Here is a 56,881-nt window from a genome sequence, read left to right on the forward strand (position 1 = left end):
CGCCAAACTCAACTTCGTTTTGTAAATATTTCACATTATCATAAGCATTAACAACATCAGGTACGTAGAAATGTGTTAAGAACATGCCTGAAATGATAGGTACAACAACGTAATAAAGAAGATTAATAATGATTGAAAAGATAAAGGCTCTTTTAAGATGATGTACCATTTATTCCTCAATCCTCCAGGAGGTTTATTCTGGTAGATTATACCATGTTTTTTACTGTAGAAAACCGAGCTATGTTGGCGGTTTTTTTATTTTGGTATTGAAAGGAGGCGAGATCGATGTGATCAAGATTCAAGCATTTCTGGACAACGGTGAAATGAAAATCCATGCCATTGGTCATGCGAATTATGCCGAGCATGGAAAGGACATTGTATGTGCAGGGGTTTCTACCATCATGCAAACCGCATTGCTGGGGATTCAGGCAATAGCACAGCAATATCCTGAACATGTTTCACTTGATATTCAAAACGAGGAAGGGGAAGGAACCAAATGAAAAAGCTCCAATCAAACTGGACCTTTAGGATGCAACGATTTAACGATGGTGGTGGTGCTGATGACGGAGGGAATGGCGGTGGCCAAGGTGGACAGGCAGGAAATAACGGTGGTGGTACCAGTGCAGTTGCTGGCGCCAATGGGGGAGGTGGTCAAGCAGCTGCAGGTGGCGATAACGGAGGGGAAGGTAAACCTGCGGTAGCTTTTTCTTCAAAAGAGGAATACGATTCCGCATTACAAGGAGCGGTCAGTGACTTCTTGAAAGAGCTGGGCATCGAAAAGGCAGATGACTTAAAGGGGATCGTTGATTCCCATAAGCAAAAGCAAGAGGCTGAAAAAACTGCTGAACAAAAGCTGTTAGAGCGGGAATCTGACTTGAAGAACGCCAATGGTACAATCCAATCCCTCCGGATTGAAAATGCTTTTACTTTGGAGGCAATAAAGCAGGGGATTGACCCAGATAAATTGTCGGATGCGATTCGTCTGGCTGACCTGTCTAAGGTGGAAGTGACGGATGCAGGCAAGGTTAAAAACATCGATAAGCATGTTACTGAGTTGATCACTTCTAAACCGTGGTTGAAGGCAGATGAAACACCGCGGGGAACTACTCCTGAAGCAAAGCCACCAGCCAATCAAAAGTCTACTATTCCAAATATCTCAGACCTGCGAAAATTGCAGCGCATCTAAAAGGGGGCAATGATTCATGAATAGCATGGCACTGGTAAAACAAGCACCACTTTATTTCGATTTGCAAAGATTCAATGAGGGAGTAACGTTCAGCAGCAGCCTTAGCGGATTGATTCCGGAAGAGACATCCCAAGAGATCATCAAGGATGTAGTCCGCGGTTCGGCTATTTTGAAACTTTCCGAACTGGAACCAATGACGACAGCAACAAAAAAGATTCCAGTATTTCTAGATAAGCCTGGAGCTTACTGGGTAGGGGAGGGAGAACGTATCAAAACCTCGACAGCTTCCTGGACACAGGTTACATTGACCGCTAAGAAGCTGGCTGTCATCATTCCAATGACAAAGGAAGCATTGGATCGCTCACGAATCGATGTGTTTGAAGAACTGAAGCCATACATTGTTGAAGCATTCCATACTAAATTGGATGCAGCTACGATCATGGGGACGGAGTCTCCGTTTACTTCTAACATCTTGGGGGCAGCTATCAATGTGGGGAACAGCTTTACTCGCGGTTCTGTCGCGGGTCAGAATCTGGCCGATGATGTAAACAATATCATGGCACTGATTGAAGCCGATGACCAAGAGCCACGAGCGTTTGTTGGGCATACCGGATTAAAGACATCCTTGCGCGGATTGAAAAATAGCCAAGGTGATCCTCTTTACCTTTCATCTGTACGTGAAGGAGTAGCTGAAGATTCACTGTATTCGCTGCCGATTGAGTACAGTAGAAATGGCGCTTGGGACAAAACAAAAGCTGACCTGATTGCTGGTGACTTCAAAAAGGCCAAGACAGGCATTCTTAAAAATATTGAGTATGAAATCTTACGTGAGGCGACTCTTCACTCCATTACTGGAGCAGATGGGAAGCCTCTTTCTCTTGCTGAGCAAGACATGGTTGCATTGAAAGCTACGTTCCAAGTTGCGTTCCTTGTAATCAAAGAAGGGGCATTTGCTGTCCTCCGACCTACCGGATTTGTACCAACACCTTAATTATTGAAAGGAGCAATCGTTCATGAAAAAACCAAATGATATGCTGACAATCACTGGTGGCAAGGAGAAGAAAAAAATTAAAGTGACGCGGAAAGCATTTGAAGTCGTGTACGAACCATTGGGATACAAGTTGGAAGATGACCCTGTTGCAGATGAAGAGACGCCGGTGAATACCGATGGCAATTCTGACAAGTAGTGAGCTGATCGGTTTTTATGCTGAATTCTCTTCATGGGAGCCAAGTCGACTTGATCCAGTCATTCTACGGGCGAATGTTTATGTGGAGGGACAGGTGACGGTACCTGATCCTGTCCCTCTTGAATTGAAACTGGCCGTTGCAATGGTGGTCAAAGACATGGCCCAAGATCGACGATTGAGCAGTACCAAGCAAGGGGATTATCAGGAGACGTTTTCCTACGTGAGCAATGACCCAAAAGTCGAAGGTATCCTCCACAAATATCGGAAGAACAGGGGGCAGAAGCTGTGGATGATCTAACCGAATATAAGCGGCTTCTGTGCCACTCATTTGCCCTATTAGACCTTCAAGGGGATGCTGACCCCTTCACGGGCGGAAAAGAACGCTCAGAGTGGCTCCCCATTGCTCAGGGAGTGCCTTGCAGGGTGTCAGGTTCCCCCGGTCGCATTCAGCAGCTTACAGGGCGACAGGCGACGCCTCAGGACTTCCTCATGCACACCCTGTACGCAGATTTGAGGGCAGGCATGCGGCTCAAGATTGAGCAACCTGAATTCGCAGGTAATCTGTATGAAGTCAGTCTCCCTTATCCTGTGTATGGAGCTGAAAGCTTGCATCATTACGAAGTAGTGATTACAATGATCGATCCTGTCACGGGAGAGGAACCGGAAATCTGATGGCAAAGGTAGATAAGAGAGACCTGGAGCGTATGTACAAACGTTTGAAAAAACATAACAAACGTGAGGTACAGATTTCTATGGATCGGGTTGCCCGTATGGCTGGTATGCAAGTGTTGCGGGGAGCTCAAGATAGGGTTCCAGTACGGGATGGGATTCTTCGTGCCTCTCTTGTTATTGGTCACAAGGAAAATGTATTTGATTTGGTCCAAAGTGGGCTTCGAGCTGAAATCACGGTAGGCACCAACCTGTCATATGCGCGTTACGTAGAAGAAGGGTTCACTCAGAGGAAAGGGCAATTTGTGCCGGGATACTGGGATCGAGAAAAATTCATTTATGTCCCTGATCATCCAGACGGCATGATTTTGAAAGGGAAGCGTGTTCCAGGTGTTCACTATCTTGCGAGATCGACAGCAGAGGTTGAGTCAATCATGGACGAGTTGGTAAAAGAAGAGCTAGATGATTTAGCAAGGAGGCTGTTTCCAGATGGGTGACGATGTGCTGTCTGTACGACACTGGCTATTTTCTCAGACGGGTATCCGAACAGAGAACCTGTCTGTACCCAAGGATTTTAAACGGCCTATGTGGTTCGTAGAAGAGCCATTTCGTATTCCGGAGCCACGGCGTGCTGATGCCTACCGAGAGAAAGGGACGATGAACTTTGTTCTGATGGCGAAGGATATAGAGCAACTTACGAGGTTATCTTTGGCTGTCAGGCAAGACCTTGCGGATCGGAGCTGGATTCTTCCACTCTACGGCCCGGACAAGAAGCAAGTGGGATATCTGCGAGAGTGTCGTTTGACCATGAGCAAGCCAGATAACTTAGACCGATCGTTTGAATTGAAGTACACCGTTTATATCCCTTATACTCCGGTGGTTTACGACCCGTTAGAAGTTATTCATAGACGCTATGATGAATCGCTGAGGAAAGGAGACAAACGTTATGGCTCGCAAACAGGAGCAAGATAAACCAGCTTATAAAAAAGAACAAATATTGCAGGTAGCAGAGCAGAAGTTCGGGTTAAACCGAACCGAAGCCATTGCTACTTTTTTTGATGCCCCAGACGAGATGACAGTTGATCAGGCAGAGGAATTCGTGAAGAAATTCAAGGAAAGGAAGGTGAAGTAAATGGCCGGACAATATCAGTTGGGAGAAAACAAGGTCTTATCCGGTGTTTACTCCTTTTTGAAGTCATTCATCAAAGAGCAAACAACAATCGGCAATCGTGGAAAGCTTGCATTACCAATCGTCGCGGATTGGGGCCCAATCGGGGAATTTGTAACAGTCCGAACCAAGGCTTCCGCTGAGAAAATCTTCGGAGTCACAGAAGCGTTTCATTTGATTTGGGCAGCTAACCCTCATCCAACGGAGGTATTGCTGTACCGCGTGGCAGGGGATAATGCGGCCGTCGCAAGTGTTACTTTGAAGAGTAATGCAACTGATGTACTACTTGTGGAAGCCAAGTACAAAGGCGAGGCAGGTAATAACTTGAAAGTCGTGGTGCAGCCCAGTTTGTTGGATGCTACCAAAACAGAGTTGCTGATCTATCGGGGAGCGGAGCTGGTGGACAGTCGGGCAGCGAAAACGGTGGATGATCTGGTTCAGGCTTTCAGTGATAGCGAGTTTGTTGTCTTGCGAAAGATAGCCGATACACTTCCTGATGCTACGGTGGGTGTAAGCCTGACTGGAGGTAACAGCGGAACAAGCGTCGAGGCAACAAAATACACCGCTTACCAAAGCGGGCTGGCTACTCAGAAAGGCAAGTACGGTGTATTTACTCTTGGCATTGCTGATCCTGCATTAAACGCTGCGGCAGAAGACTGGACAAAGCAGCAAAATGCGCTAGGTAATTACATCAAGTTTGTTTTCGGCGGCGATGAAACAAGGGATAAAAACAAGCAAACCATCATGAAAGCATCTACCGATGTGAACCACATGGCTATTGTCAATGTAGGAAGTGGAGCACGTTGGAAAGGCAACACCTATGCGAGTTCAAAAGTGGCAATTTACATTGCATCCCTGATGGCTTCCCTGCCGCTTAATTACACGATGGCACTATATATTACTCCATTCGAATCCCTAACAAATGAGTGGGACCCGGATACGGATTTAATTGAAATGGTGCAAGCTGGTGTACTCATGCTGAACATGGACAATCGGCAGGTTATCATCCAGGAGCCTGTAAATACCCTGACTATTCCGGGGCCTGATCAGTCAAAAGACTACGGCAAGATTCGGGTGGCTGACACCTTCCACACCATTCTCCATGCAGAAGAGGAAGCAGGAAAGGAGTGGATTCGTCAGCAGCCAAACAGCAACAGCCCGGCCCGCCGCGCTGCCTTTTGCCAGATGATGAAGCAAGAAGTTTTCAGACCCCTTGCCACGCTGGAAGTGATCGCTGATGATTATGAGTTTATCGAGGACCCGGAATATCATGGGGAGGACCCGATTTACACGCCAGCTCGTAATGCGGGCCATTTCATTGCTGGCTTCCGCCATCAAGATGCTCTCGAAAAAATTTATATCTATAACAAATCGAAGTGAGGTGATACAGCATGAAAGAAACGTATTCCGGTACCCATGGGCATTTTTACGACCAGAATGGAAGGGAACTTCCCGAGTGCATTGGCTTCGAGCTTTCCGAGGAATTTGAGAAGGGCGAAAGCAAGAGGGCTGGGAAGCTTCGAAAAAGACATCGTGTACTGGCATCATCTGTTAGCATGACAGCTACGTTTGAACGTACATCAGATATCCAGCAACTCATCATGGAAATCGCGGCAAACCCCGAAAAGAAAGTGAATTTTATTGGGGAGCTCGATGACAAAGTAGCAGGGAAGTACCGAGTCGCAGTAACTGGTTTTTGCCCTGACTCTCTATCATTAGCAAAATGGAGCCACGGTGAACTGGATGAAGATACAACGCTCGAAGGTACAGTTGATGACTACGAGTTTATTTAAAAATACCAGGGCTATCCCAAGGAGGAATTTTGAATGAGTCAGTTTTTGACGATGGAAGATTTTTTAGGCATGAATACGGAAGAAGTCGTAAGGGACGTATGGGATTGGAAAAAGAAAGGCGTCAAGCTGCCGATCCGATCGGTTTCCGGTGAGGTTTATTTCAAAGCAAAAAAGGCAGCATTGAAAGTTTCTATATCCGGTAAGAAGAGCAAAGCAGAGCGGAAAGTAGAGTTTGATGATTTGCGTTTGAAAGCAGAGATCATCATTGCAGGTATCGACACGGATCGTACAGATTTTCGCATCGATTCTCAACAAGTACTTGCGAAGTTCGGTAAGATTGCTGCTGTGGATGTAGTCCCTTGCATTTTCAGCCCGAATGAAATTGATGCACTACATGAGGCTATATCAAAGATCAGCGATTTCACTGATGATGAGGAGGCTGAGGAAGAGGTAAAAAACTCATAAAAGAGAGTCCTGAGTTGGCTCTCTTTTCTTATATCTGGCAAGAAAAAAACAAGCTGCCAACAGAAATTCTTTGCCTACCAGAACGCGAAAAACAGTTCGTCTTGGTTTCCACAGCGATGGAAATGGAGCGTAAAGCAGAGCAGGCAAAGAAACTTGAACGGCAAAAGGGTCGGCGAGTAAAGGGGAGGAGGAGATAACCAATGGCAGCGACAACAACTCTTGCCTTTGAAGACAAGATAAGTCGGCAACTCACTCCTCTCCTACGTATGCTCGGCAAAACCCTAGATGCTTTCGATGATGTGGAAGATGCTGCAAGCGATGTGGAAGATACGATTGAAAACATGGATGACGGCGCGATTAGGGAAATGGAAAGTGCCTTGGATGATGCTTACCAGCAAGCGACAAGACTATCTCGGGAACTTGCTGGTGTAGATCAAGAAGCCAATGCCGTTGATGGTAAAGGGACTTCGAGGCTGGAAAGGGCTCTTCGTGAAGCTGCAAAAGCTGGTGATGAAGCAGCAGCATCACTTGAATATGTAGATGCCGTAGCAGGACACCTTGAGGAAATTGGCGGGCTGGCAACAGCGGGGGGTGCGATCGTTACAGCAGGATTGTCTACGGCTGCTATTGCCGCACATGACATGGATCAAGCTCTTGGTATTCTTCAGGCGAATGTAGGTGCTACTGACGCTGAGATGTCAAGCCTGTCAGAAAGCGCCAAAGGGGTATTCGCATCAGGTTTGGTAGAAACACCAATGGAAGCAGCAGAGGCCTATGGACGGCTCCGGCAATTACTTGAGGGGACAGACGAACAGATTGGAGAAGTGGCCGAAGGAGCTCTGGCCCTTGAAAAGGCTTCTTTCGGTAATCTCGATCAAGCAAGCATTGCAAAAGCTTTGGATGTGATGCAAGGGCAATGGGCTACTGACCCAATTAAAGGGTTGGACATGATTACAGCAGCTTACCAACGAGTGGGTGACAAGGCAGATGACCTGCTCGATACCATTTGGGAATACTCACCTCAATTCGCAGAGGCAGGCATCAGTGCCGAAAAAATGATGGGGATGTTCGTTGCTGGAGCTGAAAAGGCATTTAATTTTGACAAGCTGGGAGATGCGTTCAAAGAGTCGTTCGGTATTCGATTGAACAAAGCGCTGGATGAGAAAGCCCTGGGCGCTCTTGAGGGTATTTTCGGTGAGGATAAACTGTTCAAAATGCTCGATCAGATCAAAGCCGGTGGAAAAGAAGCAGAAAATGCGATCATGACGATCACCGCAGGGATTGCTTCTATCAAGGATCAAAAGCTACAAGATGACGTCCTTGCAAACGTCTTTGGAACTCAGTATGAAGATGTTGGACGGGATGCTTTAATGTCCATGCTTAATGCTGGTCCACTTGAAGATTTTGCAGGAAAAACAACAGAAATAGTTGGTCAAGTTTCGAATGAATGGCAAGCGATGGCAAACGAAATGAAGTTGGCAATTGATCCGATAGGCGACTCCGTATTAGAAGTGGCAAAACCAATTGTTGGTCTTCTTGCGAAAATTGCTAAAGGGATTGGGACCTTTACAGAAGAGAATCCATTTATCACGAAGGTAGCTGTTTCGTTTTTGATGGTAATGGCTGCCCTAGCTTTATTGGTGGGACCATTAATCTTTTTGGCTGGAATATGGATGCCTGTCTCAGCAGGCTTTGCAGCCATGTCAGGTGCGATGGCCGGATTTGGTATAGCGTCGATAAGTGCTTTGTGGCCCATTCTTCTTGTAATAGCAGCGATAATAGCTTTAATAGCAATTGGCTGGTGGCTCTATGAAAACTGGGACATGGTCAGTGCTTATCTAGTAGCAGGCTGGGAATGGGTTAAAAATGCGGGGATAGCAGTGTGGGATGGAATTACAGCCTATTTCAAAATGCAATTCGAATTCTGGAAAGGGCTGTTCACAGCATTTATCCAGTTCCTCACAGGTGACTGGTCGGGGGCTTGGGAGACAATTAAGGAAACTTTTTTCAACGCCTTTACTACGATAGACGGCTGGTTTGATGGGTGGATAAGTGGCTTGTTTGATAGCGGCAAAAAAATCATACTGACAATCGTTGACGGGATCTTATCTGTTAAGGACGAGGTAGCAAATGCTATTGCCAGTGCATTAGAATGGGCTGATCAATACTTACCACATTCTGATGCTGAGCTCGGCCCTTTTTCTCGCCTTACAGATAGTGGAATGGCTATTCCTGAGACTATGGCAATGGGTGTTGAAGCGTCAAGTGACTCATTAGTTTCGGCTTTGGATGGCACTTTTAGTCAGGTTCCAAGTTATACACCTTCTATAACAAGTGGAACACAGGCACAGTATACAAGCCCAAATGAGCAGCCAACTTCTCTTTATATTGACTTCCGTCCCACTATTCAACTAACTGTGCAATCAACAAAAGAGAATACTGAGGATGAGTTAGAGAGCCTATGTGAGAGAATCGCAAATATACTTGCTGAGAAACTAGAACACGTTTTATCTGGAACAGGTTCCATAGTCCTTGAGTAAAAGGTAAAATATTCCCGTATAGCTTTTTGATGGGGAGGATTCTCACATGGGTTTTTTTGGTGGAAAAAAAGAAACGAATAACGAACCAAGTATTTTGGTAATCTCTTCCGACAAAATTAACAGGGATTACGAACCATTAGGGACAGTAACAGTTACATCACCTAAAGTAACACATGATGTTGATTTCATTGTAAAAATGCTTGGTGATAAAGCTCAGGAACAAGGAGCAGATGCAGTTATCTGCTTCAGATATAATTTAAACGGTGCCTTACATACTGCCTACGGTACCGCAATTAAATTCAAGTAAATAGGAAGGCGCTCTACAAAAATGTAGGGCGTCTTTTTTATTGGAGGTAAGGGAGATGAAATTCAAGCATTTGGAGTTCTGGTTAGCCTGGAACAATAACGTTGAAAAGCTTCGTCTTCCTGTCATTCCGCCAAAAATAGCTGTAAAGATCGGGCATAGCTACATCGATATTGAACTGGTTGCCATTGGGGAATCGACTATCATCGGGGAGTCAACCTTGGAAGAGTATTCTTTTTCTACGTTTTGGCCTGAGACATATGATCCGGGGGTTTGTGAATACGATGGTTTTCCGTCTCCCGAAGAATTTATGGAGACTTTGAAACGGTGGAAAAATTCGGGTTACCTGATTCGCTTTACAGTAACAGGAAGTGAACAAGATATTATCAATGTTCCAGTGACCATACGGGATTTTAGCTACGAATGGGACGGGTTTGACATTGAATTCAAGTTGGCATTGAAAGAGTATCGGTTCGTGACCATGGAGAGTACTGAGGTGAGTATTCCTTTCCAAACAACAGGTAAAGGGAAGCGACCAGATACACGAAAAGCGAAGGTGTCAGCCACTAAGAAAAAAGAAGAAAAAAAATCATTGGTTGACAAGTATCATTCACGATGAAATCTTGGGCGGAAAGGTGGGAGACTGATGCTGCCAAAATATCATTACGAGGTTCGATTCCAAAAGCCGGGTAAGCAAGCGCTTCGCCTTCCCTTCTCAGAAGCAACATGGTCCGGCAGTCGTCAGGAAGCAAAGCGTACTCTGGCTGTTAAAACCAACAATGGACGGGATCGCTTTTGGCCTGATGTGAATGTAGAGGAAGGCGACCTAATAGAGTTGATATCTTTTATGTCTGGCACTCCTCGCTCACTTTTCACAGGAATGATTGTTGACTTAGGAAGGACAGCAAAAGGAGATATCAACGGAGTAGCGTATGATTTCGGCTTTTATTTACTCAATAACGATGTAGCTGTGGTTTCAACAGGTGAAGCTGCCGATCAGCTTCTAAAGCGCATTTTCGCGCAGCATGGCATTCCCATTGGAGGCATAGGAGCAATGCCTGCCGTGGAAAAACAAGTCATTCGCGGAAAGAGTGTATGGGATGCAGTTGTAGACGTCCTCAATCAAGTGTTTCGCTCTACTGGTGTTCGGTATTGGTGCTGGATTGACCAAGGAAAGATTTATGTCGGAACACAGCGAGGGCAAACGATTCAGTGGAAAGTTCAGCAGGGAAGCAATCTATTAAACGCTGAACGTAAACGATCAATTGCAGAAATGAGAACAGTTGTAAGAGTGGTCGGGAGCGACAGTGAATACATTTCTGTTTTACATGATGAAGTTGATTCTACCAACTCTAAACGGTACGGACATCTTGTTAAGGTTATAGAAATACAAGATGAAGACCGGGGAAACAAAATTGAAGTGGCTAAGCAAGAATTGCAGAATCTAAGCCGGGTCAAGGAGCAGGCTTCTGTTACTTCCTTGGGAATCGATGACGTCATTTCTGGGACGAAAATTGAAGTCTACGAGGAGATCACGAAGCTGCAAGGGGTGTTTACTGTTTTCGGTGACAGCCATACGATAAGACCTGGCTACCATGAAATGAAACTCGATTTGCAGATGGAGGTGAACGGAAGGTGAATGGCTTTCAAAAGCTTGCTCAAGTTCTTTCAGGTGCCAATCAAGCACAAGGAGCTGGCGGGGCAAATCCACCCCCAAAGGATGTACGAATAGAGTTGGCAACTGTCATTAAGCCTCCACCAGATTTGAAAATCTTGATTGATGGGATGTCTGAACCGATTGGTAAGGAGTTTCTGACTGTAGCTGAGCATTTGACCAGACATAAACGGATTGTCACGATTACTCACCAAGAGCTGGCTGAACGGGATCTGGGTGACATGAAAAAGGAAGATTTTTTAGACACGGATGACTTGGCTGCGCCGTTTACCTCGTTCAAACATAACTATTTGTTACTGCAATTTGAGGACGTTTTGAAGTTAAACGATAAAGTACACGTGTTATCTGTGGATTCTGCCTATTACATCCTAGATAGGGTGAAACGCCCATGAGTATTTTTCCGGTTTTCCCAGTGACAGATGATAGCCCAGCACAGGAACTACGTCCCATTAAAAATGTTCTCAGGACGTATAAGTTTGATTTCGAAACAGGGCAGTTTGCCGTGCGACCTGACGGCAAGTCGGTAATGATTGATGGAGAGGAGGCATTACTCCAAAAAGCCACAAAAGCATTACGAACTGATCGATATATGTTTTCTATTTATTCCTCAGATTATGGGAATGAACTGAAAGAGCTGATTAGGAGTGATGGATCGAGAGCGTGGAAGCAGGCAGAGGCTAAGCGGTTGGTTAAGGAGGCTTTGGAATATTTGTATGGGATAGAACGTTGCGAGAATTTCTCTTTTGAGTGGGTAGGTAACACCATGAAAATATCCTTTTTGATGGTTACTGAGGAAGGGGTCTTGGAGATGAGTATCAATGTCTGAAACTGATCTTAGCTTTCTGGAAAGCTCAACCTTCCAGCAAATTTTATATGAAATGCTTCTCACTGTTCCCGAAGATTTAGACCGAAGTGAAGGCTCGATTATATATGATGCTCTTGCTCCGATTGCACAAGCGCTTTTTAAGCATCAAACGGAACGCGGTAAGATTATCGAACAAGCTTTTGCTGTAACTGCAACGAGAAAATATCTTGAACTGATGGCAATAGATTATGGGTTAGCTCTGGATAAAAACGAGCCTACGGAGGATTTACGCAACCGAATATTGCGCCATAAACGTAATCCCGAGCGTGGTGGAGCGTTATCTGACTATGAGCGCTGGGCGCTGTCAATACCTGGTGTAAACTACGCAAGGGGACTGAACTTGATAAGAGGGATCGGCACTGTTGACTTGGTTGTTGGTGGCACCATCCCTAACTTATTGGAGACAGTTAGAGAATTAATTGATCGTCGTAAAACACCAGGGCTTGATCTTGTCGTTAGGCACGTCAGTAGACAAACTGTACCTATTGAAGTTGTGGTAACAGGAATAGACAAAGAAAAAGCCAGACAAACAATATTGGCATATACCAATTCGATTGGAGTCGGAGGAACGCTATTTTTAGCGCAGATATTTGCTGTATTAGTTGGTGCTGGTGCAACGGATGCCAAGATTTTATTACCAACAACGAGCATTACACTAAAGCCAGATGCTCAAATTGACGCGGTGGTGACGGTCTTATGAGCGAAAATCAGGTTAATGCTCTGATGAGTGAATTACCTAGTTACTATAAAAAAAGTAGACATATGCGTGCGATTATGAGCGCTGTCTCCGACTATTTGCCAGTGGATAGTGATATATGGAGAGCCTTTTTTCTTCACCTCATGTATGAGGACTCCCTAGAGCTCTGGAGGCGTGAATTAGATGCCGACGATGATGAAGACCTGCTTGCAAAGCTGAGAGCAACCAATGGCAGGATGACAGTAGAATCCATTCTTTCACAAGGATATGGCTTACAAGAATCTTATCGCCTCATGCCTGAAGATGGTGTTGAACTCTCTGAGTTTGGAGTAATGGCAGATGGTTGGGAATTTGCCCCATTAACAGCAGTCATCTTTACAACGCCTGAGACACTTGGTGTAGCACAAGGAATTGTCAAATTAATGGGACCAGCAGGCTTTCGATATTTATTTTCTATTGCGTTATCTCACAAGATCGAGTATGAACGAGGATCAGCAAGTCAAAGCATGGATAGATATGGGGCAATCCTTACCACTGACCATGGGGATGATGAGCTGAGCGGTAAGGAAAAAATGACAAAACACTCGCGAACTCAGTATTCGTTTCAAAGCATAAAGCATGATCGCATGAGTTGGTGGTCACCGAATGTATTTTTTACGGATGACGTAACGTTTGTTGACGAAGTGTTCTATATTCAACAATCAAAGGTTACGAAAACAATATAGGGGGTGTAACAGTTGCCTTCAAAAACAAGTGATGTAAAAGGCATGAAAACGTATCAGACCTTTAATCTGTTCAAAGACAAGAATGTGTTTATCGCTGTGGGAAAAACGTCTCCGTGGAATACCGAAAACCCTGAGAAGGTTCCAGATGTCTATTATGGCCAAACGATTACAGAGATTGTTGCGTTGAAACGAGCTGACCAAGTGAGGTTTGTAACGCCAGATGATACAAATGGAACGATCATACAACGTGGTCAGAAGTGGCGTCTCATTGAGGAAGTTGAAGCGCGGGCAATTGATTGCCGTTGGCTATATGTACAGGCATGGTTGAGGTATGACGAGTTTCCAATATGTAATTATCGTCAAACAGGAGTATATGCGGGCACGATCTTGGTAGATGGGTCACCAGTAAATAAACAGGTAGTCAAACCGGATGAAGTGAAGGATATGGGTTTCCTGTTAGCAGTGACGAATCAGTCGCCACTGCAACGGGAAGTCACCCATCGCGAAAGCATTGAGTATATCTTGGAGCTGTAAGGAGGGTAACGATGGCAAAGGAAGTATACAACCGATTTGATCCTACGAATAGATGGAAGTCTGTTGATTTTGTCGGCGGTCGCCGGGTTCAAACTGCTGAGCTAAACGAAATACAGGCGATGTCACTCTATCGGGATAAGCAAATAGGAGACGTAATTTTCGGATCAGGTCACATCTTAGAGGGCGGGCAGTTATTGATTAATAAGGAGAAAACGCTCGTCATCGTATCAGCAGCACGGGTATATCTTGGGGGAATCATCCACGATGTACCGGAAACAACACTGACGATAAAGGGAACTGGAGAGGAAAGCATTGGGTTGCGGGTCAATCCACAAACAATCACATACGAAGACGACCCAACCCTGTATGATCCAGCGGTTGGGTTTTCTAATTTTGGTATGCCTGGTGCTCAGCGAACCATTTTGAATCCGACTTGGGTAGTAGATGATCCAGAAGCAACTCATATGTATCGTCTGGTGAACGGGGATCTCATCACATCCAAATTACCACCTGAGCTCGAAGGATTTACCCCGATTCTAGCTCGTAGAAGCTACGACACCAATGGTTCATTCTTGGTCTCAGGAATGGATGGATATATAGAGCCAAGGGATGCAGAGAACGTAACGCTCGTAATCGACGCGGGCAGAGCCTATGTTCTTGGATATCAAATTGATAAGCTGGTTCCCCTGCGACTTGCCATACCCAAAGCACTGGACACCCGTGTGGTTGTTAATGAAACGAAGACGTATCTGTCTAACACATCCTTTTACCCGCTAAATTCAAAGCCTGTGAAAGCTTTACAGACGGTTACAGCAACAGTAGAGAAAACACAGACAATTACTCGGGGAAATGTGGCAGGAACCTCAGACCTTTTACCAATGACACCTGTTGTAGATATTGTCTCGATACAGGCGGGCAGCACGAGTTATGTCAAAGGGACAGACTTTCAACTCTCAGGCGATGCCGTAGACTGGTCATTGGCAGGTGCTGAACCTTCAGGTGGGACGTCGTATACAGTCACGTATCGCTATACAAAACTTATGGTTATTGGGACAGATGTAACGTTGGATAACAACGGGGTAAAGTGGCTGGGTAGTGATCGGCCTGTACCGAACTCGACTTTCCAGACGACCTATGAGTTTTTTCTCGGGCGGAAAGATGTTTACTACCTTACTTACCAAGGCGAAGTTCATGTCATACATGGTCAGTCAGACATGAATCCTTATCCTCCTTCTTCACCACCCGATGTCTTAGAACTGGGAGAGCTTTATCTACCCCCAAATTCAAGCGCTGTTGTGGTTTCGAATCGGAAACCCAAACGATTGACTATGCTCGAGCTGCGTTCTCTCCTTGATCGTTTAGAACGTGCAGAGTACAACCAAGCTTTGGCAGACCTTGATCGGGCGGCGCAAAACTCTGATCCGTCACTAGCGAAAAAGGGCGTTTTTACAGACAACTTTACCAATTTTGAACGCTCCGATGTTACTCATCCTGACTTTGATGCAATGATTAATCCGCGTGAAAAAACGGTACAGTTAGCCGTTGAGAATAGTTTTATAGAAATGCAAGTAAATCAGGCTGCATCTACAGTGCGATTCCATGAGCGGTTAATTACCTTGCCATATACCGAAGAGGTGCTCATTGATCAACCATTTGCAACTGAAACCATGAATGTGAATCCATATCAAGTATTCGGGAATCTGGCCACAATTCGTTTGACCCCTTCTCATGATACCTGGGTGGAGACGTCAACAGTTACACAATCCGTTTGGGGGTGGTGGGCTGACTGGAGATCGACGGGAACGACTCGGACTGAAACAAAGGTCATTTTAGATGAACAAGTTCCATTCATACGACAACGTGAGGTAACAGTGGTCGGGGAAGGTTTTGAACCGAACAGTGACAATATCAAGGCTACATTTGATGGCATCCCGGTAAACCTTACTCCGATAAACGGATCGGCAGCCGGCACTCTGCCCAACACAGTGAAAGCGAATGCTCAAGGACGATTCAGTTGCACATTTATGATCCCAGCTAATGTACGTACAGGAACCCGCGAAGTCTATTTCTGGAACGAGGTGTAAGGATGGCTACCAAACAAAATGAAGCGAAAGCGTCTTATGTAGGGACTGGTAGGAAGCAGGTGGTCGAGCAGACATTTTGGCAGATTCCATCTTGGCGACTGACTGATCCACTTGCTCAAACTTTTATGCTTACAGAAGAGCGGTTTATTACCGCTGTTGATTTGTATTTGGGAACGAAGGACCCGGTTGCAGATTTAACCGTACAACTTCGCACAGTAGTGAATGGTTATCCTTCTATGACGATCTTATCTTCAGTCGCAATCAATTCTTCTCAGGTGAACGTATCCAATGATAGTAGTAGGGCAACAAAAGTAAGGTTTCCAGAGCCCATTTTACTACAGGCAAATACGGAGTATGCGATCGTGCTTCTGACGCCTTCTAGTCAATATAGAGCATTTGTAGCGCGAATGAGCGCACAAGACCTCCTGTCTAAGAAAACTGTTTCACGTCAGCCATATGACGTAGGTGTACTATTTTCAAGCTCCAACGGGTCGGCATGGACAGCACATCAAGACTCGGATTTGAAGTTTAAGCTTTATGGAGCCAAATTTATGAACGACGCAAAGCTTCAATTCAATCCTGTGACTGCCAACCAAGTGACTCAACTTGTCCTTTCCGCAAGTCAACTTGTACCTCGAAATTCGGCGCTGTTGTGGCAATACTCCATAGATGAGCGAAATTGGTATGCACTTGATGATCTGGATGTGACATGGTTAACACAGCCAACGAACAAGGTGCATGTGCGGGCTTTATTTAAGACATCTGGTTCGTCACCAGTCGTCCAGTCAAGTGTAAGTCTAATCCCGATGGCTTATAAAAAGAATGGCGTATATTTGAGTCGAGAAATTACAGCAACGGCCCCGTTTACGAAAGTTACTGTATACGTGGAGTTGAGTACACCAAGTGGTACGTCACAGAATGTTGAATATTCCATTGATGGTGGGAAGACGTGGACTGCTATGGGATCGGCAACCGAACAAACGCCTATTGATGACGAGTTTACGCGATTGAAGTTTGAACGCACTGTTTCATCCTCAACAAAGCTGAGGATTCGAATAAAGCAGAACACGACTGTGATGACAATAACTCCGAAAGCGCGGGCATTGATGGTGCATACCTCATAAGGATGTGACGTAGATGAAGAATCGTATATCTATCGATCCAAGCGCCCCTGACAGTCTTTTGACAGGGGCTAAAAAAATCAACGAAAACTTTGATCAGATAGATTCAAAAATAGAGCAATTTGAAACTGTAGCAAAGTCAGAGATAGCTCATTTGCATTGGAGGGCAGGTATTAATGAAAAAAACATTTTGGAAATGGCTCTTGAGTTGGAGACCGTAAAAGGTGCAGTTTTAAACGGGTTGACAAGCAATATTTATATTGAATCATTTATAGATGTAGAAGATGTCAACCTATTGAACGGGGGTACGAAGCATGACAGCACGAATAAGAAAGTGTACTTGGCATAGAAGGGGGGAATAACCTTGTCAATTATTACAAAAGCCTATGAAGCCTTGGGAGTTGGGATGGTAATATCAAACGCTGTTTTGAAAAAGGGTGACGTAGTAGTAACTTATGCTACTTCTGGGAGCACCGGGGTAGACGCAACTGCTACACTAAGCGCGGGAAATATGACTCAGAAGTATACCCACGCGTACAACACCGCTGGGGGTTCACCCGATTCAGTTTGTGCAAGAGTATATACCGTAGATAATGACGTAACAGCAAACGTTATGGTTGGCGGAAACAACCAGTCAGGTCAGGTTACAGTAATCTTCCGACACGCCCAAATTGTGGACTGGGATAGTACAGGCTATGCGACTGGTTCACCCGCCCAGTCTATTCCAACAGGGTATCCTACACCTGGTATGGGCGTTCTACTGGTAAATCGGTACAGTCCACCTTCAAACCCGCCCGACTATACTTGGCTAACGAATGGGTCAGCTTCCGTTGGTTACTTGGACAATATTTCGACCCAGTTGGCACAGCCTCCAGCATTATCACAAAACGGAGGGACTTATTCTTCGATTATGGCCCTTATGCTTGCACCAATGAATGCAGCCCCACACGTGCCCTCAATGAACCCCACAGGGACTCTTGCTGCTCCAGCAGTATTAGCCACGTTGACACCTACACTGAACTGGTCATTTTCTGACCCGGACGTTGGGAACAGCCAGAGGGCGCGACAACTGAAAATATACGACGGGGCAACACTTGTTTATGACAGTGGTAAAGTAGCCACCGGCAGCACGACTTTCACGTATCCATCCAGCGGGGTAACAGCTTTGCAGCCTGACAAAGTATACGGTTGGGAAGTCACAGTATGGGACAACCACGACGCCGCAAGCCCTTATGCTACTCGTCAATACTTTAAAACAACAAAAGCACCAACGGTAACGCCTAAGAGCCCGTTAGGGACAAGTGCCTTACCCTTAATGATAAGCCAAACGCCACGCGTACAATGGACATATGCCGACACTGAAAATCATGTGCAAAACTCCTTTCAGGTAAGGATAAAAAGAGCGTCTGACAACGGTATTGCCCACGAAAGCGGACCAATTATTTCTACGAATACGAATTACGACGTACCAGTTGGTGTACTTGCAGCAGGAGTAACGTACTACTGGGAGGTACAAGTAAGAGATTCGACCGGTATGGTTAGTGGTTTTTCGAAAGGTCAGTATTTCGTTATCAACGTACCCCCAGGTAAGCCGATACCCGATCATATTCCAGATATGCTGCGGGTAACGAAGAGGCCTGTTTTTGAGGCAACGATAAATGAGGACATAGAGTACGATACTCAGGCTTTCACTTTGCAGTTGGCGACTAACAGTGCGTTCACCCAGGACTTACAGGCACACACCAGCAATGTTGACGCTACGGGCTGGGAGGTATTCGACGGTAAAGCTTGGGAGTGGCAAGGTATTACGACAGGCAAGGTACGGCCAGCACAATTGGTTAAAGATGGGGGATTTGAAAGTCCTGCAGGTACCTATTGGAAGCCAATGCACAGTAGCCTCGCTGATGGGGAGTTCGCGGGAACAGACACAGCGATAAAACGCAGAGGGAACAGCGCACTAAAATTGGTAAGTAAAACGTCCAAATCAATAGGTTTTTACCAAGAGCTAAAAGGATGGAAACCCGGCGACGTTATTGTTGTAGAAGGCTATATGAAAATAACGCAACACAACAAGGGAAAATTGCAGATAGATATTATTACTGATACGGGATTAGATACGAGTACTATGTGGTACGACGCTACAATAAGTGGTTGGCTTAAATTTACTGAAACTATAACAATTCCAGCCAATACTACTTTAGTACAAATTCGGGCGTTTACTGACGAAACGGCAGACCTTACGGGGTATGTAGACGACATATCAGTAAAAATACAAGGCTTGAAAGATTATACGAAGGTACGCTACACGCCACAAGTTGACCTGGTAGAAGGAATGACGTACTACTGGCGTATGGCAGCCATTGACGGAACTACGGGTGCGTACTCCGAATGGACAGACGTACAGACCCTGCAAAATCTGCTGGGTACGGACGGGAACTGCCAAGATACCAGTAGATGGGTAGCGTACAATGCGACGCTGGAAGTAGATACGGCAAACAAACTGTACGGAACGGGTTGCATTAAACTTACTGCTACGGCAGCAGGCGCGCTAATGTACAAAGACATTACCAGTCTGGTAAAGAAGAACACCTACTACCTTATGATGCTGGAAGCGAAGAACTTCGATCTGGGAAGCATATTTATTAACCTTCAAACGATAGGCGGCGTATCAAGCGTAAGCGGAGGAACCATAACTGATAAAGTGTATAAACGCAGCTACGTACTGGTTAAGCCCGACGACCTAGCAGCCGCAACAACTGTAAAACTGTACGCGTATACTAGTGGTGGACTGAATGGCCGATACGCCTACATTGACGGGGTACGTATTTACGAAATCACGAAGGCCGAATACGACCTTATCCAGAGTGGAACTGACCCACGCTACAGCGGGGATATGCTGGCGGTCATGTACCCGTATGTCGATAATACGCAAACCATCCCACGAAAAACACGGATACGCTGCGGAACAACACTGGCATTACAAACAAAGCCGATCAAGACGACTGCCCCAGTAGGCCGTAGCATGTTTTCAAAGATTGTGACGCTGCCTTTTAACGTGCCAGCTGCGAAACGTGTAGAAGAAAACTACCCAAGCCTAGTATACAGTGGCACATGGCTGAACGTAGGACCACATAGCGGGTATAGCGGTTTGTACGGAAAGAGCAGCGGAGTAGCTGGCGAGTCCGTTGAGCTTTCGTTTTACGGAACAGGTATTCGTTGCTTTGGTTCACAGGCGCCGTATGCGGGGATTGCCCAGATATTTCTGGACGGCGTATTCGTTGGCGAAGTGGACTACTACAAGGCCGCGCCAGACGCTTTCCAGCAGCTTATGTACGAAAATGCGAACCTACCCTATGGCCCGCACAAAATCAAAGTAGTTGTAACAGGTAGACGTAACACGGAATCAGCTGGCTCGGCAGTTTACCTGGACTTCTTCGAAATCCTGGACACGAGGGCTCCTGCTGTCTTAACCGTCCAAGCCTCAAATAATGCGAATGATGTTACCCCGAATTGGGAAGATGTAACAGCAGCTTTCATTTCTGGTGAGCCATATTTTTTTACAAACAAGATTAAAACCGCACCTGACTGGGGCTTGGCGCTAAAGATTACGGTAGACGCAAAAGAGCGGCTAGGTCCGATAGAAATTGACGGTTTCGGGATCAGTTACGAATAGGAAGGTGCGAAGCCATGGGCAGACACTTAAAACAAACCGATTTGGCTCAACTGCGTGCAAGTGAGCAAGCAAAGGTAAATACAGAGCTCCAATCAGCTTATGAAGCGATAGCTGCATTACATGAGACTGTTGAGGTATTACAAAAAGAAGTTCAAACATTAAAAGGGGGTGAAAAATGATGGTGGTAAAATATATGATTCCGGTTTATGCCTACTTAGTAAAATGCGGCTGGTCACTAGAACCGACTGGGATGGAAGCAGAAAAAGTAATTCCGGAACCCTACCGCTTACCTGTTGCTGAACACTTAGTTACAACACAAACAACTTAACGCCTTCTCTCAAAGAGCGAAGGTGTTTTTTTATGGGGAGCTGCTCCTTCTCCTTTGAGACTTTCCCGGAACCCAGAGCGTCTTATCTTTTAAGAATGAATCAGGGGAGGACATTACATGAATGGTGATATTGGATTCACATGGGACTGGGGAAGTTTTCTTTGGTTAATCATTTTCGTATGGCTGCCAGTGAGTGTAGTCACTTATCTTCTCATACGAACATGGTTCAAGAAAAAAATGAGCGAACTAGAGAAACGAATCGAGAAACTTGAACAAGAAGGTTCAACAAAATAAGGATTTCATAGGGGAGCTGCTAACGCGGCTCCTTTAATTTTTGCCCCGTGGGGGTGAGGAGAAGATGAGCTGATGAAATTTCTTCAAAGCCTAGAAAACGTAGCAACCCCAGCAAACGCTTGGGCGACAACAGCGGGTGCAATCGTGTCGCCCGTTTTTCATTATCTATATGGAACGAACCGCCAAGACATCCTGATTGTGCTCTTTTTCATGATTGTTTTGGATTGGATCACAGGCATTTCCGCAGCAAAAAAAGATCAATCCTACTCATCTGATTATGGGTTGTCCAGAATCCCACGCACAATGTTCCTCTTTGCTCTACCAGCCTTAGCCAATCTCTTAGATCGCGTCATGGGCACGCCAGGCTTTTTGTTTTATGGAGTAACGTTCGGTCTCATTTACCATACGTGGACGAGCCTGACCGCAAATGCACATCGAGCTGGCTGGCCTATGCCAAGGTCAGTTGAAAAATTGGTAGGATCGGAAATCAAAGCGAAAGCAGAGCGAGCTGCTAGAAAGGAGAACAAGTAAACATGAATATTACTATCTCGGGTGCGCGCGTGATCGATGTTCGCACCTCTTTGCCACGCCACAAAACACTAAAGTATGGACGGCGTAAGCTGACTGACATCCGATCGGCAGCCATTCACCATTCTGCTACATTGAGCGGATCGCCAGAGGCGTTCGCACGATACCATGTGGTCACGAACGGCTGGCCGGGCATTGCCTATCATTTTGTGATCCAAAAAGACGGAACGATTTACTGGTGTAACGATCCAGAGGCAATCTCCTACCATGTCGGTAACAGCAACCGTCATGCGTTAGGCATATGCCTTGTCGGGGACTTCCGGACACAGAAACCGACGCCTGAGCAACTTGATGCCGCCAATCGCCTGATCCAGCACTTACAGGAACAAATCCCATCCATGAAGCAGGTGTTTGGTCACCAGGAGTACCCCGGCTACGCTTGGAAAAACTGTCCTGCATTCCCGATGGGCACATTCCGAACAAATTACTCACAATTTTTGCAAAAAGCTGTGGGTAAAGTGGATAAGCCAAAGCAAGTCCCGGTTGCAATTATGCTGAACGGGCAACTGCTTGCGGTAACGGGCTTTTTGCAGGAAGGCGTTTCTATGCTGCCAGTCCGTGCAGTTGCCAATGCTGCCGGTGGAAAAGTGGAGTGGATTGAACAGACGAAGGATGTTCGTGTTAACGGTAAAGACCTAAACGAAAAGCTCATTGCGGGATCGGCATATGCTCCAGCTCGTGAGTTAGCTGCCGCACTTTGTCTACAGGTTGAGTGGGATGGAAGTACAAATACAGTAATATTGAGAGGATGAGATTCATGGATAAAACAAACAAGAAGAAACAGGGAATTTTGATGATCATAGGGGGAACTCTTGCAATTGTAGGAGCAGGGTACGGGCTACTCTCAGAAGAGCAAGTCCAGAAACTCCAAAAGGCTTTTGAATTGGTTCTATCTGCATTTTAGAAGCGAAACCCCTCCTTCTGGTTAATGGGGGAGGGACTTTTATCCATAAAACAGGTTGGGGAAATTCCCTGATCTTTACACCTCAGATGGTGGCTTGCATAGTATAGTGTCGATGTGAAACCCAAAATGATTAGGAGGTTTGATACTCCGATGAACAATAACTGCTGGAGACCCCCACCACGCGGTTGTCAATCTATTTTTCCCCCAAGATGCACTTGTCCCCCTGGTCCTCCTGGTCCCACCGGACCACAAGGTGTTACTGGCCCCCCTGGTCCAGGGTGTATAGATCCTCCACCCGTAGCAACTCAAATTGTTTACGTAAATAAGGGCGGGAATGATGTAACTGGTGATGGCACGGAATGCAATCCCTTTTTAACTGTGACAAGGGCGATGGCTTTCATTGTAGACGCTTCACCGACAAAACGATATGCCATTTCTATAGGACCAGGAACCTTCACAGAACCACTTATTCACTTAAAGGCAAACGTCCAATTAATTGGAACAAGTACCTTATTAACCAGACTTGCTATCCCATTCGATATTAATGACCCATCCTGGAATGGAAACCTAAATGTTGATAATCGTTCTGGCTTTGTGGATTTATCGTTATTGACAGCGCCACTTGATTTTAACTTTACAACCAATGCAATTACCCCTTCTACGGGTCGATTGTTCTTTGTAAGTATCAATTTTACTCCAACACCAGTATTTACTGGGAATAGCACTTTTCTTAGTCAGATTAATATCCGTGACTCCCAGTTATTTGGTGGCTATACGCAGAATGGTGCAAATGTCACAATGTTCGCTTCATATGTTGGAGGTGTTCCTCTACCGTTACCCCAACCCGTCATCACCATAAATTCTATCGTTCCATACGATACTCAAGTACATCTAATTGGTGGAGGGACAGATGGCGATGTAGTAGTGAATGTAGCAAATGGAACCGTTCCAATCGATCCATTCGACCTCTTAAGTTTCGCTATTAAAGGCAGTTTGATTGTGAACGGTGTAGCAGGTGTTTCTACTAGAATTAGGGCTACAGTCGACTCGATTCCGATTAGAAGCAGAGTGACTTTAATAGGAAATTCAGCGATAGAAAAATTGGATGATGCTGCTGGCTTAGGTTACACCCCTGCCAATCCCGCTGATTGGTCATTGGGACCTGTTCCGACAACAGTTCAAGAAGCATTGGATAGGATTGCTGCCAACATAGCCCCAGTGTGAATTTAGCTGATGAAAGAGAAAATAAATACAAAAATTAAATCCTCCCGTAGAGAAATTTGCAGGAGGATTTTTTTATTTGCATGTTCGCCCATGTTCACAGGCTACGAATGTCCATTAATCCATAAGTAAGAAGGGAGCCCTTAGAGTCCGGGGAGGGTTAATTCTTTTTTTGTAACTATTTTCTGTAGTATCAGTACTTAAATTACTTTTCTAAACTTGATAATAAAATCAACAAAAAATGTTGACTAAATTAACAAGCTTATGTAAGATGATGGTAGACAAGAATTTTGAAATAGGAAGGAGGAACGATTCATGGTTACTCCATTTGGTAAGTTTTGTAGAAAACTCAGAATTGACAATGAGGAGCTATTAAAAGACATGGCTGATAAGTTAGGTGTAACATCTTCGTATTTATCGGCTGTGGAAAACGGCAAGAGAAGTGTTCCTCAAAATTGGCTACAAGACATCTCTAAAACATACCGACTTAATGACACACAAAGTTCTGATCTGCAAAGAGCAATTGATGAATCACAGACAGTTCTTAAATTTGAATTGAAGGAGCTTTCAATTGAAAAAAAGGACTTGTTAATGGCATTCGCAAGAGAACATAAGAGATTAGACACCTCAGACCTGAATAAAATTCTTAAAATTCTCCAAGGGAAGGATGAGGTGAGCGAATGAGTGGTACTTTCACTGCTACACCTCATTCAAGGAACAAAATAAGGGAAATAACGAATGTCATAAGGTCTGCTTTCGGACTAATGAACGTAAAGCATTTCCCAATTGTTCAATTAATTGAAATAGGGCTTCCCCAAGTTTTTGATAGATTCAACTTGGAGATAGTAGACAACAAAGAACTACCTACTCAGTATGCTGTTGCTTACCCGGGCGAGAACCTTATAGTAGTAAGGGAAGAGGTTTATGAAGGGGCTATTTCAGGAGTTGCTAGAGATCGTTTTACTTTGGCCCATGAGGTCGGACATTTTATGTTACATCAACCAGCAAATATATCACTCGCAAGAAATGAAAAAGCCATCCCTTCATACATAAATCCAGAGTGGCAGGCAAATACATTTGCTGGTGAATTACTTGCTCCACCACATATTATAAAAGGGCTTACTGTACCTGAAATAACACTTATGTGTGGTGTTTCTAAAACAGTAGCTGAAATACAACTGCAAAGTATTTGATGGAAGGAGTTCTTAACCGTGGATAAAAAAAATAGCCGTGGCACTTGTAGAGAGCCAACGGCAGTGTAGAATTACCTCACTGTGACCAGTGAAGCCGCTCTACAATTAACGTACAAAAATAATCGCAACGTAATTGTAGCATATGCTGGTGCTCTCTTCAAGGTTAAACTGAGAGGAGAGATTTCAATATGACATACAATGGACAAAAACTAAAGTGGTCTGAGTATCACCAATCATACGGAATTTTCCGAGCATGGCGCAAGCACCCAAAGTCCCAACAAATTTTATGGGCTAGAGCTTATGGGAAAAAAGCATGGTTTATTCCAATTGAAGAACTAGAAAAAGAAGAAGAGTCCGCATAATAAATATGGAGACCCGTGCGGCTCGGGTTTCCAATTAATAATCTTGGATGGTGATAACATGAGTTTTTTAGAAACATTCCAGCATCGTTTGGGATTAACTGTATTTACATTGGTTTCACTCTTTGTAGGTGCATTTACTCAGTATTACTATCAAGTCGTCACAGCACCTACATTGACATCGTTCATAAACGTGATCATTAAAAGCAAAAACAACGATGAATTGCTGCTTACATGGGGACTTAATTTGTTATCAGGTGTTCTTCTTGGCTCAGCGGGTTTTTTGTGGGCAAAAGAGACTGTAGTTGGTAATTTCTATTACGATACATCAGAAGTATCAGCACGTATAGTTTGTGCAGTTCTAGGAATCCTTTGCTTGGGATATGCGGCGTATTTCATTAGCTTCATATTTACTAGCTTACTAGGAATTGTAATAGCGACTGCTATAGTTGGTTTTTTTCTGTGGTCCAACAACAGGAAGTAATAGGTTAAACACGAAACCCTTCTCCCTTGAAATGCACCCCTTAAAGTAGACATTGGAAAAACCCCCGAGGTTTTACTGATTAACTTTAGGGGGTGCATTTCACTAATGAAAAGGGCTTTAAAATTAAGGGGAAGGTGAGAGTGCGTAACTTTACATTCACTTACATAAATTTACATTACCGGGATATCAAGCAAGTAAGCTGGATTATTTAGTAAAATGGATACAGTAGATCGGGACGTGCCAGTGTGAATCTGGCACGTTTATTTTTTGTTCGAAAAACGAACGTATGATCTTGTTTTTGGTTTTGTGGTTGCGAAACTCTTAGAAAGTAGGTGAGCGTTTGACGAAAGAGGAATGCAGAACAATTTTGCGACGCATTGCCTGGAACCTGAACTATCGAGAAAGAAAGAGGCTTCGTAATGAATGCCCGATTCTGGACGATTTTGGCAGGCAGCTGGGCACGGTTAATCACGGCGGAAGCCTTTATGTTGAAGAGTTGTTACGGCAACTATCCAATGAAAAAGAGAGGCACGTTATACGTAAGATCGTCTTAGAAGGCTTCACAGCAAAAGAGGTCGGAGAAAGCTTACAAATGGGGGAAAGGGGAGTGAATCAATGCAAAAACCGGAGCTTGAAGAAACTACAACAGTACTTGATCAAGCATTCAGTCTAATGGTCGAGCAAGCAAAAAATGGAAATAACGAGGCGTTACTCAAAGTTTTGGAGGAAATGCAACCTGAAATTGACTCCCTAGCTGGTTTTCTTAAGCTCCCGAAAGAAGAGGGAATTCATGAGATTACGACACGGTTTATTGAGCAAATCAGGGGATGAAAAATTATTCGCATTCTTTTCGTGAAAGTTGTTCCGTTTTGTGCCTGTTTTTTTCCTAGATAGGTGAAAGCGACAATGACCGGTCAAACACTGTTGCTTATCCATTACCCATAAAAGGAGAAATGAAGCATGGCGAAAGGCATTGATTACGCAGGTAAGAATAACTCAACAAAAAGCAATTTGAGAGCAATTAAGGATGAGGGGTACAAATTTATCGGACGTTATTATGGTGAGTCGGATTGGAAGCGCCTGACCAAAGAAGAGGCAAGGCTCATTTCTGATGCTGGATTAAATATTGTAGCTGTTTATCAGAATGGCGGACGAGATATCGATGAGTTTACGTATACTAACGGGAAAAAGGCTTGCAGGAGCGCCATTCGTCAAGCAGAGGAAGCTGGTCAGCCATATGATACTCCGATTTATTTTGCAGTAGACATGCAGATTGATAGTAACAGTGAATTCGAAGCGATTGATGATTACTTTAGAGGCATAGTAAAGGAAATGAAGAATTACAAGCAAGATAATAATGGTGATGGTTTTAAAATTGGGGTATATGGAAGTTACTATGTTGTGAAGTACATTGACGAAAAGGTAAGCGGAGTCACCTATTTATGGCAGTGTAAAGCATGGAGTGGTGGTGAAGATTACAAGAATCGTGACTTGTACCAATATAGTATTGATAAGCCTTTAAAACTAAATAACGGAAACACCATCTACGTAGATTTCTGCGAATCAACTGGAAGTGCGGGTGGATTCCAAGTAGATTAAAAATTATCCCAACGGATTTCTTCTCGAATCCGTTGGGATTTCCTTTATTTTATGAGAGGTTTTAGAAATGTAGCAACTTCCTCAGCAGATTTTGTAAATTCATTTTTCTTCCCATTCACTTTTTCACTAATCATAATAAAGGTAGTGTCCTGCTGGAAGTATAGTCCTGATGAAGCTCCTTCGATATTATCTTTATGGTTAGAGAAGGATATCCATTTGGCCGTAATGTCGTTGTTTATTTTTGTGTCTTTCTCTTCGATAATAGCACCATCCAATAAAACTTCTCCTGGTGACTCTTGAACCTTCAGGTAGGTTTCTTCGTTTTCATTGGAAAAAAGTAAACTGAAATACATTACCTGATCACCTGTTACGATTTTCTCTAGCTTTTGCCCTTTTCTTACGAAAGAGGGTACAAAGACTTTTTCCACCCCTACTTTTTCCGCAGCTTCAAAAATCTCTATTTTCTGCTGATCTGTTAATGTAAGTGCCTCAAATCCTTCAGGGATAGCCTGATTCGTTGCAGTTTGACTTTCTTGTGTACAACCTGAGATGAAGACGATGCAACTGAGCAGAAAAACAAGGAAATACCTTATCATGTTCATTCCTCCAATCTTGATTTTGATTAATGAAGTTATCTATGTGTCTTATGTGAACATAGTGTTTTTACGAAGCCCTCCTTCGGAATTCGGGGAGGGCATTTGGTGTTTATGAAAGCCAAATAGTTTTTTACGATGATTGAAGGAGGAAATTTTATGTCCTTCTTTTAAGCAGTATAACGTACATAGGTTTACTTTGTATCGACCGATTTCATGTCGATCATCTCCAAAATTTCATCGTAAGTCATTTTTTTGATTACATTATAGTCAAGTGCTCTAAGTATAAAGTCACGACGTAATCGTTCTTGTTCATTTTTGGGTTCAGGAAGATTTTCTCCTGTAGCTATAGTGTTAAAACGAGGATTAAAAGTTTCCATGTAGTCGTCTGCGTTAAGTTCAACCCATACTTCTTTGGTTGTACCGTCTTTTAGTGTTAGAAGGTAACTTGCTTTCACGAGATAACCGTCATTATTGGGGTTTCTCTCAGCCATAATATTTTTAATACTAACTTCTTTTGCGGGAAGTGTGCCTTGTTTCTGCATATCTAAGTATGTTGCAAGCTCTTTATGGGTTGTAGATAATTCGCTCCTTACTCGCTCTTTTTCGTCTGGACGTAAATTCCAAGTGAGATAAAAATATGTATTCCATAGATCCTCTTCATTCTTTTGTGTAAATAAATGATGCCATTCGATTGCTAGTATTTCTGTCATTCGACTTAAGGTAGAGTCGTGGTTTTCTAATCGATCAAGAATTTCCAGCTTTTTAGTATAGTCTGCTGGCGAAGTGTGAGGACTTTCCTGTTTTGATACTGCATTGCTAGTAGTCGAACAGCCAACTATCGAAACGGCAGAAAGCAAAAGGAATAAATTTAACTTTTTGTACACTCAAATTACCACCTTTTTACATATTTATTATCTAAATTAATTGAAAATTTGACAAATAAACATTATAATCATATTGGCAATAATATACCACAAAATGGAAGGAATGGAAATATGAGAAAAGTAAAGGTAGGTATTCTTGGTTTAGCTCTCGCAGTATCAGCTGTAGTTAGTGCTGGCAATGGAACAGCTTACGCAGAAGGGATAAATCCATACGACGATTTTAACTGGCGCTGGGTTACTACTGATAGTGAATTAAGTAGGGGATATTCTAAGAGTCATAAAGGAATGGATATTGCAGTAAATAAAGAGCCAGTATACAGTCCACAAAGAGGAACCGTATTAAGTGCAGGTTATTGGACAAGTGCAGGCAATTATGTGGCAATTGAAACAAGAGACAAGGACCCTGACACGAATACTAAGCTAGTAATTAGGTTCCTCCATTTAAAATCCAAATCTGTATCTACAGGTGATTCTGTAAGCAAAGGAGAAGAAATTGCGGTATCAGGAAATACTGGTACAGATAGTACTGGTCCTCATTTGCATATCGATATAAATAATGAAGGGGAGTATGATGGGAAGTACATTGATTATTCAAATTCAATTGATCCTAAATACTTCTGGCCTCACTATTTTGATGCCCCTACTTTTGCGCCACATGAAGAGCATCAAACCGAAGCGCATCAAACGGAAGATGAATTATTACGTAAATTTGATAGTGAAGAATACTTTTTTGAAGACACCCTTATAAATTATGTAGGGGAAGAAGAATTTATGAAGTGGATTAATTCACAACCGTTGGAAGATCAAACAGTACCAAATTTTAAAAAGGCATTTAATATCTCCGATGAAAAAGAAAAGAAATTAAAGCAACAAGCTAGGGAATAGCCGCAGAAATTAGATAACCCAATGTCAAATGACAACCCGTCCCTGTTTTGAGGGGACGGGTTTCTTTACTAATACCTATACTACTGCTTTTCCCACTTGCCATTTTCCAATACGAACTCTATCGCTTTGCTTGTCCCGTCCGCGTACTGTCTCAGTACATACAGACTCTTGCCCGACTCGTGTAGATGGATTTGGGGCATTGAGTCCCCTACTTGAAGGCTACTGGCTCGGGTCAGCTCGTGTACCTCGTCGAATAGACCGCTGTCCATTTCGAAAACCTTTTGTTTATCGATTAGGGAGTATTCAGACAGATCGATACCCGTATCTTGAGAGATTTCATTAGCTTGTTGGATTAAAATGTTTTCGAATGCTTTGGCGGCTTGTGCTTGTTCCGCGCTCTCTACCTTGACCACTTCGTCTTCTTCTTGCGACGCAAACGACCAGTCGCTCGGCTTATACGTGACAAAATCGTCTGTTTGCTTATAATCGGTTCTGTTACCTTTTACGGATTCCGTATGATCGGTTAAGAGTTTATACGTGATCTGCGGCCCGTGAATCTCAGTGTAAGTACCCGACGCTTTAGCGCCACCCTCTGCACCATCCACCACTTTACCGCCCGCATACAAGGAAGTCTCCGTGTAAAGAGAAGCGTTTGAGACGTTGTTCAACGTGGTAGCGTTAAATCGCAGCGTGTAATCGTCTTCTGTAGAACTTTTGATAGTGACGTAAGATTCAGCCTTAGTGATTTTTGCCGACGCGCTGTTTCCGACAAGCAGCAGCGCACCGATACTCATGAGGACAAACGTAGCCTTTTTGTACATTATTTTACACCCTCCCATTAAATTTTAGTAACCTACCAATCGGGGTCTGCGGTGGTAATGATGGCTCTTTTCCAATCTGGTTCAGCGTTTTGCGGGACGCTAACAAAGGTGAACAGAAGGACAAAAGCTGCAAGACCAGACAACCATTTTTTCACAGTCTGTACCTCCCCTATTAAATGGATTCAAGCAGTGTTTTGCGACAACTACCAGTCCGGTTCGGCCCCATACCATATGACTAGGTGTTCCGGTTGACTTAGTGACATTGACGGAATTGCTGTGACGAGGAAAGCAAACGCGAGTATGAGTAGCTTCTTTTTCACGAGCAGCACCTCCTATTCCTTTATGCCCTCATTATGGCAGAACCTCTCAATTATTTCCATGTTTTCGAAAGAAAAAGCCCTTTGTTGCAGCCGATGATGTTTTAGGAAGAGTCCCACGCCCTCTATAACTTTGTCGGACGCCCCTAGCTGTCGGTAGTAGCTGATACTTTGCAGAAGGCTCTCGAACCCGTCCTCAACGTGTCCAATTGCGAGCTGACATACCCCTTTGCGCTTGTAGTATCGCGCAGCCTGTTTGATCCGGTACGGGTGAGCGAGGATGTCCGAAGGTAAAAACTGATTTTCAGAGTCGATCAGCTCTTTTATTAGGGCATCATTTCCACTCTCTAAGTAGACTTCTAAAAGATCGCTGACAATGGTCACGCGGCTGTCCTTCCCTGCTTCTGCGAGACACTGTTCGTAGAGTCTCATTGCATCCTCGTGCTGTCCCTGTTTCGCGTGCAGAAGCGCTCGCAGATGATTCTTTCGATAGTCTGCGTATTCGCTCTTTTCATACTCTTTTAGATACAGCTCGGCTAGGATCAGATCGCCCAGACTCAAGTATGAATTGACAATTGAAATGAAGGCCGAGGCTTTGGGCTTATTGTCCGTACCGTCTTCGCGAATCCCTTTCCCGCAAAATTCGATACTCTCCCCGTAGTAGCCTAAGATATACGCGTGTGTCCCTATACGATAGTAAAAGGTAATGCGGTCAATCGGCAGTAGCAGATCGGTGTAGTGCAGCAATTCCTTTCCTCTGCGGTAGGTTTCCTCAAACCGCGAAAAGTCGTCCCTTTCGAGCATGTAGCGATCATAGAGGCTCTTTCCGAGATATAAAGGGACGCCGTGCTTCCTCGCGTAATCAATAATCACCTCGTGCAAGGCCAGTATAACGGCTCGATCATTCGCGTCGTTTGTCGCCTGTAAAAGGTGATCCAGCGCTAGAAAAGTGTCCATTTTCGGCGTTTCCAGTAGCTTTAAAGCCACCTGTTGAACCACTGGCGGGTAATTAAGCTCAATCGCCTCTTTCAGGAGTATTTGAAGTGTCGCAGGTCTTTCCGTGGTGCCTAGATACGAGGTGATTACATCGACATACGGAATTTCGAGAGTACTTGCAATCTTTTTCCATTGGGAAAACCCTGGTCGCTTTGTTTCCCCTGACTCGATCTTGGAAAGTGCTGCCTTGCTAATGTCTGTACGCTCTGCAAGCTCACTCCACGATATATTTTTCCGTTGTCGGTAGGCATGGAGTAATTCTCCGATTTCTGTAGACATTGGATGCCCCCTAAAAAAATTTATCGTTTTTTATTTTTTTAATGATATCACACACACACGCATTTGGTAATAGTTCCCTTGGAAAAAATTGAAAAATGAATAGATAAGTGGCGCAATGAAGTAGTGAACAAGTTTTTCACCAAGGAAGAACGCGCAAAATACATTGAAAAATTTGTGAAGGCGGAGTAAAAAAAGAAAGCCCTAGAACATAATTTCTAGGACTCTCTTCGTGACCATATTTTGACCATATTTCTATCAGAAAGTATCTTAAATAAACGGAGTCTAAGTTGTAAATCTTCCTATTAATATGCGGAAACCTTAACGGATCGATACCAACAATGAAAGAAACAAAGAAATCGTTTCATATATAGAAATTGAGGATATCAATGTTGCCAGGGTGGCAATGATTACCGGGAAAGTAACATTGGAGTCTTCAACTAATCGGAAACGATCGTACCGTGATGAAGATGTTTTTCACTACACCTTTACAGCTCCCGAAATAAAAGAAAGAGCGATGAAAGTAAGCGATCCAGTCAGCATTGTAGATACAAATTTTTGGCGGACTGTAAGCACGTTATTAGCAACATGGCCCAATGGGAAAACCGATGCAGACCATAAGGTAGGAAAAGAATTTTTGCTTAACAAAAAGGGGATCGAATATCCTAAGTATAGAGACGCTCATAGTAGAATAAAAATGTTTGAGCCTGATGAAGCAGACCTCGCTTGGCTTCCTAAATCCCAGCGAGAACAAAGAGATCCAGGAGTTAGGAAGGAATATATTAAATGGTATGAGAATAAGTATGGTGTACCAAATTTTAATTGGAGCGATGTAGATATTCACCATATTATTCCATTGGCCTATGGTGGGTACAATGACTTCGACAACTTGATTCCATTACCAGAGGATTTTCATAGGCAGGAAGTTACCCCTTGGTGGGCATCTTATGGTAAGTACGTACCAGATGGAGATGACTACTAAAGCAGGAAAGGAGATCTGCTTTTGGAAGGAAATATTTGCTTAATGGCACTAGAGGGATTGAAAAGTCGGCTTGATAAAGACAACACACTGTTGGTGCAAAATCCAGGAGGGGATGTGTTTCAAGCTGTTTTTTCATTTAATACTCCCGCAACTGATTCTGAGATAGAAAAATTCTCAAGAGTTACAGGATGGAGCATACCAGTAGATTTCCAAAAATTCATACAAATACACAATGGAGCTAGGCTCTTCCGGGACATAAAATATGGAGGTGGATATGAGCTATTAAGCCTAGAGAAAATTATACACAATCATCTTGATTATATGCCTAAACATTGGTATCCAATCTCTGTGAGCAATGGTGACTATATCTTTATTGATTCAAATCGTGTAAAAGAAGGAAACGCGCATTATTTAGTTCGCTTTGATCACGATGATGATGTTGTTCCAGAAAATGGTTCAACTATGAAGATGAATTTTGAAACTTGGTTGGAAAGATTAATCATTGCTCAAGGAACAGAGTTTTGGACTTGGTAAGTGGAAATAAAGAAGGGGCTGTCTCACGATTGAGAGACACCCCCCTTTTTAATATCGAAACCCGTAATACATCAACGTTTCTGAGGTACTTATCTAGTTTTTTAGTTGTTTCGTCAGCTGTGACAGCTCCGCTGGTTTTGTTAACGTGGGAATTTCGCGTTTTGCTGACGGCACCATAGTTAATTACATGATCGCTAAGGTCTTACCGAACAAATTTCGCATTTGGTTGGCGGTCCTCTTACCAAAAAGTTCCTTAGCGTATATTTTCGTTAAAATGTTGGCGCTCCCCCTTATATAAATAGTTCTTCTTGTGGAGGTTGTATAGGGCGTTGTCTTTGTTGCCATAATGATAAAAATCATCTTCGAGAGGAACAAGAACCTATGTACTTTTTTTCTCGTTTTTACAAAAAATACCTCCCGCAAAAAAGAATAAAAATGGGAAAAATGAGTCAAATTCACGAGGAAACGGCTGAAGATCGTCTCATTAGCATCGAATTATTTCAGAATATCAAAGAAATAAAGCAAAAATTCCCAGCATCTCCCGATTTAGTCATTCACCAATTTACAACTGGTTTAAAGCAGACACAGGTTGCCCTGGTCTATCTTGACGGGTTAACAGATAAAAATTCACTGAATAATAACATTTTGCGTCCGATGATGTACGACTCCAGAGAAGTAAATGAAACTCCGTTACCAACGATCAGCAGTTGTCGTACGGTTTCAACTTGGCGTGATGTGGAAAACGCTATCTTGCAGGGAGAAAGTGTGCTTTTTTTTGAAGGGCAGGTTGAAGCTCGGGTTTTCGATACAACAGGTTGGCCGCAACGTTCCATTGAAGACCCACAGTTGGAAAGCTCGTTAAAAGGGGCGCATCAAGGATTTGTTGAGACAGGCGTGCAAAATATAGCCCTGCTTCGAAGATATATTCCAAATCTCGAACTACGTATCAAGGAACATATAGTAGGTCGTCGGGGAAAAACGAAAGTCTGGATCATGTATTTAGAAGACATTGCGCATCCAGAAGTTCTTAAAGAACTAGAAAAACGAATAGAACAAATTGATATTGATGCTGTGATCAATACGGGGGAACTCGCCGAATACATCGAGGATAATCGGTATTCACCTTTCCCGCAATTCATCTTGACAGAGCGTCCGGATTCAGCAGTTTCCCAGTTATTACAAGGCCGCTTTGTCGTTGTCGTTGATCGTTCCCCCAGCGTAATCATTGCACCAGCCACGTTTACCTCTTTCTTCCAAAGTGTGGACGATTACAGCATGCGTTGGCTAATCGCCTCGTTTATTCGTCTACTTCGTTTTGTGGCTTTCATGATCGCCTTGCTTTTGCCGGCCGTCTACATCGCCTTCCTCTCCTTTAATTACGAGGTTGTACCGCTTCAATTGTTCCTATCGATAGCCGAGTCAAGGGCACGAGTACCGTTTCCTCCGCTGTTGGAAGCCATGATGATGGAAATCATGCTGGAAATGATGCGAGAAGCTGGAATCCGGCTTCCTGCTCCCGTTGGACAAACAATCGGTATCGTGGGTGGCATCGTTGTCGGCCAAGCAGCCGTACAAGCAGGTATAGTCAGCAACATCATGGTTATTGTAGTGGCCTCTACTGCTATCGCTTCGTTCATTCTACCCAGCTACGATATGGGAACAGCTGTCAGACTGCTGCGCTTTCCAATGATGCTGATGGCTTCACTGTTTGGAATTATTGGGATCGTCATCGGCTTTATGACTTTACTTGCCCATTTAGTCGCCTTGGAATCTCTTGGGACTTCATACGGTAGTCCTCTAGCTCCATTCCGTTGGCAAGACATGAGAGATACGTTCGTTCGGTTCCCATTATGGTCAATGTTTCGACGCCCGGAAAGTACCAGAGCGATCCAAGAGATCAGGATGGGCCGAAAACGGTCAAAGGAGAAGCATTCGTGAGTAAATATGCTATAAACGGAATCACCTTGATGCAATACATTCTTCTAATCCATGCTTCTCAAGTGGGGACCGGAATATTCTCGCTTCCGAGGCAGTTAGCTGAAACAAGTGGAACGGATGGATGGATGACAGTTTTGTTAGCTTGGATTATCAATTGTTTGGCGGGATGGATCATGCTGCTGACACTTAGAAAGTATCCGGACTTCACGCTTTTAGACTTGTTGTCCCACTTATTCGGGAAATGGTTGGGGAAACTGTTATCCCTCGCTTTGATTATCTACTTCGCTTGTGTTGGCTTGGTCATCATGGTCAATTCGATGCTCTACATCAAGTCATGGTTTATGCCGAACACGCCAGCTTATTTGGTGGTGCTTCTGTTCGCTATTCCTAGTTATCTTGTTGTTCGCAATGGTTTACGTGTACAAGCTCGATATATTGAGTTGGTCTTTTACATGACGATGTGGATGCCGCTTTTTATGTTGATTCCAATAGGGGGAGGGAATACGCTTTTTCTGCTTCCCTTTCTCAAGGAAGGATGGTTACCAGTGTTGCAAGGATTGCCGAAAACGATTTTCGCTTACGCCGGTTTCGAGATCCTCTATATTATTTATCCATTTCTGCAAAAAAAGAAATACGCCATACACGGATTTTTAATCGGGAATACACTAACGATGCTTTATTATTTGTTTGTTACCATCGTTTGTTTTATTTTTTATACACCTGACGGAATCACAACCTTAAATCAACCGGTGCTGAGCTTGCTAAAGAATATCGAGTTTCGCTTTCTAGAGCGATTCGATATGATTTTTCTGGCGATTTATTTACTGGTGGTGTCAAAATCCTGGATCACCTTCATTTCCTGTGCGGTTTTCTCTACCGCTCAAATATTTAAGAAACAAGATCACAGCATTTTCAGTGGCATCTATTTTTTGTTTGCTGTCGCGTCTGTTTATATCATGAACCCTACATGGAATCAAAGTGAGGAATGGACAAAGCTGCTAAGCAAGGCGGCATTTGGTGTCATGTACATGCTTCCTGTTGTTCTTTATCTCTATGTCCGAGGTCTTCAAATGGTGCGGAGGGGAAAAACTGGATGAAAAAGCTGTTGTTTGCACTCTTATCTCTGACTCTTTTTACGACAGGATGCATGGACAAGATGAATATCGAAGATGTATCCCTGTCGCTCTTGATTGGTATTGACCTCGATGAAAATAACAACCTCATCTTTTCGACATCAAGCCCTGTATTTAGCCCGGAAGCAAAAATCAAGGAGGAAGTTTACATATCGCCAGCGATAACGATGCGGGAATCGCGGGAAGAAGACGACAAAACCTTTATGGCGCTGACAGTCGGCGGTAAAGTTCAGGCAATTTTGGTCGGGAAACGTGTGATGCTACACAAGGGCTGGTTAAAGTTGTTGGAGCCTTTACTCCGCGACCCAAAAAACTCGATCACAGGAAGAATCGTGATGGTGGACGGGAACGCATACGATGTGATTCGTTATTTGCCAAAAGATAAACCACGCCTCCCCCTTTACTTGACAAAACTGATTGATACCGCTCACCTTCGCAATATATGTGCGAAAACAACCCTGCAAGATTTGCGTCGGGCTACATACGAGAGCGGAATCACCGCAAATGTAACCGAGATAAAAAAGGAGAAGAGGCTATTTGTAACCGGAACCGCGCTGCTTGGTGAGGAAGGCGAGTACAAGTTCTCCCTCGCTCCCACGGAGAACAAGCTACTCCGCATTTTGCAGCATGACACCAAAGGGGAGTTTTCTTTTACATTTAAAAACCCTAACCAACCCGTCGGGGAGATTTTTCCGGCGACTGCCTACAGTTTTTCGACCAGTGGCATTTCCGTCAAAACAAAAACCGATTATGTGTCGGACAAGTTCAAGTTTGACATTAACGTACAAATGAGAGTGGCTCTAACCGAACGGCTTTTCAAATTGGATATCAGAAAAGAAGCGAAAAAATTGGAGCAAGAGATCGAACAGGAAATGACGAAACGAATGAAGAAGCTTATTCACAAGATTCAAACAGCTAAAATTGACCCTATCGGGCTCGGAATATACGCTCGTGCTTATGAGTATGAACATTGGAAACCAGTGAAGGAACGGTGGGGAGAAACATTAGCGAAAGCAGATGTGAAAGTAAGCGTAAAAGTAATTATTGCAGGTATGGGAATCAGTAAATAATCGGTTTTTATCATTGGGCAATTAGAAAAAAAGCTCATCACTCAAAATATAAAAACAGGTACCGCGGAGAACAGTGGTCAGCGGTATCTGAACATACTCTTGTCAAGTAGACAGATTTAAAAAGAGCTCCATAAAGTTATTAAGTGCTTTGTTTCCCCCTAATACATTAACAAGGATAGAGTCGGTGATTCCTATAAATGGGGAAAACCGGCTTTTTTCGTATAAAAAGTTCCAACCGTACAAGTTTCGCATTTGGCTGGCGGTACCACATTATAGGATGGCGAAATTTTCCAATAGCAGAAATATGCTGATTTGCACCGCCTAGTAGCCAACCCGTTCCTAACTTAAGAAACGGTTATTTACTTTCATTGTTTTCAAGTTAGTGGCTGATTGGACGTATTGAAAGAATGTGATAGACTATTTCAAGTTAGATAACAAAAATGAACGAGGTGTATATAAATGGGCTTTGCTACAGGGATTGTAGGTCTTCCTAATGTAGGAAAATCGACATTGTTTAATGCTATTACACAAGCGGGCGCTGAATCGGCTAACTACCCGTTCTGTACGATTGACCCGAACGTAGGGATCGTAGAGGTACCAGATCCGCGTCTGGAAAAGCTGACGCAGATCGTTGTACCAAACAAGGTAGTTCCAACTGCGTTTGAATTCGTAGACATTGCAGGCTTGGTAAAAGGCGCGAGCAGAGGCGAAGGACTTGGCAACCAATTCCTTGGACACATCCGTGAAGTGGACGCGATTGCCCATGTTGTCCGTTGCTTTGAAGATGAGAACATTACTCACGTAGCAGGTCGTGTCGATCCTTTGAGCGATATCGAGACAATCAACCTGGAGCTGATTTTTGCTGACCTGGACTCTGTTGATCGTCGTATTGACCGCATTGCACGCAAAGTGAAGTCCGGCGACAAGGAATCCAAACAAGAGCTGGACGTGCTGGAGAAATTGAAAGCAGCATTTGAAGAGGGGCAATCTGCTCGCAGTGTAGAACTTGATGACGAAGAGCGCAAATGGATTCGCGATTTGCATCTGCTGACAATCAAGCCAATGCTGTACGTGTGCAACGTAGCGGAAGATGGCATTAACGATGCAGACAGCAACCCGCATGTGCAAACAGTTCGCCAGCATGCAGCGAGTGAAGGCGCAGAAGTGGTTGTTATCAGTGCGAAAGTAGAAGCAGAAATTGCTGAGCTCGAGGGCGAAGACAAAGAAATGTTTTTGGAAGAATTGGGACTTTCTGAGTCTGGTCTCGACCGTTTGATTCGTGCTGCTTACAAGCTGCTGGGATTGGTAACATACTTCACAGCCGGTGTACAAGAAGTACGCGCTTGGACCATCCGTCAGGGTACAAAGGCTCCAGGAGCGGCAGGCGTGATTCATACGGATTTTGAGCGCGGCTTCATTCGTGCGGAAGTGATTGCGTATGATGACCTGGTAGATGCTGGTTCTGTGGCAGCAGCCAGAGATCGCGGGAAGTACCGTCTTGAAGGGAAAGAGTACGTAGTGGCAGATGGAGATGTTATGCATTTCCGCTTCAACGTTTAGTACGAAATTCTTGATTCGGCATAGGCGTTTTGCTATAATACGATAATGCGAGTATTTATGGAGTGCATGTATTGTGCGTTTCGTTTTTAGCACTCGCTCCTTGCCCGTTTAGGGCCGCAAAGTCCATAAGGAGGTGAAAAGGTATGCGTCAATACGAAGTAATGTATGTATTGCGTCCAGACCTTGAAGAAGAGAAAGTAAAATCCAATGTAGCTCGTTACAGCGAAGTTGTAACTAACTATGGTGGAGAAATCTCCAAGCTTCAAGAAATGGGTAAACGTCGTCTTGCGTACGAAATCAACAAGTTCCGTGAAGGTTACTACGTTTTGATGAACTTCAAAGCGAACTCCGATGCTGTTGCGGAAGCTGAGCGTCTGATGAAAATCAATGACGACGTAATCCGCTTTATGTTTGTTCGTGATGAGAAGTAATCATTGTCGCGTTCAGAGGGGGAACCAAGATGAATAAAGTCATTCTCATCGGCAACCTGACGAAAGATCCAGAACTTCGCTACACGCCAAATGGCGTTGCCGTTGCTACTTTTACTGTGGCCGTGAATCGTCCCCGCACCAATCAAGCGGGTGAGAGAGAAACGGATTTCATTAATATTGTCGCTTGGCAAAAACTTGCCGATCTGTGCGCAAGCTACTTGCGTAAAGGTAGACAAGCAGCTATTGAAGGACGTATGCAAACACGCTCCTACGATAATAAAGAAGGTAAAAGAGTATATGTGACGGAAGTTGTTGCAGAGAACGTTCAATTTTTGGGCGGTCGAGGCAATGAAGCTGGCGGAGATAATTCAGGATACGATCCAGGCCCTGGCATGGGTGGCGGTAACAAACCATCCGGTCAAAGAAACAATGACTACGATCCGTTTGGTGATCCCTTCGCGAGTGCAGGCAAGCCGATCAACATTTCAGATGATGACTTGCCGTTCTAAGATCGTATAACTTTCACATTCCTACGAAGGAGGGACTATCATGGCACGCAAAGGACGTCCTAATAAGCGTCGTAAAGTATGCTTCTTTAAAGTGAACAAAATCAAGCACATCGATTATAAAGATGTTGATTTGCTGAAAAAGTTCATCAGCGAACGCGGCAAAATCTTGCCACGTCGTGTAACTGGTACTTCTGCGAAGTATCAACGTGCACTGACTATCGCGATCAAACGCGCTCGTCAAGTAGCACTGTTGCCTTACACTGCTGAATAAGTTGCAAAAGCTATAAAAAGGGGGGCACAATTGCGTGGCCCTCTTTTTTCCATAGTTTTCTATGGATAGTGTACATGAGACATGAATAATGAGGTGCTGACATGCCGTCCAAAACGAAACACTTGGCTGAAAATGCCCTTATGCTGGGTATCGCACTGGGGCTGCTGTTTCTCAGTACATATACCTTACTGGGAATGTTCGTCAGCTTCTTATTACCTCTGCCGTTTATTCTTTTGGCTGTAAATCGAACTGTACCTAATATGGTGTGGGTCACGCTGGTCTTTACGTTTCTAGGCTGGATCATTACCGGTCCACTTGAAGCTACACTTGCTTTTTACAGTGCCGCTTGGGGTTCAGTAATGGGGATTGTTTACGCGAAAAAGAAGTCTGCTTTACCAGCCATTTTGGCGGGTGCCGGTGTCTCTTTTCTGGGTGTGGTTACCTATCTTGGATTCTTGACATTCGGAATGAACGTGGATTTGAATGCGGTCTTGCAAGAGACTTCTAAAATGCGTCCTGCGATGATGTCAAAAGAACAGTTTGATCAGATCATAGCACTGGGCAAAATGATAATGCCTACAAGTCTCTTGCTGTTCAGCTTTTTATCTAGCGCTATTAATCATGGATTGGCGCGTTTTTTTGGAAGACGTCTGCACAGACCGATTCCAGGATTGAAGCCAATTCGGGAATGGAGTTTCCCACGATCATTGCTTTATTACTACTTCATTGCGATGATCAGTCTTTTGTTGTTTGCTGAAAGCATGCAGGGCACATTCTGGGAAATTGCCTTGATGAACCTGAAAGTCATGCTGGATATTATCTTTGTTTTGCAAGGCTTGAGTTTTTGTCTATTTGCAGCCTATTTGTACGGCTGGAAGAGACTGACTCCTGTGCTTATTGTCTGTCTATTTATTTTTCCACCCCTAAGTACTATACTTAGTCTAGTAGGGATATTTGACCTAGGAATTCGTTTGCGTGAAAAACTGGAAACAAGAGTGAAGAGGGGCTGAGGAAATGCCCAAGTTCCTGTTAAAGCGTTGGTACGGGATGCACATGGTCCTGGCACTCAGCTTTAGCTTGCTGTTGTTGGGGATTTTGACCTTGTTTCATTGGATGTACGGGGCGATCGGCATAATTTGCTTGATTGGCTTGGTTCTTTACGCTCTTCAAGCAGAAAAGGGGTTCCAACGAGACTTGCGCCTGTATTTGGCGACGGTAACCCATCGCGTGAAGAAGGCGGGAGAAGGCGTTATCCAGGAACTGCCGATCGGAATTCTTTTATACAACGAGGAAAAGGCAATTGAGTGGGTAAACCCGTATATGACGCATATGTCCGGGGATGAATCCATGATCGGGAAAAGCCTCCAAGAGGTATTCCCCCAACTGGTTTGGAAGCCGGAGCAAAAACGGCTGGAGTTTACTTATAACGAGCGGGTATACGAGGTCATTGTGCGATCCGATGAGCGCCTTTTGTATTTCAAGGACATTACGGACTTCAAAGAATTGACGACTCGTTACCATCGAGAAAAGGCTGCACTTGCCATCATTCACCTCGACAATTTGGACGAGGTCGGACAAGTCATGGATGATCAGAGCCGTACGCTGCTCTCTACAAGCGTGGCTGGTGTGATTACAGAGTGGGCCAACAAACATGGCATATATCTTCGCCGAATCACGGCCGACAAGTTTTTGGCTCTGATGGAACGGGAAGCACTTGATAAATTGGAAGAGACGCGATTTGACATTCTCGATGTGGTACGGGAGATGACAGCGGACAATAAAATTCCGATTACGCTCAGTATCGGAGTTGGAGCGGCCGCTACCACTTACATTGAGCTGGGACAAATGGCGCAATCAAGCTTGGATATCGCATTGGGACGCGGTGGCGACCAGTGCGCTGTCAAGATTGGCAACAAGCTTACTTTCTACGGTGGGAAATCGAATGCGGTAGAAAAGCGGACACGTGTCCGGGCTCGTGTTATTGCACATGCTTTGCGTGATCTCATTCATGAGGCGGAGCACGTCATCGTCATGGGGCATAAACAGCCTGACATGGATTCGATCGGGGCATCACTTGGTGTATTGAAGGCTGTGCAGCTGCACAACAAAACGGCTTATATTGTCATGGACGAAGGCAATCATTCTGTCGAGCGTCTGATGAAGGAGATTTATGCCAATGAAGAGTTGGCTGAGACCTTTATCACGCCAGAACAGGCGATCCGACTCATTTCCGGTCGCACATTGCTGGTAGTCGTCGATACGCATCGACCATCGCTGGTGATTGAGCCGAAGCTGTTGACGGAAACGAGCCGAATTGTGGTGATCGACCACCATCGACGTTCGGAGGAGTTTATTGAGCCAGTACTCTTGTATCTGGAACCGTATGCTTCTTCGACTGCCGAGCTTGTTACGGAGCTCTTGCAATATCAGAGTGAGCGATTGAATATCGACAATCTGATTGCAACGGCACTGTTAGCCGGAATTGTGGTGGATACCAAAAGCTTTGCCTTCCGCACAGGTTCACGGACCTTTGAAGCGGCGTCTTTCCTTCGTCGTAACGGGGCCGATACCGCGGCCGTCCAGCGTCTGTTGAAGGAAGATCTGGGACAGTATGTGAAGCGAGCAAAAATTATCATGAACACGGAAACGTACCGCGACAACATGGCGATTGCCATAGGCGACCAGTCCGAGGATTACACGCAGGTACAGGTGGCGCAAGCTGCTGAGCAGCTACTCACTTTGTCAGGTATCCAGGCTTCGTTTGTTGTTGCAGAGCGATCCGACGATACGATCTTGATCAGCGGACGTTCACTGGGCGACATCAATGTTCAGTCGATCATGGAACTGCTGGGTGGAGGCGGTCACCTCACTGGTGCTGCAACACAAATTCAAGGCATATCAATTAAAGAAGCTACACGTCGTTTGAAAGAAGCGATTGACTCGGTCGTATAGGCCAAAATATAAAGGGGGAAACGATGATGAAAGTCATTTTTCTTCAAGATGTAAAAGGCCAAGGGAAAAAAGGCGAAGTTAAGGATTTGTCAGAGGGCTATGTACGCAACTTCTTGTTGCCAAAGAAGCTGGTAAAAGAAGCGACAGATAGCAACGTGAAAACGCTCGACGCTCAAAAGCGCAGCGAAGATAAGCGCAAAGAGCAAGAAAAGCTGGATGCTCAGGAACTCGGCAAAAAGCTGGAAGAGCTGACAGTGAAAGTAACAGGAAAAGCAGGCGAAGGCGGACGCTTGTTCGGTGCAATTTCCAGCAAACAAGTAGCGCAAGCGCTGGAAGATCAGTTTAAAATCAAAGTAGACAAGCGTAAGCTCGAAATGGATGCAATCCGTGCTTTGGGCGTGACGCAAATCAAAGTAAAACTGCACAACGAAGTAACGGTTACTCTGAAAGTACACGTTGTGGAAGAATAATGTCTCAATTGTGGGGGGTGTGACGTGAGCGACCTGTTTTTGGATCGTGTGCCGCCACAGAACAAGGAAGCGGAACAATCGGTACTGGGTGCCGTGTTCTTGTCTAAGGAAGCTTTAATCACGGCCATTGAAATTCTCCGTCCGGAGGATTTTTACAAGACAGCGCATCAGCGCATCTTTCAAACGATGGTGGACCTGTATGAAAAAGGCGAACCTGTCGATTTGGTTACTGTTACAGCGGATTTACAGGATCACAAGCTGCTGGATGAAGTCGGTGGGGTTACGTATCTCACGGAAATCGCCAGCTCTGTTCCAACGGCAGCCAACATCGAATACTACGCAAAAATCGTAGAAGAAAAATCGCTGCTTCGGCGATTGATTCATACAGCTACGAAGATTGCCAATGACGGATACTCCCGTGAGGATGATGTCACGCAGATCATCGCGGATGCGGAGAAGTACATCATGGAGATCGGTCAAAATCGCAACAGTGGCGGTTTTACACCGATTCGTGATGCCCTTCTGGAAACGTATGAGCGGATTGAGTTTTTGAGTCAGCGACGCGGTGATATTACGGGGATTTCTACGGGATATACAGATTTGGACAAGATGACAGCAGGATTGCAGCGCAGTGACCTGATTATCTTGGCAGCCCGTCCTTCTGTAGGGAAGACGGCTTTTGCCTTGAATCTCGCGCAAAACGTAGCAGCCCGTGCAGGAGAGACCGTAGCCATCTTCTCCTTGGAGATGGGTGCTTCTCAGCTGGTTCAGCGTATGATTTGTGCGGAGGGCAATCTGGATGCGTCCCGGATGCGTTCCGGTACATTGGAGGAAGACGATTGGCAAAAGTTGACGATGGCAATTGGTACGCTGGCGAAAGCGCCGATTTACATCGATGATTCACCGGGGGTTACTGTACAGGACATCCGGGCGAAATGCCGTCGCCTTCAGACAGAGAAGGGCTTGGGCTTGATCCTGATCGATTACCTTCAGCTGATTCATGGACGAGGCAAAGGAGATAACCGTCAGCAGGAAGTATCTGAGATCTCTCGTACGCTAAAAGGGATCGCGCGTGAGCTGAACGTGCCGGTTATCGCCCTGTCGCAGTTGAGCCGTGGTGTAGAGCAACGGCAGGACAAGCGACCGATGATGTCTGATATCCGTGAATCGGGTTCGATTGAGCAGGACGCCGATATCGTTGCCTTCTTGTACCGTGATGACTACTATGACAAGGAAACAGAGAACAAGAATGTCATCGAAGTCATTATCGCCAAACAGCGTAACGGCCCAACCGGAACGGTGGAGTTGGCGTTCCTGAAAGAATTCAACAAATTCGTTAACTTGGATCATCGCTTTCGAAATCAAGCAGGTTAATAGTTGGAATGGAAGAAAAGCCGGAGATATTCCGGCTTTTTTTTCTATATTGAATTGCCGAACATATTAAGAACTAACAATATGAATGTTCGTATTTAGCGTTGACATGGGGAGTCTCGTTTAGTAAACTTAGATTGTTTCAGGCCCGAAAAGACATGATAATATCAGGAGGTGTTTTTCGATGTCAACAGTCGTTGTCGTCGGAACCCAGTGGGGCGATGAAGGTAAAGGTAAAATTACAGACTATCTAGCTGAAAGTGCAGAGGTAGTGGCTCGTTATCAAGGCGGTAACAACGCAGGCCATACCATTATTTTTGATGGTAACAAGTATAAGCTGCATTTGATTCCATCCGGAATTTTTTATAGTGACAAGACCTGCGTAATCGGAAACGGTATGGTAATCGATCCGAAAGCATTGGTAAAAGAACTGGAGTACATTCACAGCTTCGGTTTTTCTACAAGCAATTTGAAAATCAGTGATCGCGCACATGTGATTCTGCCGTACCACATCAAGCTGGATGGCGTAGAGGAAGATAGCCGCGGTGCTAACAAAATCGGTACGACCCGTAAAGGTATCGGACCTGCATACATGGATAAAGCAGCACGTATCGGTATTCGTATCGCTGATTTGTTGGATCGCGATGAGTTTGCTCGCAAGCTCGAGCGCAACCTGGCAGAGAAGAACTTGCTGCTGGAGAAGCTGTACAACACAACTGGCTTTGAGCTTCAAGAAATTCTGGATGAATACTTGGCTCTGGCAGAAATCATTCGTCCTTACGTAGCTGATACATCTGTTGTCCTCAATGACTCCATTGATAACGGCAACCGCGTATTGTTTGAAGGCGCACAAGGCGTATTGCTCGATATTGACCAAGGTACGTATCCTTACGTAACGTCCTCCAACCCAATCGCGGGTGGTGTGACTATTGGTTCTGGTGTAGGACCAACCAAGATTCACCAAGTAATCGGGGTGGCAAAAGCTTACACGACGCGTGTAGGTGACGGTCCTTTCCTGACTGAGCTGAATGATGCTACTGGCGATCATATTCGTGAGGTTGGCTTCGAATATGGTACAACAACAGGTCGTCCACGCCGTGTAGGCTGGTTTGATAGTGTAGTTGTTCGTCATGCTCGTCGCGTCAGCGGTATCACTGGTTTGGCGATCACCAAGCTGGATACCTTGTCTGGCATTGAGACACTGCGTATTTGCACAGCGTACAAATACAATGGTGAAATCATCGAGTCGTTCCCGGCGAACCTCAACCTGCTGGCGAAATGCGAGCCAGTTTATGAGGAACTGCCAGGTTGGACAGAGGATATTACAGGCGTTCGCAATCTGAACGACTTGCCAGAAAACGCTCGTCACTACATTGAGCGCATCACGCAACTGACTGGTATTCCAATGTCGATCTTCTCCGTAGGACCAGATCGTGAACAAACTGTCGTTGTCCGTGGCATTTACGGATAAGCTATCGACTATATAATAGAAGAAAGCTGTCGAGTATTCGGCAGCTTTTCTTTTTTTGCAAGGGACAGACACGAAACGACACCCTCTGGGCATATGGTTAGACATAGGGAGAAATGGAGAGGTGATCGTGATGATGGGTTTTGGATTTGACCAAAAGGCCATGAAGCTGCTGGGCAAAAATGTACAGGTAAAAATGATCAATGGCGTCGTCATCAAGGGAACCATGACACATTTCAACAATGGATACTTATGCTTTATCACCACATACAAACAACCAAATGACGCCGAGAAAACGAAAATACGCAGACTTGCGTTAAAAGACGTTACCTCGATGCAAGAGGTGTGAGTCACAGATGCTCATAACGAAATAAGCCATCTTTCCTAGATATTTAGGAAGATGGCTATATTTATTTTAGATCATGCCCCCATACGATCGGATGATCTCCGTCGCAAGATCACCTTGTTCCTCTGGTACGACTGCCGTTAACAAGACACTGCGATTCATATTGTCATCACCCCGGTCGGCCATGCCACTGGCGTCTGGATCTACTGCGGCCATGACGCTTGCATCCCTGCCGCTTGGGAAGTCACCTGCCAGTGTAAGGTTGCCCAAGCTGGGAAAATCTCCGGTTATGGGATTCAGGATTTGTTCATTCCCGTCACCAGGGAATTGTCCGATTCTGTCGATCTGAATGATGGAAAAACCAGCTTGTCGAAGCGCTTTTTCTGCCTTTTGGGCATCATCTTCGGTGTGAAATCCAGCAAGAATGTTACGTTCCTTCACGTCTATCAGCCTCCAGATATGATAAATGCTACCAATTGTTTGTACATATAGTGACTCTGTGTCTATTTTTTTATTCGACAGCAATTTACACTTGATGTTGTCGTTAATCTTATGGTAAAGTCGACATAGTTGGTTTCTTTAGGCAATTTGGCAGATAAATGGAAACTAAATTATGGGATTTACGACCTAGTCAATAAATTAAAAATTTTCAGGAAATGGAACGAGCAAGTTGTATCTGTTTTCAGGAGGGACAAGTTATGCATTGGTCGGAATGGAAGGCCAAGCTGCAGGAACGGTCATCACGAATCGTTCGGGATTGCAGTGATCTGGCGAAACGTACAATGAAACGTACAAGCTCTTACATCCAGTCGCATAAAAAACAATCGCTTTCAATTGCGGCAGGTCTAGTTTTGACGATTGCTGCTGGAGCATCTGCACAATACTATTACATAAGCAATGTCAATTCTGTCTACCATGTCAGTGTAAACGGCAAAGAGATTGGCGTGGTAAATGATCCAAATGTGATACATAACTGGACAGCAGCAAAGCTGGAAGAGGAAAAGGCAAAAACAGGCCTCAACTTGCAGTTGGCTGACTATATCACATTCGAAGAAGAGCGTGAATTCAAGGCACCGTTCAATAACGATGCCGCTGTACAAGCTTTGGCATCCGTAGCGGATATCAAGGTTCAGGGCGTAAAGCTCACAATTGACGGCAAAGTAGTAGGTTACCTGCCAGACCAGCAATCGGTTGATCAAGCACTGGCTGAAGTGAAGCAAAAATATTCCGGAGTTCCTGCAACGACAGGGAAAAAGGCTGTTGTGGCAGCAGCATCCACAGTCCCAGTCAAACCAAATCCGGTAAAAGAAGTCGCATTTAAAGAAAACGTAGAGATGCAAACCGAAACAGTCGATGCATCTCAAATTTTGTCTGCCGATAAACTCGAGGAGTTGCTGGTAAAAGGCACCTTCAAAGATATGAAGCATACGGTCGTAGAAGGCGATTGCATCGGTTGCATCGCGAAGAAATACGGCATTACATCAAAAGATATTTACGCCAACAACCCAGGTGTTACGGAAAATACCGTCCTTCAATTGGGGCAAGAAATCAATGTAACCGCAGTGCGTCCACTGGTTACTGTTCAAGTCAAAGAAGAAGTAGATCAGCAAGAGGTTATTGCTTTTAATACCCAAATTAAAAACAATGACAAGGTTCCTAAAGGTGAAACGAAGGTCGTACAAGAAGGTAAAAACGGCAGTAAAACAGTGAAGTACGAAGTTGTGAAAGAAAATGGACAAGTCGTTAATCGCAAAGTCATCAAGCAAGATGTAACTGTGCAGCCTGTAACACAAATTATGGAGCGCGGTACAAAAGTTATCCCATCGCGCGGTACAGGTCGTTTGAGCTGGCCTGCTAGCGGGTATATTAGCAGCGGCTTCGGCAAACGCTGGGGCAGCATGCACAAAGGAATTGATATTGCCGGTGCTGGTTCTGTCATGGCGGCAGACAATGGACGTGTCACATTCGCTGGTTGGAATGGTGACTACGGAAAATCGGTTATCATCGACCACGGCAATGGAATGAAGACATTGTACGGTCACATGAGTATCATTAATGTGAAAGCCGGCGATGTTGTTAGCCAAGGAAAGAAAATCGGCGTAAAGGGTTCTACTGGGCAGTCAACCGGCGTCCACCTGCATTTTGAGGTTCTACAAAATGGACGAAATCAAAACCCGATTCGTTACTTAAAATAGACTAGTAATTTCTGGATAAGAAAGGGCAACTCTTAGGAGGGGCCCTTTTTTTGCTGGCAGGGATTGAATGCCAAGTCCTTCTTTACATGGCGTACATGGTGTATTGTAGAGGAATAGTGGCGGTCGAAGTGGAATCCTTGAAGAAGTAGTTTAAGAGGAAACAGAAGACTGTTGAACACGCACTTACAGAAAAAGGAGGGCGCAGGATGGCAAAACTCCTCGTAGTTGATGATGAAAAACCGATTGCAGATATTTTGAAATTCACGTTTGAAAAAGAAGGATATCAGGTCGTATGCGCCTACGATGGTGATGAGGCACTTGTCGTGGTCAAGGATGAACGACCGGATTTGATTTTACTGGATGTTATGCTTCCAGGCAGAGACGGAATGGACGTATGCCGAACCGTTCGCCAAACGTATGATGTGCCGATCATCATGCTGACTGCCAAAGACTCTGAATTGGATAAGGTACTCGGGCTGGAATTGGGCGCGGACGATTACGTGACGAAGCCATTTAGTACGCGTGAGCTGGTAGCTCGTGTAAAGGCCCATTTGCGCCGTAACCGCTCGAAAGTGGAAGAGAAGGATAGCCAGCATGTACTGCGCGTACATGAGCTGGAAATTGATTTGAACTCGTATACCGTCGAAAAGGTGGGAGAAGCATTAGAACTGACGCACCGTGAGTTTGAGCTGCTGGTGTACCTCGCTCGCCATCAGGGACAAGTACTGACGCGAGAGCATCTCTTGCAATCGGTCTGGGGATTTGACTATTTTGGAGATGTGCGGACGGTAGATGTGACCATTCGTCGTTTGCGGGAAAAAATCGAGGATGATCCAAGCCAGCCGAGGTACATTATTACGCGGCGTGGTTTGGGCTATACATTACGCAATCCCGGCATGGGAGGCCAGCCTGGATGAGGCGGCTGTTCAAAACCGTTCAGTGGAAAATGGTCATCATTTACATGCTGTTGATTTTGCTTGCGATGCAATTTATTAGCGCCTACTTTGCCCGGGAAGTCGAGAGCTACTACATCAACAACTTTTCCGAGGCGTTGAATGGACAAGCTAGTTTGTTAGCGAGTTTGCTGGAAAGCGATTTGCGTCCGCATGACGGGAAGGAATCCAACGCCGAACAAAACCGCCAGGACATCGACAACCTGATCAACAATCTGGTTAAAATCAATGGAGCGAATGTGCAGGTCATCGATCAGACAAGAACGGTGGTTGCGACGACAGAGGACAAAAGTACAATTGGACAGCGGACCTCGCAGCCTGAAGTGACGGTTGCCTTGCTCGGGACGCGTAGTGAATCAATGCGGATCGACCCGAAGACGGGGGCGCGGGTGAAAGTATTGGCGTTACCTGTTAAGGGCGATCAGATTGTATACGGGGCGGTCTACATGATTGCTTCGATGGAAGGCACTTATGCGACGATTGGGAAAATGAACGGCATCCTGGGAACGGGTACGATGATCGCGATGGCCATTACGGCGGTGCTCGGGGTCGTGTTGGCCCGCACCATCACCAAGCCAGTGAAGGAGATGACCCGTCAGGCACGATTGGTGGCAGATGGGGATTTTAATAGTAGTGTAAGAGTCTATAGCGATGATGAAATTGGCCAACTCGGTATGGCCTTTAATCATATGACCTTGCGTTTGCAGGAAGCGATCTTGCAGCAAGAGGAAGAGCGTGAGAAGCTCGCGGGAATTTTGAGCAACATGACGGACGGTGTTATTGCCGCTAACCGGAATGGACAGATCATCCTGTTTAATCGGGCCGCGGAAGATATGTTGCAGGTGACGATGGCTGACGTCCTTCTCAAGAGACGCACCTTGTATGATTTGTTGGGCCTGCCGCCAGAAGATGAGATGTCGCTTTATGCGCAGGAAGAACCGCTTATTATTGAGATGACGTTGCCGAATAAGGAAGAGGTAATCCTGCGTGTGACGTTTACGCCCTTGCAGCACGATAGCAAAAAAATGGGTGGGATCATTGCTGTCGTAGCCGATGTGACGGAGCAGCAGCGACTGGAGCAGCAGCGCCGCGAATTCGTAGCGAATGTGTCGCATGAGCTGCGGACACCACTGACGACTATTAAAAGCTACGTGGAAGCGTTGCTGGATGGCGCAGTGGAGGACCCAGAGCTGTCCCAACGTTTCTTGAAGGTTACGTCGTCCGAGACAGAGCGCATGATTCGCTTGGTAAACGATTTATTGCAGCTATCGCGTTTTGATTCGCAAGGGGTTCGTCTGCATTGCAAGGAAGCGGACCTCAATCGATTGCTTCACTATGCTGCTGATCGTTTTTCCATGTTCAGTGAGCAACAGGAGGTCCAGCTCAGTCTGGATATGCCGAGCAAGCTTCCGCCGGTTTACATTGATTTAGATGCGATCAATCAAGTATTGGATAATCTTTTGTCCAATGCGATCAAGTATACGCCTCAAGGGGGCACTGTGGTTCTCATGGCAAGAGAGAACCACAAGCAAAAGCGGGTCCAAATCTCCATCACCGACACAGGAATCGGTATTCCCAGCCGCGATTTGAAGCGAATCTTTGAACGTTTCTACCGCGTAGACAAGGCGCGTTCGCGCGGTCAGGGTGGAACAGGTCTGGGATTGGCGATTGCCCGCGAATTAGTACAGGCACACGGTGCAGATATCGAGATTACGAGCGAATGGAACGCTGGAACGACAGTCACGTTCTGGGTGCCATTTGCCCAAGGAGGAAAAACGGGATGAAGCGGATGCTAGAGCCTGCCAAGACCGTCTTACTCAATCTGCTAGTGTTAGCCAGCTTTGTTTTGACAGCGATGTTGTGGTCGAATCAACCCAACCTTCAATTTATTGAACCGGCAGAATACACGCAGTCAAAGCCAGTTCAGGAAAAACAACTCGAACAGCTCGTTACGCCGGAATCCGTTGTTTTTCACTATGGGGAAGATCGCCATACGAAAGCATCCGCAACCGATGCTCCTTACAGTTTGATCGTGCGAGAAATGTCGAAATGGATCTTCCTCGATTTTTCTCCGCTCACCATCTCCAATGAGAAATGGGAAGATATTGCCCGGGAAAAGATGGGGTTGGAAGTGCGCTTTCGGAGCACGGTTCCCTTGTCAATTGTAGGTCGGCTGGTAACCTTTCGGGATGAGTTTGACAACCGATTGAAAGGGATTGACCGATTGTGGGTGTACTACGAGAAGGACGAGGATGTCGTCTACGCGTTGTTTCTGTCGACTGAGGAAGGTCGAATGATGCGTTCTCGAACGTCTATCAGCCCAAAGGATTTGCGAGAATCGTATTTGGCTTCTGGTGATTTAATGCCTGAGCAAATCATGAAAATCGTCAAACCAGAGCGAAGCTTCGTAGATTTGGAAGGACCTGCGCTGATGTGGAGCACTTACTATTTGCCCAAGAATCAGTTGCGCATGCAGCAATTCCGCTACAGCTACGTACCTGTTACGAATGAAAGACTAATCGAGTCCTACTTTATCGATCAATCGCTCGTCAGACAGATCATGGAACGGGACAAAACGGTTATTTTTACAGATGGCAGCAGATCGATTCAATTGAGATCAGAGCAGCAGGCGTTCACGTTTACCGACCCGGCGTACCAACAGCGGGATCAGGTGCTGTCAGATGAAGAAAAAGTGCAGAGTGCCGTTACCTTCATGAATAAGCACTTGGGCTGGCTCGATGAGTACCATTTTGAACGAATCAAGAAGAGCTACAATGAAAAAGACTTGATCACATTCCGCCAGTACTTGGGGGCGTATCCTTTGATCAGTGATGGGGAAGCCAAGCAAATCGATACGATCCAAATTACCTCAGAAGCAGGCCAGGTTGTGACGATGAGTCGTTCGCTGCTGGATTTGGACAAGTATATCGACAATAAAGAGTGGACGATCATGTCTGGTCCTGAGCTGTATCAATATATCCGCGACAAAAAGCTGGCGGACACAGAAAAAATCACGAACGCTTATTTGGCTTACCATACCAAAGTAGGCGAAGGATACGTGGACCTGATGCCAATCTGGGTAGTGGAATTGACGAATCAGGCGAACCTGTATATTTCTGCGCACACCAAACAGGGAGGAGGGAAGGCGCATGGATTGGAGTAGGACCAAGACGATTCTGATCTGGGCCTTTCTTCTCCTCGATTTGTTTCTCCTGTATCAGGTGTATGTGACGCGCATTAGCCTGTGGAATGACAAGGAAGTCGCGCAGAGCGAGAAATGGAATACAGAGCTGTACTTGAATCAGCAAAATATCACATTGGATACAGAAGTGCCGCAGGATACACCGGAAATGTCCAATTTGGATGCGGAGTATATCGGAATTAATCCGATTTCCTTGCATGAGATATCGGGGCTTCAGGCGACGGTAGAAAAGATGGCGCTGGCTGCCAAGCTGGACCCACCGATGCAGATTCGAGGTCAACTGAATCCTCAGGAGCTCTTGCGTCAAATTGGTCCAAGGCTGATTTATTCCGATCAATACGTAGCCGATCCGTATCAATCGAATCAAGCGCGGCTTTTGTATTGGCAGGTCTATGATAAAATGCCAGTATTCGTCGCGCCGTTGGAAATGTATTTGGACAACGGAGCGATACTTGGCTACAGGCAGACCTTTTTCCACCTTCGCAAGCAGCAGGGGGAACGACAGGTGATCTCTGGTTATGCGGCACTACGCTCTCTGGTGGACAAGCAAATCATTTCACCAGGGGAACGGATTGAGAATGTGAGCTTGGGTTATTACGGTTCTTACGATGCGGATATTCAGACGCTGGTGCCTGTATGGCGTGTGGTTCACGATGGCAAATGGCATTTTGTCAATGCGATTACAGGAGCTCTGGAGCGTCCGATGGTTACGCAGCTCTGAATAGATAGACAGCCTGGGAAAGATACGGGAAGAGGGATGTTCGGTGAGATTTAGTGTGTTGGCAAGCGGGAGTACGGGCAACGCCATTTATGTGGCAACAGACCGTATTTCCGTATTAATCGATGTAGGCATTACAGGAAAGCAGGCAGAAGCGGCACTGGAGACCATTGGTGTCAATCCAGGGGATCTCAGCGCCATTCTCGTCACCCATGAGCACGTCGACCATATTAAAGGGGTCGGCGTCATGGCGCGGCGATATGGATTGCCGATTTACGCCAATGAAAAGACGTGGTCGGAGCTGGATGGGCAAATCGGGACGATCAAGGAAGATCAGCGACGCTTCTTTTCTGTGGGGGAAAAGAAGGAGTTGGAGGATTTGGGCATCGAGTCATTTGGAATCTCGCACGATGCCGCCGAGCCGATGGGCTTCTGTTTTTATCATGGCAAGAAAAAGCTCAGTGTCGCGACTGACTTGGGGTATGTGAGTGATCGCATTAAAGAGACGATTCGTGGAGCAGATGCGTATGTGTTCGAGTCCAATCATGATGTCGAGCTGTTGCGCATGTCTCAGTACCCTTGGAGCATCAAGAGACGTATCTTGAGTGATGTCGGGCACTTGTCCAATGAAGCGGCGGGCGATGCTTTGCTCGATTGTCTAACAGGCGGAGCAGAACGCGTGTACCTCGCCCATTTGAGTAAGGAAAACAACATGATTGATTTGGCCAGACTGACGGTCAAAAACATCTTGGAGGAGCGGGGCATGTCTGTTGGTGACGATGTGCATCTGCGAGATACGTACCCGGATCGACCTACCAAGCTGGAAGAGTTATAAAGCTATAAGATCGGTTTGATCCCTGCCTGACGACTGGCGAGGCGATCTGTGAGCTTCGCATACGTATCGATATGGAAAGTTAACTTTGTATCGAGCTCATTCACTTTGGCAGTCAGCTCGTCGTGAGTTAGCAGTCCTTTGGCTACGAGCAACTCGATCAAGGCATGCAGGACAAGCGTATTGTGGTAGTCTACTTCCTGAAGGTCAGCCAGCTTGGCGATGAGGTGGACTTCTTTCAAGTCTATCAATCCTTTCTATTTGGTCTGGCAGGAAAAAGCTTTTAATCTATCATATCCGTGCTCTCGGAGAAATATTCCGGGAGCTTTTTTCTATTCCACAACCTTTCCATAATTCTCACGCCATTTTGCCGAAAGCGGGTCGTATACTCTAAGGGTGTCAAAAGGAAACAGACATCAACCAAATCAATCATGCAAACCAACTATGGCGCATGTCATTGTGTATACGAGCATGAAAAACCTGCAAAGCTAGTAATGGTAGAAGATAGAAAGGAGAGGTACGAATCATGGGTTTTTATGATGATTTCACTCACGTGGAGCGAAAAAAACAACGCGGTTCTAACATTGGGCGTATGGTCGTGACGTCGGTAACGTCCGCGGTAATTGGGGGGATGGTCGTCCTGCTCACGCTGCCGACTCTCTCCAATGCGGGATATATTAATATGGTTAAGCCTGGAACAGAAAATGCGATAAGCAGCAATGCCTCCGATTCTGCTTCTAACCTGTTTGCCAAGCCAGTATCTGTTAGTGTGGGATCGGGTACAGTAGATGCGGTGAAACAAGTAGAAAATGCAATCGTTGGTGTAATCAACATCGGTCAGCGCAGAAACAGTTGGATGCAGAACTCGATGGATGTAGAGCAGGGCCAAGGCTCTGGTGTCATCTTTCAGAAAAAAGGCGGAAAGGCCTACATCGTTACGAACTATCACGTAATCGATAAGGCGCAAAAGCTGGAGGTCGCCCTGCCAACAGGTGAAAAAGTGTCGGCAAAAGTGGTCGGCGCCGATGGTTACGCCGATCTGGCTGTACTGGAAATCGACGCCTCCAAGGTTACGGACGTTGCCGAGTTTGGTGATTCCTCTACCTTACAGGTGGGCGAGCCGGCCATTGCTATCGGGAACCCATTGGGCATGCAGTTCTCCCGGACGGTTACACAAGGTATCATCAGTTCCAAGGAACGCTCCATGCCCATGGACTTTAACGAAGATGGCCAGGACGACTGGGAGCTGGATGTCATTCAAACAGACGCAGCGATCAACCCAGGTAACAGCGGTGGTGCTCTCGTAAACATCGAGGGTCAGGTCATCGGGATTAACACCTTGAAAATTTCCAAAGCAGGTGTCGAAGGGTTAGGTTTTGCCCTCCCGATCAATGATGTCAAAGTAATCGTGGACCAACTGATGGAAAAAGGCACGCTGCAACGTTCTTACCTCGGTGTGCAGCCACTCGACTTGGCCAATGTGCCGCGCTACGAATGGAAAGAAACCTTGAATCT

70 protein-coding genes (2 of these 70 running past the window's edge) are annotated in these 56,881 nt (G+C 45.2%); 62 read left to right on the forward strand and 8 right to left on the reverse strand.

The window, feature by feature from the left end; all coding sequences use genetic code 11:
* Positions 1–169, reverse strand: the 5' portion of a protein-coding gene (locus tag M3630_RS30955; protein ID WP_285860922.1) for a hypothetical protein. The gene continues 110 nt to the left of window position 1, outside the view; 169 of the gene's 279 nt are visible here — the first part of the coding sequence; the start codon lies at positions 167–169; its stop codon lies off the left edge, out of view.
* A 118-nt stretch (positions 170–287) separates the two neighbouring features.
* Between M3630_RS30955 and M3630_RS16285 the strand changes: the two genes are divergently transcribed.
* From M3630_RS16285 to M3630_RS16470, 39 genes are all read left to right on the forward strand, one after another.
* Positions 288–500, forward strand: coding sequence for a ribosomal-processing cysteine protease Prp (locus M3630_RS16285; RefSeq protein ID WP_251252738.1), 213 nt, complete (start codon positions 288–290; stop codon positions 498–500).
* Positions 497–1,186 carry a hypothetical protein gene (locus M3630_RS16290; protein WP_251252739.1) on the forward strand — a complete coding sequence of 230 codons (690 nt, stop codon included), beginning with the start codon at positions 497–499 and terminating at the stop codon, positions 1,184–1,186. The genes M3630_RS16285 and M3630_RS16290 overlap by 4 nt, the downstream gene beginning before the upstream one ends.
* Positions 1,187–1,202: 16 nt before the next feature.
* Positions 1,203–2,177 (forward strand): phage major capsid protein, encoded by a 975-nt coding sequence (locus tag M3630_RS16295; RefSeq protein WP_251252740.1) that lies wholly within the window; start codon positions 1,203–1,205, stop codon positions 2,175–2,177.
* A 22-nt stretch (positions 2,178–2,199) separates the two neighbouring features.
* Positions 2,200–2,373, forward strand: coding sequence for a hypothetical protein (locus M3630_RS16300; RefSeq protein ID WP_251252741.1), 174 nt, complete (start codon positions 2,200–2,202; stop codon positions 2,371–2,373).
* Positions 2,354–2,671 (forward strand): DNA-packaging protein, encoded by a 318-nt coding sequence (locus M3630_RS16305; RefSeq protein WP_251252742.1) that lies wholly within the window; start codon positions 2,354–2,356, stop codon positions 2,669–2,671. The genes M3630_RS16300 and M3630_RS16305 overlap by 20 nt, the downstream gene beginning before the upstream one ends.
* Entirely contained in the window at positions 2,659–3,045 is a 387-nt protein-coding gene (locus tag M3630_RS16310) for a hypothetical protein (RefSeq protein ID WP_251252743.1), read from the forward strand. The genes M3630_RS16305 and M3630_RS16310 overlap by 13 nt, the downstream gene beginning before the upstream one ends.
* Entirely contained in the window at positions 3,045–3,539 is a 495-nt protein-coding gene (locus M3630_RS16315) for an HK97 gp10 family phage protein (RefSeq protein ID WP_251252744.1), read from the forward strand. The genes M3630_RS16310 and M3630_RS16315 overlap by 1 nt, the downstream gene beginning before the upstream one ends.
* Positions 3,532–4,014 carry a hypothetical protein gene (locus tag M3630_RS16320; protein ID WP_251252745.1) on the forward strand — a complete coding sequence of 161 codons (483 nt, stop codon included), beginning with the start codon at positions 3,532–3,534 and terminating at the stop codon, positions 4,012–4,014. Before M3630_RS16315 ends, M3630_RS16320 begins: the two co-directional genes overlap by 8 nt.
* Positions 3,989–4,174, forward strand: a complete 186-nt coding sequence (locus tag M3630_RS16325) for a YqzN/YkzM domain-containing protein (RefSeq protein ID WP_056495864.1) — start codon at positions 3,989–3,991, stop codon at positions 4,172–4,174. The genes M3630_RS16320 and M3630_RS16325 overlap by 26 nt, the downstream gene beginning before the upstream one ends.
* Positions 4,175–5,590, forward strand: a complete 1,416-nt coding sequence (locus M3630_RS16330) for a phage tail sheath N-terminal beta-sandwich domain-containing protein (protein ID WP_251252746.1) — start codon at positions 4,175–4,177, stop codon at positions 5,588–5,590.
* An 11-nt stretch (positions 5,591–5,601) separates the two neighbouring features.
* Positions 5,602–6,003: a phage tail tube protein gene (locus tag M3630_RS16335; RefSeq protein ID WP_251252747.1), complete on the forward strand. Its 402-nt coding sequence runs from the start codon at positions 5,602–5,604 to the stop codon at positions 6,001–6,003.
* A 33-nt stretch (positions 6,004–6,036) separates the two neighbouring features.
* The gene (locus M3630_RS16340) at positions 6,037–6,468 is read left to right on the forward strand and encodes a phage tail assembly chaperone (RefSeq protein WP_251252748.1); all 432 of its coding nucleotides are present in this window, start codon (positions 6,037–6,039) and stop codon (positions 6,466–6,468) included.
* Between the two features lie 200 nt (positions 6,469–6,668).
* Positions 6,669–9,008, forward strand: a complete 2,340-nt coding sequence (locus tag M3630_RS16345; RefSeq protein WP_251252749.1) for a phage tail tape measure protein — start codon at positions 6,669–6,671, stop codon at positions 9,006–9,008.
* A gap of 46 nt (positions 9,009–9,054) precedes the next feature.
* Complete coding sequence (locus tag M3630_RS16350; RefSeq protein WP_251252750.1) at positions 9,055–9,315, forward strand: YbjQ family protein; 261 nt, start codon at positions 9,055–9,057, stop codon at positions 9,313–9,315.
* A 55-nt stretch (positions 9,316–9,370) separates the two neighbouring features.
* Positions 9,371–9,931: a hypothetical protein gene (locus M3630_RS16355; protein ID WP_251252751.1), complete on the forward strand. Its 561-nt coding sequence runs from the start codon at positions 9,371–9,373 to the stop codon at positions 9,929–9,931.
* A gap of 27 nt (positions 9,932–9,958) precedes the next feature.
* A complete protein-coding gene (locus M3630_RS16360; RefSeq protein WP_251252752.1) occupies positions 9,959–10,951 on the forward strand; it encodes an XkdQ/YqbQ family protein in 993 nt (330 codons plus the stop codon).
* On the forward strand, positions 10,948–11,379 hold the full coding sequence (locus M3630_RS16365) for a DUF2577 domain-containing protein (RefSeq protein ID WP_251252753.1): 432 nt from the start codon (positions 10,948–10,950) through the stop codon (positions 11,377–11,379). The genes M3630_RS16360 and M3630_RS16365 overlap by 4 nt, the downstream gene beginning before the upstream one ends.
* Entirely contained in the window at positions 11,376–11,813 is a 438-nt protein-coding gene (locus tag M3630_RS16370) for a DUF2634 domain-containing protein (RefSeq protein WP_251252754.1), read from the forward strand. Before M3630_RS16365 ends, M3630_RS16370 begins: the two co-directional genes overlap by 4 nt.
* A complete protein-coding gene (locus M3630_RS16375; protein ID WP_251252755.1) occupies positions 11,806–12,552 on the forward strand; it encodes a baseplate J/gp47 family protein in 747 nt (248 codons plus the stop codon). The genes M3630_RS16370 and M3630_RS16375 overlap by 8 nt, the downstream gene beginning before the upstream one ends.
* Entirely contained in the window at positions 12,549–13,274 is a 726-nt protein-coding gene (locus M3630_RS16380; protein ID WP_251252756.1) for a hypothetical protein, read from the forward strand. The genes M3630_RS16375 and M3630_RS16380 overlap by 4 nt, the downstream gene beginning before the upstream one ends.
* Positions 13,275–13,286: 12 nt before the next feature.
* On the forward strand, positions 13,287–13,808 hold the full coding sequence (locus M3630_RS16385) for a hypothetical protein (RefSeq protein WP_251252757.1): 522 nt from the start codon (positions 13,287–13,289) through the stop codon (positions 13,806–13,808).
* An 11-nt stretch (positions 13,809–13,819) separates the two neighbouring features.
* Complete coding sequence (locus M3630_RS16390) at positions 13,820–15,892, forward strand: DUF4815 domain-containing protein (RefSeq protein WP_251252758.1); 2,073 nt, start codon at positions 13,820–13,822, stop codon at positions 15,890–15,892.
* 2 nt (positions 15,893–15,894) lie between these two features.
* Positions 15,895–17,016 (forward strand): hypothetical protein, encoded by a 1,122-nt coding sequence (locus tag M3630_RS16395; protein WP_251252759.1) that lies wholly within the window; start codon positions 15,895–15,897, stop codon positions 17,014–17,016.
* Between the two features lie 13 nt (positions 17,017–17,029).
* Positions 17,030–17,362, forward strand: a complete 333-nt coding sequence (locus M3630_RS16400) for a hypothetical protein (protein WP_251252760.1) — start codon at positions 17,030–17,032, stop codon at positions 17,360–17,362.
* A 15-nt stretch (positions 17,363–17,377) separates the two neighbouring features.
* Positions 17,378–20,686: a glycoside hydrolase family 78 protein gene (locus M3630_RS16405; RefSeq protein ID WP_251252761.1), complete on the forward strand. Its 3,309-nt coding sequence runs from the start codon at positions 17,378–17,380 to the stop codon at positions 20,684–20,686.
* 14 nt (positions 20,687–20,700) lie between these two features.
* Positions 20,701–20,865, forward strand: a complete 165-nt coding sequence (locus M3630_RS16410; RefSeq protein WP_162630255.1) for a hypothetical protein — start codon at positions 20,701–20,703, stop codon at positions 20,863–20,865.
* Entirely contained in the window at positions 20,862–21,014 is a 153-nt protein-coding gene (locus tag M3630_RS16415) for a CD1375 family protein (RefSeq protein ID WP_251252762.1), read from the forward strand. Before M3630_RS16410 ends, M3630_RS16415 begins: the two co-directional genes overlap by 4 nt.
* Positions 21,015–21,131: 117 nt before the next feature.
* A complete protein-coding gene (locus M3630_RS16420) occupies positions 21,132–21,308 on the forward strand; it encodes a hypothetical protein (protein ID WP_164724554.1) in 177 nt (58 codons plus the stop codon).
* A 72-nt stretch (positions 21,309–21,380) separates the two neighbouring features.
* Positions 21,381–21,839: a phage holin family protein gene (locus M3630_RS16425; protein WP_251252763.1), complete on the forward strand. Its 459-nt coding sequence runs from the start codon at positions 21,381–21,383 to the stop codon at positions 21,837–21,839.
* A gap of 2 nt (positions 21,840–21,841) precedes the next feature.
* Complete coding sequence (locus tag M3630_RS16430) at positions 21,842–22,648, forward strand: N-acetylmuramoyl-L-alanine amidase (protein WP_251252764.1); 807 nt, start codon at positions 21,842–21,844, stop codon at positions 22,646–22,648.
* A 5-nt stretch (positions 22,649–22,653) separates the two neighbouring features.
* Entirely contained in the window at positions 22,654–22,800 is a 147-nt protein-coding gene (locus M3630_RS16435) for a hypothetical protein (protein ID WP_251252765.1), read from the forward strand.
* Between the two features lie 390 nt (positions 22,801–23,190).
* Complete coding sequence (locus tag M3630_RS16440; RefSeq protein ID WP_353057239.1) at positions 23,191–24,024, forward strand: exosporium leader peptide; 834 nt, start codon at positions 23,191–23,193, stop codon at positions 24,022–24,024.
* A 312-nt stretch (positions 24,025–24,336) separates the two neighbouring features.
* Positions 24,337–24,705 carry a helix-turn-helix domain-containing protein gene (locus M3630_RS16445; RefSeq protein WP_197242581.1) on the forward strand — a complete coding sequence of 123 codons (369 nt, stop codon included), beginning with the start codon at positions 24,337–24,339 and terminating at the stop codon, positions 24,703–24,705.
* Positions 24,702–25,214 (forward strand): ImmA/IrrE family metallo-endopeptidase, encoded by a 513-nt coding sequence (locus M3630_RS16450; protein WP_197242585.1) that lies wholly within the window; start codon positions 24,702–24,704, stop codon positions 25,212–25,214. The genes M3630_RS16445 and M3630_RS16450 overlap by 4 nt, the downstream gene beginning before the upstream one ends.
* A 188-nt stretch (positions 25,215–25,402) precedes the next feature.
* Positions 25,403–25,576, forward strand: coding sequence for a hypothetical protein (locus M3630_RS16455; protein ID WP_197242588.1), 174 nt, complete (start codon positions 25,403–25,405; stop codon positions 25,574–25,576).
* A 58-nt stretch (positions 25,577–25,634) separates the two neighbouring features.
* On the forward strand, positions 25,635–26,057 hold the full coding sequence (locus tag M3630_RS16460) for a hypothetical protein (protein ID WP_197242591.1): 423 nt from the start codon (positions 25,635–25,637) through the stop codon (positions 26,055–26,057).
* A 496-nt stretch (positions 26,058–26,553) separates the two neighbouring features.
* On the forward strand, positions 26,554–26,730 hold the full coding sequence (locus M3630_RS31185) for a sigma factor-like helix-turn-helix DNA-binding protein (protein ID WP_353057244.1): 177 nt from the start codon (positions 26,554–26,556) through the stop codon (positions 26,728–26,730).
* Entirely contained in the window at positions 26,673–26,888 is a 216-nt protein-coding gene (locus M3630_RS16465; RefSeq protein WP_197238132.1) for a hypothetical protein, read from the forward strand. The genes M3630_RS31185 and M3630_RS16465 overlap by 58 nt, the downstream gene beginning before the upstream one ends.
* 129 nt (positions 26,889–27,017) lie before the next feature.
* Positions 27,018–27,656, forward strand: coding sequence for a DUF1906 domain-containing protein (locus M3630_RS16470; RefSeq protein ID WP_197238131.1), 639 nt, complete (start codon positions 27,018–27,020; stop codon positions 27,654–27,656).
* Between the two features lie 44 nt (positions 27,657–27,700).
* Here M3630_RS16470 and M3630_RS16475 read toward each other — a convergent pair whose 3' ends face one another.
* Together M3630_RS16475 and M3630_RS16480 are read right to left on the reverse strand one after the other, a co-directional pair.
* The gene (locus M3630_RS16475; protein WP_251252766.1) at positions 27,701–28,252 is read right to left on the reverse strand and encodes a hypothetical protein; all 552 of its coding nucleotides are present in this window, start codon (positions 28,250–28,252) and stop codon (positions 27,701–27,703) included.
* A 191-nt stretch (positions 28,253–28,443) separates the two neighbouring features.
* Positions 28,444–29,136, reverse strand: a complete 693-nt coding sequence (locus M3630_RS16480) for a hypothetical protein (RefSeq protein WP_251252767.1) — start codon at positions 29,134–29,136, stop codon at positions 28,444–28,446.
* A 111-nt stretch (positions 29,137–29,247) separates the two neighbouring features.
* On the opposite strand from M3630_RS16480, the gene M3630_RS16485 reads away from it, so the two are divergent.
* A complete protein-coding gene (locus tag M3630_RS16485) occupies positions 29,248–30,021 on the forward strand; it encodes a M23 family metallopeptidase (RefSeq protein ID WP_251252768.1) in 774 nt (257 codons plus the stop codon).
* 80 nt (positions 30,022–30,101) lie between these two features.
* Here the strand turns inward: M3630_RS16485 and M3630_RS16490 are convergent, their stop codons facing one another.
* The 3 genes from M3630_RS16490 to M3630_RS16495 all read right to left on the reverse strand — a co-directional run bounded on the left by M3630_RS16490 (position 30,102) and on the right by M3630_RS16495 (position 32,434).
* The gene (locus tag M3630_RS16490) at positions 30,102–30,842 is read right to left on the reverse strand and encodes a hypothetical protein (protein WP_251252769.1); all 741 of its coding nucleotides are present in this window, start codon (positions 30,840–30,842) and stop codon (positions 30,102–30,104) included.
* Positions 30,843–30,874: 32 nt separating this feature from the next.
* The gene (locus M3630_RS30960) at positions 30,875–30,997 is read right to left on the reverse strand and encodes a hypothetical protein (RefSeq protein WP_269149391.1); all 123 of its coding nucleotides are present in this window, start codon (positions 30,995–30,997) and stop codon (positions 30,875–30,877) included.
* 177 nt (positions 30,998–31,174) lie between these two features.
* On the reverse strand, positions 31,175–32,434 hold the full coding sequence (locus M3630_RS16495) for a helix-turn-helix domain-containing protein (protein ID WP_251252770.1): 1,260 nt from the start codon (positions 32,432–32,434) through the stop codon (positions 31,175–31,177).
* Positions 32,435–32,837: 403 nt separating this feature from the next.
* Here M3630_RS16495 and M3630_RS16500 point away from each other — a divergent pair, with 403 nt between their 5' ends.
* From M3630_RS16500 to M3630_RS16570, 15 genes are all read left to right on the forward strand, one after another.
* A complete protein-coding gene (locus M3630_RS16500) occupies positions 32,838–33,413 on the forward strand; it encodes a hypothetical protein (protein ID WP_251252771.1) in 576 nt (191 codons plus the stop codon).
* 21 nt (positions 33,414–33,434) lie between these two features.
* Positions 33,435–33,947, forward strand: a complete 513-nt coding sequence (locus M3630_RS16505; RefSeq protein WP_251252772.1) for an SMI1/KNR4 family protein — start codon at positions 33,435–33,437, stop codon at positions 33,945–33,947.
* 435 nt (positions 33,948–34,382) lie between these two features.
* Complete coding sequence (locus tag M3630_RS16510; RefSeq protein WP_483298470.1) at positions 34,383–35,885, forward strand: spore germination protein; 1,503 nt, start codon at positions 34,383–34,385, stop codon at positions 35,883–35,885.
* Positions 35,882–36,982, forward strand: a complete 1,101-nt coding sequence (locus M3630_RS16515) for a GerAB/ArcD/ProY family transporter (RefSeq protein WP_251252774.1) — start codon at positions 35,882–35,884, stop codon at positions 36,980–36,982. Before M3630_RS16510 ends, M3630_RS16515 begins: the two co-directional genes overlap by 4 nt.
* On the forward strand, positions 36,979–38,088 hold the full coding sequence (locus M3630_RS16520; RefSeq protein WP_251252775.1) for a Ger(x)C family spore germination protein: 1,110 nt from the start codon (positions 36,979–36,981) through the stop codon (positions 38,086–38,088). The genes M3630_RS16515 and M3630_RS16520 overlap by 4 nt, the downstream gene beginning before the upstream one ends.
* Positions 38,089–38,547: 459 nt before the next feature.
* Positions 38,548–39,648 (forward strand): redox-regulated ATPase YchF, encoded by a 1,101-nt coding sequence (gene ychF / locus M3630_RS16525; protein WP_251252776.1) that lies wholly within the window; start codon positions 38,548–38,550, stop codon positions 39,646–39,648.
* A gap of 143 nt (positions 39,649–39,791) precedes the next feature.
* Positions 39,792–40,079: a 30S ribosomal protein S6 gene (gene rpsF, locus M3630_RS16530; RefSeq protein WP_047070274.1), complete on the forward strand. Its 288-nt coding sequence runs from the start codon at positions 39,792–39,794 to the stop codon at positions 40,077–40,079.
* A 29-nt stretch (positions 40,080–40,108) separates the two neighbouring features.
* Positions 40,109–40,588 carry a single-stranded DNA-binding protein gene (locus M3630_RS16535; protein WP_047070273.1) on the forward strand — a complete coding sequence of 160 codons (480 nt, stop codon included), beginning with the start codon at positions 40,109–40,111 and terminating at the stop codon, positions 40,586–40,588.
* 40 nt (positions 40,589–40,628) lie between these two features.
* On the forward strand, positions 40,629–40,859 hold the full coding sequence (gene rpsR / locus M3630_RS16540) for a 30S ribosomal protein S18 (RefSeq protein ID WP_005831740.1): 231 nt from the start codon (positions 40,629–40,631) through the stop codon (positions 40,857–40,859).
* Positions 40,860–40,960: 101 nt separating this feature from the next.
* Positions 40,961–41,869 carry a DUF2232 domain-containing protein gene (locus M3630_RS16545; protein WP_251252777.1) on the forward strand — a complete coding sequence of 303 codons (909 nt, stop codon included), beginning with the start codon at positions 40,961–40,963 and terminating at the stop codon, positions 41,867–41,869.
* A 4-nt stretch (positions 41,870–41,873) separates the two neighbouring features.
* Positions 41,874–43,811, forward strand: a complete 1,938-nt coding sequence (locus tag M3630_RS16550) for a DHH family phosphoesterase (protein WP_251252778.1) — start codon at positions 41,874–41,876, stop codon at positions 43,809–43,811.
* 26 nt (positions 43,812–43,837) lie between these two features.
* Entirely contained in the window at positions 43,838–44,281 is a 444-nt protein-coding gene (gene rplI / locus M3630_RS16555; RefSeq protein ID WP_088910104.1) for a 50S ribosomal protein L9, read from the forward strand.
* A gap of 24 nt (positions 44,282–44,305) precedes the next feature.
* Positions 44,306–45,655 carry a replicative DNA helicase gene (gene dnaB, locus M3630_RS16560; protein WP_047070269.1) on the forward strand — a complete coding sequence of 450 codons (1,350 nt, stop codon included), beginning with the start codon at positions 44,306–44,308 and terminating at the stop codon, positions 45,653–45,655.
* A gap of 181 nt (positions 45,656–45,836) precedes the next feature.
* On the forward strand, positions 45,837–47,123 hold the full coding sequence (locus M3630_RS16565) for an adenylosuccinate synthase (protein ID WP_173611648.1): 1,287 nt from the start codon (positions 45,837–45,839) through the stop codon (positions 47,121–47,123).
* Positions 47,124–47,253: 130 nt separating this feature from the next.
* Positions 47,254–47,469: a hypothetical protein gene (locus M3630_RS16570; RefSeq protein ID WP_007720197.1), complete on the forward strand. Its 216-nt coding sequence runs from the start codon at positions 47,254–47,256 to the stop codon at positions 47,467–47,469.
* A 66-nt stretch (positions 47,470–47,535) separates the two neighbouring features.
* On the opposite strand, the gene M3630_RS16575 is transcribed toward M3630_RS16570, so the two are convergent.
* Positions 47,536–47,991 carry a hypothetical protein gene (locus M3630_RS16575; protein WP_173611649.1) on the reverse strand — a complete coding sequence of 152 codons (456 nt, stop codon included), beginning with the start codon at positions 47,989–47,991 and terminating at the stop codon, positions 47,536–47,538.
* 173 nt (positions 47,992–48,164) lie between these two features.
* Here M3630_RS16575 and M3630_RS16580 point away from each other — a divergent pair, with 173 nt between their 5' ends.
* The 6 genes from M3630_RS16580 (at position 48,165) to M3630_RS16605 (ending at position 55,369) form a co-directional block, all read left to right on the forward strand.
* On the forward strand, positions 48,165–49,661 hold the full coding sequence (locus M3630_RS16580) for a LysM peptidoglycan-binding domain-containing M23 family metallopeptidase (RefSeq protein WP_251252779.1): 1,497 nt from the start codon (positions 48,165–48,167) through the stop codon (positions 49,659–49,661).
* Between the two features lie 206 nt (positions 49,662–49,867).
* Positions 49,868–50,578, forward strand: coding sequence for a response regulator YycF (yycF, locus tag M3630_RS16585; RefSeq protein WP_173611651.1), 711 nt, complete (start codon positions 49,868–49,870; stop codon positions 50,576–50,578).
* Positions 50,575–52,398, forward strand: a complete 1,824-nt coding sequence (walK, locus tag M3630_RS16590; protein ID WP_221868191.1) for a cell wall metabolism sensor histidine kinase WalK — start codon at positions 50,575–50,577, stop codon at positions 52,396–52,398. The genes yycF and walK overlap by 4 nt, the downstream gene beginning before the upstream one ends.
* Complete coding sequence (locus M3630_RS16595) at positions 52,395–53,777, forward strand: YycH family regulatory protein (RefSeq protein WP_251252780.1); 1,383 nt, start codon at positions 52,395–52,397, stop codon at positions 53,775–53,777. Before walK ends, M3630_RS16595 begins: the two co-directional genes overlap by 4 nt.
* Positions 53,764–54,537, forward strand: a complete 774-nt coding sequence (locus M3630_RS16600) for a two-component system regulatory protein YycI (protein ID WP_251252781.1) — start codon at positions 53,764–53,766, stop codon at positions 54,535–54,537. The genes M3630_RS16595 and M3630_RS16600 overlap by 14 nt, the downstream gene beginning before the upstream one ends.
* A 43-nt stretch (positions 54,538–54,580) precedes the next feature.
* Complete coding sequence (locus M3630_RS16605) at positions 54,581–55,369, forward strand: MBL fold metallo-hydrolase (protein WP_173611655.1); 789 nt, start codon at positions 54,581–54,583, stop codon at positions 55,367–55,369.
* Positions 55,370–55,371: 2 nt separating this feature from the next.
* On the opposite strand, the gene M3630_RS16610 is transcribed toward M3630_RS16605, so the two are convergent.
* Positions 55,372–55,608: a hypothetical protein gene (locus tag M3630_RS16610; protein ID WP_251252782.1), complete on the reverse strand. Its 237-nt coding sequence runs from the start codon at positions 55,606–55,608 to the stop codon at positions 55,372–55,374.
* A 284-nt stretch (positions 55,609–55,892) separates the two neighbouring features.
* Here M3630_RS16610 and M3630_RS16615 point away from each other — a divergent pair, with 284 nt between their 5' ends.
* Positions 55,893–56,881: the 5' portion of a S1C family serine protease gene (locus M3630_RS16615; RefSeq protein WP_251252783.1), read on the forward strand. It continues 250 nt past the right edge of the window; the window shows 989 of its 1,239 coding nt (coding positions 1–989); the start codon lies at positions 55,893–55,895; its stop codon lies beyond the right edge, outside the window.

Source organism: Brevibacillus sp. MER 51 (genome assembly GCF_023714195.1).
In the GTDB taxonomy this organism is placed as follows: Bacteria; Bacillota; Bacilli; order Brevibacillales; family Brevibacillaceae; genus Brevibacillus.

Coding starts and splice junctions, on each gene's coding strand:
- M3630_RS16565 (WP_173611648.1), top strand. CDS start 45,837: ATGTCAACAGTCGTTGTCGTCGGAACCCAGTGGGGCGATGAAGGTAAA.
- M3630_RS16430 (WP_251252764.1), top strand. CDS start 21,842: ATGAATATTACTATCTCGGGTGCGCGCGTGATCGATGTTCGCACCTCT.
- M3630_RS16350 (WP_251252750.1), top strand. CDS start 9,055: ATGGGTTTTTTTGGTGGAAAAAAAGAAACGAATAACGAACCAAGTATT.
- M3630_RS16570 (WP_007720197.1), top strand. CDS start 47,254: ATGATGGGTTTTGGATTTGACCAAAAGGCCATGAAGCTGCTGGGCAAA.
- M3630_RS16345 (WP_251252749.1), top strand. CDS start 6,669: ATGGCAGCGACAACAACTCTTGCCTTTGAAGACAAGATAAGTCGGCAA.
- M3630_RS16485 (WP_251252768.1), top strand. CDS start 29,248: ATGAGAAAAGTAAAGGTAGGTATTCTTGGTTTAGCTCTCGCAGTATCA.
- M3630_RS16520 (WP_251252775.1), top strand. CDS start 36,979: ATGAAAAAGCTGTTGTTTGCACTCTTATCTCTGACTCTTTTTACGACA.
- M3630_RS16370 (WP_251252754.1), top strand. CDS start 11,376: ATGAGTATTTTTCCGGTTTTCCCAGTGACAGATGATAGCCCAGCACAG.
- M3630_RS16470 (WP_197238131.1), top strand. CDS start 27,018: ATGGCGAAAGGCATTGATTACGCAGGTAAGAATAACTCAACAAAAAGC.
- M3630_RS16580 (WP_251252779.1), top strand. CDS start 48,165: ATGCATTGGTCGGAATGGAAGGCCAAGCTGCAGGAACGGTCATCACGA.
- M3630_RS16490 (WP_251252769.1), bottom strand. CDS start 30,842: ATGTACAAAAAGGCTACGTTTGTCCTCATGAGTATCGGTGCGCTGCTG.
- M3630_RS16300 (WP_251252741.1), top strand. CDS start 2,200: ATGAAAAAACCAAATGATATGCTGACAATCACTGGTGGCAAGGAGAAG.
- M3630_RS16435 (WP_251252765.1), top strand. CDS start 22,654: ATGGATAAAACAAACAAGAAGAAACAGGGAATTTTGATGATCATAGGG.
- M3630_RS16335 (WP_251252747.1), top strand. CDS start 5,602: ATGAAAGAAACGTATTCCGGTACCCATGGGCATTTTTACGACCAGAAT.
- M3630_RS16420 (WP_164724554.1), top strand. CDS start 21,132: ATGAATGGTGATATTGGATTCACATGGGACTGGGGAAGTTTTCTTTGG.
- M3630_RS16380 (WP_251252756.1), top strand. CDS start 12,549: ATGAGCGAAAATCAGGTTAATGCTCTGATGAGTGAATTACCTAGTTAC.
- rplI (WP_088910104.1), top strand. CDS start 43,838: ATGAAAGTCATTTTTCTTCAAGATGTAAAAGGCCAAGGGAAAAAAGGC.
- M3630_RS16395 (WP_251252759.1), top strand. CDS start 15,895: ATGGCTACCAAACAAAATGAAGCGAAAGCGTCTTATGTAGGGACTGGT.
- M3630_RS16465 (WP_197238132.1), top strand. CDS start 26,673: ATGCAAAAACCGGAGCTTGAAGAAACTACAACAGTACTTGATCAAGCA.
- M3630_RS16500 (WP_251252771.1), top strand. CDS start 32,838: ATGATTACCGGGAAAGTAACATTGGAGTCTTCAACTAATCGGAAACGA.
- M3630_RS16295 (WP_251252740.1), top strand. CDS start 1,203: ATGAATAGCATGGCACTGGTAAAACAAGCACCACTTTATTTCGATTTG.
- M3630_RS16600 (WP_251252781.1), top strand. CDS start 53,764: ATGGATTGGAGTAGGACCAAGACGATTCTGATCTGGGCCTTTCTTCTC.
- ychF (WP_251252776.1), top strand. CDS start 38,548: ATGGGCTTTGCTACAGGGATTGTAGGTCTTCCTAATGTAGGAAAATCG.
- M3630_RS16315 (WP_251252744.1), top strand. CDS start 3,045: ATGGCAAAGGTAGATAAGAGAGACCTGGAGCGTATGTACAAACGTTTG.
- M3630_RS16330 (WP_251252746.1), top strand. CDS start 4,175: ATGGCCGGACAATATCAGTTGGGAGAAAACAAGGTCTTATCCGGTGTT.
- M3630_RS16535 (WP_047070273.1), top strand. CDS start 40,109: ATGAATAAAGTCATTCTCATCGGCAACCTGACGAAAGATCCAGAACTT.
- M3630_RS16320 (WP_251252745.1), top strand. CDS start 3,532: ATGGGTGACGATGTGCTGTCTGTACGACACTGGCTATTTTCTCAGACG.
- M3630_RS16495 (WP_251252770.1), bottom strand. CDS start 32,434: ATGTCTACAGAAATCGGAGAATTACTCCATGCCTACCGACAACGGAAA.
- M3630_RS16595 (WP_251252780.1), top strand. CDS start 52,395: ATGAAGCGGATGCTAGAGCCTGCCAAGACCGTCTTACTCAATCTGCTA.
- M3630_RS16360 (WP_251252752.1), top strand. CDS start 9,959: ATGCTGCCAAAATATCATTACGAGGTTCGATTCCAAAAGCCGGGTAAG.
- M3630_RS16340 (WP_251252748.1), top strand. CDS start 6,037: ATGAGTCAGTTTTTGACGATGGAAGATTTTTTAGGCATGAATACGGAA.
- rpsF (WP_047070274.1), top strand. CDS start 39,792: ATGCGTCAATACGAAGTAATGTATGTATTGCGTCCAGACCTTGAAGAA.
- M3630_RS16545 (WP_251252777.1), top strand. CDS start 40,961: ATGCCGTCCAAAACGAAACACTTGGCTGAAAATGCCCTTATGCTGGGT.
- M3630_RS16455 (WP_197242588.1), top strand. CDS start 25,403: ATGACATACAATGGACAAAAACTAAAGTGGTCTGAGTATCACCAATCA.
- M3630_RS16445 (WP_197242581.1), top strand. CDS start 24,337: ATGGTTACTCCATTTGGTAAGTTTTGTAGAAAACTCAGAATTGACAAT.
- M3630_RS16410 (WP_162630255.1), top strand. CDS start 20,701: ATGGGCAGACACTTAAAACAAACCGATTTGGCTCAACTGCGTGCAAGT.
- M3630_RS16475 (WP_251252766.1), bottom strand. CDS start 28,252: ATGATAAGGTATTTCCTTGTTTTTCTGCTCAGTTGCATCGTCTTCATC.
- yycF (WP_173611651.1), top strand. CDS start 49,868: ATGGCAAAACTCCTCGTAGTTGATGATGAAAAACCGATTGCAGATATT.
- M3630_RS16415 (WP_251252762.1), top strand. CDS start 20,862: ATGATGGTGGTAAAATATATGATTCCGGTTTATGCCTACTTAGTAAAA.
- M3630_RS16325 (WP_056495864.1), top strand. CDS start 3,989: ATGGCTCGCAAACAGGAGCAAGATAAACCAGCTTATAAAAAAGAACAA.
- rpsR (WP_005831740.1), top strand. CDS start 40,629: ATGGCACGCAAAGGACGTCCTAATAAGCGTCGTAAAGTATGCTTCTTT.
- M3630_RS16450 (WP_197242585.1), top strand. CDS start 24,702: ATGAGTGGTACTTTCACTGCTACACCTCATTCAAGGAACAAAATAAGG.
- M3630_RS16460 (WP_197242591.1), top strand. CDS start 25,635: ATGAGTTTTTTAGAAACATTCCAGCATCGTTTGGGATTAACTGTATTT.
- M3630_RS16550 (WP_251252778.1), top strand. CDS start 41,874: ATGCCCAAGTTCCTGTTAAAGCGTTGGTACGGGATGCACATGGTCCTG.
- walK (WP_221868191.1), top strand. CDS start 50,575: ATGAGGCGGCTGTTCAAAACCGTTCAGTGGAAAATGGTCATCATTTAC.
- M3630_RS16355 (WP_251252751.1), top strand. CDS start 9,371: ATGAAATTCAAGCATTTGGAGTTCTGGTTAGCCTGGAACAATAACGTT.
- M3630_RS16390 (WP_251252758.1), top strand. CDS start 13,820: ATGGCAAAGGAAGTATACAACCGATTTGATCCTACGAATAGATGGAAG.
- M3630_RS16290 (WP_251252739.1), top strand. CDS start 497: ATGAAAAAGCTCCAATCAAACTGGACCTTTAGGATGCAACGATTTAAC.
- M3630_RS16510 (WP_483298470.1), top strand. CDS start 34,383: ATGGGAAAAATGAGTCAAATTCACGAGGAAACGGCTGAAGATCGTCTC.
- M3630_RS16425 (WP_251252763.1), top strand. CDS start 21,381: ATGAAATTTCTTCAAAGCCTAGAAAACGTAGCAACCCCAGCAAACGCT.
- M3630_RS16400 (WP_251252760.1), top strand. CDS start 17,030: ATGAAGAATCGTATATCTATCGATCCAAGCGCCCCTGACAGTCTTTTG.
- M3630_RS16375 (WP_251252755.1), top strand. CDS start 11,806: ATGTCTGAAACTGATCTTAGCTTTCTGGAAAGCTCAACCTTCCAGCAA.
- M3630_RS16440 (WP_353057239.1), top strand. CDS start 23,191: ATGGCTTTCATTGTAGACGCTTCACCGACAAAACGATATGCCATTTCT.
- M3630_RS16305 (WP_251252742.1), top strand. CDS start 2,354: ATGGCAATTCTGACAAGTAGTGAGCTGATCGGTTTTTATGCTGAATTC.